The organism is Pantoea sp. JGM49 (genome assembly GCF_018257655.1).
In the GTDB taxonomy this organism is placed as follows: Bacteria; Pseudomonadota; Gammaproteobacteria; order Enterobacterales; family Enterobacteriaceae; genus Pantoea; species Pantoea communis.
In genome coordinates, this window is sequence record NZ_JAERJM010000003.1 from 173,014 (window position 1) to 230,684 (window position 57,671).

At 55.7% G+C, this 57,671-nt stretch carries 58 protein-coding genes (2 of these 58 only partly in view); 13 read left to right on the plus strand and 45 right to left on the minus strand.

Annotation, left to right across the window (positions count from 1 at the left end):
• On the plus strand, positions 1-330 hold the end of the coding sequence (locus JK231_RS06800) for a 4-aminobutyrate--2-oxoglutarate transaminase (protein ID WP_211728250.1). 930 nt of this gene lie to the left of the window's left edge; 330 of the gene's 1,260 nt are visible here — the last part of the coding sequence; its start codon lies off the left edge, out of view; its stop codon occupies positions 328-330.
• A gap of 46 nt (positions 331-376) precedes the next feature.
• Here the strand turns inward: JK231_RS06800 and yfcD are convergent, their stop codons facing one another.
• Together yfcD and yfcF are read right to left on the minus strand one after the other, a co-directional pair.
• Positions 377-922, minus strand: coding sequence for an NUDIX hydrolase YfcD (gene yfcD / locus JK231_RS06805; protein ID WP_034825091.1), 546 nt, complete (start codon positions 920-922; stop codon positions 377-379).
• A gap of 111 nt (positions 923-1,033) precedes the next feature.
• Entirely contained in the window at positions 1,034-1,675 is a 642-nt protein-coding gene (gene yfcF, locus JK231_RS06810; RefSeq protein ID WP_038645717.1) for a glutathione transferase, read from the minus strand.
• A gap of 202 nt (positions 1,676-1,877) precedes the next feature.
• Here yfcF and JK231_RS06815 point away from each other — a divergent pair, with 202 nt between their 5' ends.
• Entirely contained in the window at positions 1,878-2,771 is an 894-nt protein-coding gene (locus JK231_RS06815) for a TIGR01777 family oxidoreductase (protein ID WP_097116574.1), read from the plus strand.
• A gap of 35 nt (positions 2,772-2,806) precedes the next feature.
• Here the strand turns inward: JK231_RS06815 and JK231_RS06820 are convergent, their stop codons facing one another.
• Genes JK231_RS06820 through dalD form a run of 3 tightly spaced genes read right to left on the minus strand, consistent with a single transcriptional unit; the run spans position 2,807 to position 6,975 of the window.
• Positions 2,807-4,087, minus strand: a complete 1,281-nt coding sequence (locus tag JK231_RS06820) for an MFS transporter (RefSeq protein ID WP_038645712.1) — start codon at positions 4,085-4,087, stop codon at positions 2,807-2,809.
• 27 nt (positions 4,088-4,114) lie between these two features.
• On the minus strand, positions 4,115-5,584 hold the full coding sequence (xylB, locus tag JK231_RS06825) for a xylulokinase (protein ID WP_160833455.1): 1,470 nt from the start codon (positions 5,582-5,584) through the stop codon (positions 4,115-4,117).
• Between the two features lie 2 nt (positions 5,585-5,586).
• Complete coding sequence (dalD, locus tag JK231_RS06830; protein ID WP_211728251.1) at positions 5,587-6,975, minus strand: D-arabinitol 4-dehydrogenase; 1,389 nt, start codon at positions 6,973-6,975, stop codon at positions 5,587-5,589.
• A gap of 194 nt (positions 6,976-7,169) precedes the next feature.
• On the opposite strand from dalD, the gene JK231_RS06835 reads away from it, so the two are divergent.
• Positions 7,170-8,117 (plus strand): sugar-binding transcriptional regulator, encoded by a 948-nt coding sequence (locus JK231_RS06835; RefSeq protein WP_160833453.1) that lies wholly within the window; start codon positions 7,170-7,172, stop codon positions 8,115-8,117.
• Positions 8,118-8,258: 141 nt separating this feature from the next.
• Here the strand turns inward: JK231_RS06835 and hisP are convergent, their stop codons facing one another.
• The 15 genes from hisP to JK231_RS06910 all read right to left on the minus strand — a co-directional run bounded on the left by hisP (position 8,259) and on the right by JK231_RS06910 (position 22,491).
• Positions 8,259-9,032, minus strand: coding sequence for a histidine ABC transporter ATP-binding protein HisP (gene hisP / locus JK231_RS06840; RefSeq protein WP_038645703.1), 774 nt, complete (start codon positions 9,030-9,032; stop codon positions 8,259-8,261).
• Positions 9,033-9,040: 8 nt separating this feature from the next.
• Positions 9,041-9,757, minus strand: coding sequence for an ABC transporter permease (locus JK231_RS06845; RefSeq protein WP_034825106.1), 717 nt, complete (start codon positions 9,755-9,757; stop codon positions 9,041-9,043).
• Positions 9,754-10,440: a histidine ABC transporter permease HisQ gene (locus JK231_RS06850; RefSeq protein ID WP_038645701.1), complete on the minus strand. Its 687-nt coding sequence runs from the start codon at positions 10,438-10,440 to the stop codon at positions 9,754-9,756. The genes JK231_RS06845 and JK231_RS06850 overlap by 4 nt, the downstream gene beginning before the upstream one ends.
• 192 nt (positions 10,441-10,632) lie before the next feature.
• Positions 10,633-11,415 carry a lysine/arginine/ornithine ABC transporter substrate-binding protein ArgT gene (argT, locus tag JK231_RS06855; RefSeq protein WP_034825110.1) on the minus strand — a complete coding sequence of 261 codons (783 nt, stop codon included), beginning with the start codon at positions 11,413-11,415 and terminating at the stop codon, positions 10,633-10,635.
• Positions 11,416-11,690: 275 nt separating this feature from the next.
• A complete protein-coding gene (locus JK231_RS06860) occupies positions 11,691-12,260 on the minus strand; it encodes a UbiX family flavin prenyltransferase (protein ID WP_038645698.1) in 570 nt (189 codons plus the stop codon).
• A 115-nt stretch (positions 12,261-12,375) separates the two neighbouring features.
• Entirely contained in the window at positions 12,376-13,893 is a 1,518-nt protein-coding gene (gene purF, locus JK231_RS06865; protein WP_034825114.1) for an amidophosphoribosyltransferase, read from the minus strand.
• A gap of 36 nt (positions 13,894-13,929) precedes the next feature.
• Positions 13,930-14,415: a colicin V production protein gene (cvpA, locus tag JK231_RS06870; RefSeq protein WP_034825265.1), complete on the minus strand. Its 486-nt coding sequence runs from the start codon at positions 14,413-14,415 to the stop codon at positions 13,930-13,932.
• 250 nt (positions 14,416-14,665) lie between these two features.
• Entirely contained in the window at positions 14,666-15,421 is a 756-nt protein-coding gene (gene dedD, locus JK231_RS06875) for a cell division protein DedD (RefSeq protein WP_211728252.1), read from the minus strand.
• Entirely contained in the window at positions 15,411-16,679 is a 1,269-nt protein-coding gene (gene folC / locus JK231_RS06880) for a bifunctional tetrahydrofolate synthase/dihydrofolate synthase (protein WP_211728253.1), read from the minus strand. Before folC ends, dedD begins: the two co-directional genes overlap by 11 nt.
• A gap of 189 nt (positions 16,680-16,868) precedes the next feature.
• The gene (accD, locus tag JK231_RS06885) at positions 16,869-17,777 is read right to left on the minus strand and encodes an acetyl-CoA carboxylase, carboxyltransferase subunit beta (RefSeq protein ID WP_034825118.1); all 909 of its coding nucleotides are present in this window, start codon (positions 17,775-17,777) and stop codon (positions 16,869-16,871) included.
• Between the two features lie 132 nt (positions 17,778-17,909).
• On the minus strand, positions 17,910-18,572 hold the full coding sequence (locus JK231_RS06890; RefSeq protein WP_211728254.1) for a DedA family protein: 663 nt from the start codon (positions 18,570-18,572) through the stop codon (positions 17,910-17,912).
• Between the two features lie 36 nt (positions 18,573-18,608).
• Positions 18,609-19,415 (minus strand): tRNA pseudouridine(38-40) synthase TruA, encoded by an 807-nt coding sequence (gene truA / locus JK231_RS06895; RefSeq protein WP_097116567.1) that lies wholly within the window; start codon positions 19,413-19,415, stop codon positions 18,609-18,611.
• Entirely contained in the window at positions 19,415-20,425 is a 1,011-nt protein-coding gene (locus tag JK231_RS06900; RefSeq protein WP_058962341.1) for an aspartate-semialdehyde dehydrogenase, read from the minus strand. The genes truA and JK231_RS06900 overlap by 1 nt, the downstream gene beginning before the upstream one ends.
• Before the next feature lie 102 nt (positions 20,426-20,527).
• Positions 20,528-21,652: a 4-phosphoerythronate dehydrogenase PdxB gene (pdxB, locus tag JK231_RS06905; RefSeq protein ID WP_211728255.1), complete on the minus strand. Its 1,125-nt coding sequence runs from the start codon at positions 21,650-21,652 to the stop codon at positions 20,528-20,530.
• 59 nt (positions 21,653-21,711) lie between these two features.
• Positions 21,712-22,491: a helix-turn-helix transcriptional regulator gene (locus tag JK231_RS06910; RefSeq protein WP_097116565.1), complete on the minus strand. Its 780-nt coding sequence runs from the start codon at positions 22,489-22,491 to the stop codon at positions 21,712-21,714.
• 95 nt (positions 22,492-22,586) lie between these two features.
• On the opposite strand from JK231_RS06910, the gene JK231_RS06915 reads away from it, so the two are divergent.
• Entirely contained in the window at positions 22,587-23,492 is a 906-nt protein-coding gene (locus JK231_RS06915; RefSeq protein WP_211728256.1) for a DMT family transporter, read from the plus strand.
• Here the strand turns inward: JK231_RS06915 and JK231_RS06920 are convergent.
• Positions 23,479-24,855 carry a sensor histidine kinase gene (locus tag JK231_RS06920; protein ID WP_097116563.1) on the minus strand — a complete coding sequence of 459 codons (1,377 nt, stop codon included), beginning with the start codon at positions 24,853-24,855 and terminating at the stop codon, positions 23,479-23,481. The genes JK231_RS06915 and JK231_RS06920 overlap by 14 nt on opposite strands.
• Positions 24,846-25,517, minus strand: coding sequence for a transcriptional regulator TctD (gene tctD / locus JK231_RS06925; protein ID WP_097116562.1), 672 nt, complete (start codon positions 25,515-25,517; stop codon positions 24,846-24,848). Before tctD ends, JK231_RS06920 begins: the two co-directional genes overlap by 10 nt.
• A 120-nt stretch (positions 25,518-25,637) precedes the next feature.
• Between tctD and JK231_RS06930 the strand changes: the two genes are divergently transcribed.
• From JK231_RS06930 to flk, 4 genes are all read left to right on the plus strand, one after another.
• Positions 25,638-26,615: a tripartite tricarboxylate transporter substrate binding protein gene (locus JK231_RS06930; protein ID WP_097116561.1), complete on the plus strand. Its 978-nt coding sequence runs from the start codon at positions 25,638-25,640 to the stop codon at positions 26,613-26,615.
• 11 nt (positions 26,616-26,626) lie between these two features.
• Complete coding sequence (locus tag JK231_RS06935) at positions 26,627-27,058, plus strand: tripartite tricarboxylate transporter TctB family protein (protein WP_058962348.1); 432 nt, start codon at positions 26,627-26,629, stop codon at positions 27,056-27,058.
• 12 nt (positions 27,059-27,070) lie between these two features.
• Positions 27,071-28,579 (plus strand): tripartite tricarboxylate transporter permease, encoded by a 1,509-nt coding sequence (locus JK231_RS06940; RefSeq protein WP_211728257.1) that lies wholly within the window; start codon positions 27,071-27,073, stop codon positions 28,577-28,579.
• Between the two features lie 120 nt (positions 28,580-28,699).
• Positions 28,700-29,731, plus strand: a complete 1,032-nt coding sequence (flk, locus tag JK231_RS06945) for a flagella biosynthesis regulator Flk (protein ID WP_211728258.1) — start codon at positions 28,700-28,702, stop codon at positions 29,729-29,731.
• Between the two features lies 1 nt (position 29,732).
• Here the strand turns inward: flk and JK231_RS06950 are convergent, their stop codons facing one another.
• A complete protein-coding gene (locus JK231_RS06950; protein WP_211728259.1) occupies positions 29,733-30,176 on the minus strand; it encodes a rhodanese-like domain-containing protein in 444 nt (147 codons plus the stop codon).
• 86 nt (positions 30,177-30,262) lie between these two features.
• Here JK231_RS06950 and JK231_RS06955 point away from each other — a divergent pair, with 86 nt between their 5' ends.
• Positions 30,263-31,699 (plus strand): PLP-dependent aminotransferase family protein, encoded by a 1,437-nt coding sequence (locus tag JK231_RS06955; RefSeq protein WP_211728260.1) that lies wholly within the window; start codon positions 30,263-30,265, stop codon positions 31,697-31,699.
• Here JK231_RS06955 and JK231_RS06960 read toward each other — a convergent pair.
• The gene (locus JK231_RS06960; protein WP_097116556.1) at positions 31,662-32,843 is read right to left on the minus strand and encodes an MFS transporter; all 1,182 of its coding nucleotides are present in this window, start codon (positions 32,841-32,843) and stop codon (positions 31,662-31,664) included. The two genes, JK231_RS06955 and JK231_RS06960, sit on opposite strands and share 38 nt — an antisense overlap.
• Positions 32,844-33,062: 219 nt before the next feature.
• Positions 33,063-34,283, minus strand: coding sequence for a beta-ketoacyl-ACP synthase I (gene fabB, locus JK231_RS06965; protein WP_034825147.1), 1,221 nt, complete (start codon positions 34,281-34,283; stop codon positions 33,063-33,065).
• Between the two features lie 155 nt (positions 34,284-34,438).
• Here fabB and mnmC point away from each other — a divergent pair, with 155 nt between their 5' ends.
• Entirely contained in the window at positions 34,439-36,451 is a 2,013-nt protein-coding gene (mnmC, locus tag JK231_RS06970) for a bifunctional tRNA (5-methylaminomethyl-2-thiouridine)(34)-methyltransferase MnmD/FAD-dependent 5-carboxymethylaminomethyl-2-thiouridine(34) oxidoreductase MnmC (protein ID WP_211728261.1), read from the plus strand.
• A 30-nt stretch (positions 36,452-36,481) separates the two neighbouring features.
• Here the strand turns inward: mnmC and JK231_RS06975 are convergent, their stop codons facing one another.
• From JK231_RS06975 to prmB, 6 genes are all read right to left on the minus strand, one after another.
• On the minus strand, positions 36,482-36,763 hold the full coding sequence (locus tag JK231_RS06975; RefSeq protein ID WP_034825151.1) for a YfcL family protein: 282 nt from the start codon (positions 36,761-36,763) through the stop codon (positions 36,482-36,484).
• A 156-nt stretch (positions 36,764-36,919) separates the two neighbouring features.
• A complete protein-coding gene (locus tag JK231_RS06980; protein WP_034825153.1) occupies positions 36,920-37,465 on the minus strand; it encodes an elongation factor P hydroxylase in 546 nt (181 codons plus the stop codon).
• A gap of 67 nt (positions 37,466-37,532) precedes the next feature.
• Positions 37,533-38,330: a sulfite exporter TauE/SafE family protein gene (locus JK231_RS06985; RefSeq protein WP_034825156.1), complete on the minus strand. Its 798-nt coding sequence runs from the start codon at positions 38,328-38,330 to the stop codon at positions 37,533-37,535.
• A 130-nt stretch (positions 38,331-38,460) separates the two neighbouring features.
• Entirely contained in the window at positions 38,461-39,285 is an 825-nt protein-coding gene (mepA, locus tag JK231_RS06990; RefSeq protein WP_211728262.1) for a penicillin-insensitive murein endopeptidase, read from the minus strand.
• A gap of 7 nt (positions 39,286-39,292) precedes the next feature.
• Positions 39,293-40,378 (minus strand): chorismate synthase, encoded by a 1,086-nt coding sequence (aroC, locus tag JK231_RS06995; protein WP_211728263.1) that lies wholly within the window; start codon positions 40,376-40,378, stop codon positions 39,293-39,295.
• Between the two features lie 45 nt (positions 40,379-40,423).
• Positions 40,424-41,356: a 50S ribosomal protein L3 N(5)-glutamine methyltransferase gene (gene prmB / locus JK231_RS07000; protein ID WP_211728264.1), complete on the minus strand. Its 933-nt coding sequence runs from the start codon at positions 41,354-41,356 to the stop codon at positions 40,424-40,426.
• Between the two features lie 156 nt (positions 41,357-41,512).
• Between prmB and smrB the strand changes: the two genes are divergently transcribed.
• The gene (gene smrB / locus JK231_RS07005) at positions 41,513-42,061 is read left to right on the plus strand and encodes an endonuclease SmrB (RefSeq protein WP_034825165.1); all 549 of its coding nucleotides are present in this window, start codon (positions 41,513-41,515) and stop codon (positions 42,059-42,061) included.
• Positions 42,062-42,119: 58 nt separating this feature from the next.
• Here the strand turns inward: smrB and sixA are convergent, their stop codons facing one another.
• The 4 genes from sixA to JK231_RS07025 form a co-directional block, all read right to left on the minus strand.
• On the minus strand, positions 42,120-42,602 hold the full coding sequence (sixA, locus tag JK231_RS07010) for a phosphohistidine phosphatase SixA (protein WP_034825272.1): 483 nt from the start codon (positions 42,600-42,602) through the stop codon (positions 42,120-42,122).
• A 195-nt stretch (positions 42,603-42,797) separates the two neighbouring features.
• Positions 42,798-44,927, minus strand: coding sequence for a fatty acid oxidation complex subunit alpha FadJ (gene fadJ, locus JK231_RS07015; protein ID WP_211728265.1), 2,130 nt, complete (start codon positions 44,925-44,927; stop codon positions 42,798-42,800).
• Positions 44,927-46,237: an acetyl-CoA C-acyltransferase FadI gene (fadI, locus tag JK231_RS07020; RefSeq protein WP_211728266.1), complete on the minus strand. Its 1,311-nt coding sequence runs from the start codon at positions 46,235-46,237 to the stop codon at positions 44,927-44,929. Before fadI ends, fadJ begins: the two co-directional genes overlap by 1 nt.
• Before the next feature lie 167 nt (positions 46,238-46,404).
• Positions 46,405-46,701 (minus strand): YfcZ/YiiS family protein, encoded by a 297-nt coding sequence (locus tag JK231_RS07025; protein WP_072226461.1) that lies wholly within the window; start codon positions 46,699-46,701, stop codon positions 46,405-46,407.
• 358 nt (positions 46,702-47,059) lie between these two features.
• Here JK231_RS07025 and fadL point away from each other — a divergent pair, with 358 nt between their 5' ends.
• On the plus strand, positions 47,060-48,343 hold the full coding sequence (gene fadL, locus JK231_RS07030) for a long-chain fatty acid transporter FadL (protein WP_097116550.1): 1,284 nt from the start codon (positions 47,060-47,062) through the stop codon (positions 48,341-48,343).
• Between the two features lie 45 nt (positions 48,344-48,388).
• Here the strand turns inward: fadL and JK231_RS07035 are convergent, their stop codons facing one another.
• Positions 48,389-49,285 carry a LysR family transcriptional regulator gene (locus JK231_RS07035; RefSeq protein WP_211728267.1) on the minus strand — a complete coding sequence of 299 codons (897 nt, stop codon included), beginning with the start codon at positions 49,283-49,285 and terminating at the stop codon, positions 48,389-48,391.
• Positions 49,286-49,392: 107 nt separating this feature from the next.
• Between JK231_RS07035 and JK231_RS07040 the strand changes: the two genes are divergently transcribed.
• Complete coding sequence (locus JK231_RS07040; protein WP_211728268.1) at positions 49,393-50,904, plus strand: MFS transporter; 1,512 nt, start codon at positions 49,393-49,395, stop codon at positions 50,902-50,904.
• A gap of 33 nt (positions 50,905-50,937) precedes the next feature.
• Here JK231_RS07040 and mlaA read toward each other — a convergent pair whose 3' ends face one another.
• The 9 genes in view from mlaA to ccmB are tightly spaced (at most 57 nt apart) and all read right to left on the minus strand, a layout consistent with a single transcriptional unit that may run on beyond the window.
• Positions 50,938-51,705 (minus strand): phospholipid-binding lipoprotein MlaA, encoded by a 768-nt coding sequence (gene mlaA / locus JK231_RS07045; protein ID WP_045813678.1) that lies wholly within the window; start codon positions 51,703-51,705, stop codon positions 50,938-50,940.
• A 35-nt stretch (positions 51,706-51,740) separates the two neighbouring features.
• A complete protein-coding gene (ccmI, locus tag JK231_RS07050) occupies positions 51,741-52,952 on the minus strand; it encodes a c-type cytochrome biogenesis protein CcmI (protein WP_097116547.1) in 1,212 nt (403 codons plus the stop codon).
• The gene (locus JK231_RS07055; protein WP_034825179.1) at positions 52,952-53,407 is read right to left on the minus strand and encodes a cytochrome c-type biogenesis protein; all 456 of its coding nucleotides are present in this window, start codon (positions 53,405-53,407) and stop codon (positions 52,952-52,954) included. The genes ccmI and JK231_RS07055 overlap by 1 nt, the downstream gene beginning before the upstream one ends.
• Positions 53,404-53,961 (minus strand): DsbE family thiol:disulfide interchange protein, encoded by a 558-nt coding sequence (locus JK231_RS07060; protein ID WP_211728269.1) that lies wholly within the window; start codon positions 53,959-53,961, stop codon positions 53,404-53,406. The genes JK231_RS07055 and JK231_RS07060 overlap by 4 nt, the downstream gene beginning before the upstream one ends.
• Entirely contained in the window at positions 53,958-55,916 is a 1,959-nt protein-coding gene (locus tag JK231_RS07065) for a heme lyase CcmF/NrfE family subunit (protein WP_045831554.1), read from the minus strand. The genes JK231_RS07060 and JK231_RS07065 overlap by 4 nt, the downstream gene beginning before the upstream one ends.
• Positions 55,913-56,398, minus strand: coding sequence for a cytochrome c maturation protein CcmE (ccmE, locus tag JK231_RS07070; RefSeq protein WP_034825185.1), 486 nt, complete (start codon positions 56,396-56,398; stop codon positions 55,913-55,915). The genes JK231_RS07065 and ccmE overlap by 4 nt, the downstream gene beginning before the upstream one ends.
• Positions 56,395-56,628, minus strand: a complete 234-nt coding sequence (gene ccmD, locus JK231_RS07075; protein WP_034825187.1) for a heme exporter protein CcmD — start codon at positions 56,626-56,628, stop codon at positions 56,395-56,397. Before ccmD ends, ccmE begins: the two co-directional genes overlap by 4 nt.
• On the minus strand, positions 56,625-57,365 hold the full coding sequence (locus JK231_RS07080) for a heme ABC transporter permease (RefSeq protein WP_034825278.1): 741 nt from the start codon (positions 57,363-57,365) through the stop codon (positions 56,625-56,627). The genes ccmD and JK231_RS07080 overlap by 4 nt, the downstream gene beginning before the upstream one ends.
• 57 nt (positions 57,366-57,422) lie before the next feature.
• Positions 57,423-57,671, minus strand: partial view of a heme exporter protein CcmB gene (gene ccmB / locus JK231_RS07085; protein ID WP_038649973.1) — the final stretch only. It continues 411 nt past the right edge of the window; only the last 249 of its 660 coding nucleotides appear in the window; its start codon lies beyond the right edge, outside the window; it ends in the stop codon at positions 57,423-57,425.

Below are 57,671 nucleotides of genomic sequence, written 5' to 3' on the forward strand. Positions count from 1 at the left end.
CTGGATATTATTGATGAAGAACAGCTGTGCGCACGCGCTAATCAATTGGGCGAACAGCTCAGTGCCACTTTGCGGAGTGCAGGATGCACATCCCTTGCTGAGGTGCGCGGTTACGGCTCAATGGTTGCGGCAGAGTTTCAGGATGACGCAGGCCGACCATCAGCAGAAATCACCAAAGCGATTCAGTTACAGGCGCTGGCACAAGGGCTGATTTTACTGACCTGTGGCGTACACAGTAATGTGATCCGTTTTCTTTATCCGCTGACGATTCCGCAGCCACAGTTTGATAAGGCCCTGCAACTGCTCAAAGACATTTTACGTGAGCATTAGAAACAACAAAGGCGCCGTTGGGCGCCTTGTTCGAACGTAGCGGGAATCAGGATTCGCTGCTCTGCTTGCGACGCGCGGCATCGCTGTTGCGGCTCAGCCACAGTGATACGGCTTTGAGCGAGTCGTCGGTGAATTCATCGCAGCGTGCAGTGATCTCTTCTGGCGTCATCCAGAACACTTCATCCACTTCTTCTTCCTGCATGGCGAATGGGCCATGTGACACACAGCTAAACAATCCACCCCAGACGCGGCAGTGCTCATCTTCGAAGTAGAATTTACCATGCTCGGCAAACGGCACTGCGGCGATCCCTAACTCTTCTTCCGCTTCACGGCGTGCAGATTCCAGCATGTCTTCACCACTCTGCACTACGCCACCGGCGGTCGCATCGAGCATACCCGGCATGAAGTCTTTGATTTCAGTACGACGCTGCACCAGAATTTTGCCCATACCATCATGCACCACGATGTAGGTCGCACGATGACGCAAATTCTGCGCACGCATCTGCGCACGGCTGGCCTGCGCAATGACTTCGTTCTCTTCACTAACGATATCAACCCACTCGATACCGCTATCTGCCGTTTGATCCACCATCCGTAACCCTTTTCTGTTTTCGGCGTGCCCAGCACGCGCCTGTTTGCGATGCCTTATTAGAATGAGCGGTAAGGTAAAGCGTTCTTTTCGCCTCCGCAAGGCTCTTCGTGCTTAGCGCGACTTACCCGATTCGGCCAGCCACAATTGCACTGACGCACGTTGCCACTGAAACTCGGCGTAATGCTGCAATTTCACCGGTAACGTGTCGCCATGCAGTGCCAGGCGGTTAATCATCACTGCCAAATCGGTGTCGGCAATCGACCATTCACCAAACAGGTTTTGTTGTCCATCCGGAAGCAGACGCTGAACCGCCGCGATCAATTTGCTTGCCGCCTGCTCGCCTGCCGGGGTTAATGGCGCAAAGCGCTCGCCGGCAAACAGCACTTCCGTCGGACGCTCAGCACGCAGCGCCATTAAATCACTGCGCAACCACGCCTGCACTTCACGCGCGTGCGCACGCTTTTCACGATCGCGTGGATAGAGACGCTCAAATTCAGGGGCCGGAAAACGCTCTTCGAGGTATTCAGCAATCGCTGAAGATTCATTGAGCACCAGATCATCAATCTGCAGCGTAGGTACGCGACACGTCAGCGACAGCGCGCGGTAGTCATCATCAAGCTGAGCGTTTTGCGCTAAGTCCACGCGCTTCAGGGTGAAAGGAATGCCTTTCTCGGTGAGTGCAACGTAGACAGACATGGCGTAAGGGCTGAAAAAGGATGCATCGGACCACAAGGTGATGGATGGATAGTTCATCGGCTGCCTCAATAAGCATCAGGTGTGCTTTCTATTTACCGATTTTTATTTGTTAAGGCAATGGTGTGCTGGTCGGATCTTTGACCTTAAGACCAATACAAACTTTCCCTTTTTCTTCATTAGCGTAAGCGCTGTCACGCTATCCGTGCGCTTCTCTTCTATGATCAGTCTGAGCAGAAAATAAATTACAAGGAGGCTCAGCATGCACCTGCTTATTACCGGTGGCACAGGTTTGATAGGCCGCCATCTGATACCGCGCCTGCTGTTGCTCGGGCATCAGGTGAACGTCGTCACCCGAGATGTCGCGGCGGCACGGGACAAACTGGATCCTCGCGTTTCGCTTTGGTCCGGTATCAATCAGCAAACCGATCTCGACGGTATTGATGGCGTGATTAATCTGGCGGGCGAGCCGATCGCCGATAAACGCTGGACCGAACAACAGAAACAGCGGCTGTGTGAAAGTCGCTGGCAGATCACCGAGCAAATCGTTTCGCTGATCCACGCCAGCAGCAACCCACCGCATTTTTTAATTTCCGGATCCGCGACCGGTTTTTATGGTGATACCGGCGATCTGGTATTAACGGAAGACGATCCCGGTCACGATGAGTTCACTCATGCCCTGTGTGCACGTTGGGAACAGCTGGCACTTAATGCACAGAGCGATCGCACCCGGGTTTGTTTATTACGCACTGGCGTAGTGCTGGCAGAGGAAGGCGGCGCGCTGGCAAAAATGAAGCTACCGTTCAAACTTGGCGTCGGCGGTCCGATTGGCAGTGGGAAGCAGTATCTGCCGTGGATTCACATTGACGATCTGGTTAACGCGATAATCTGGCTGATCGACAATAACGACCTGAGCGGACCGTTCAATATGGTTGCGCCTTATGCGGTGCGCAATGAGCAGTTCGCCGCCACACTCGGCCACGTGATGCATCGACCGGCGTTTATGCGCACCCCAGCCAGCGCGATTAAGTTGATGATGGGAGAATCTGCCGTGCTGGTGCTGGGTGGGCAGCATGTTTTGCCGAAACGGCTGGAGGAGTCGGGTTTTGGCTTCCGCTGGTATGATTTGCAGGAAGCGCTGCAGGATGTGGTCTGATAAACAGACGGCGGCCCTGAGCCGCCGTTTTTCGCTTAGCTGCGTTGTTCCGCTACTCGCGATTTCACCGCCCTCTCTTCACGCGTATGTCCCGGCTGCGGCACGCGAATGATAAAGGTCAGCACCCCCGCAAACACATACAGCGCGGTATAAGCCCATACCACCCCGACGATATCAAAGAACGGCAGCATCACTGAGGCGATAGCCGGAGCCACGAAATTGCTCAGGCCCGCCGACAGGTTGTAGATCGAGACGGCGGCACCTTTATGATGCGGTTCCAGCGTTGGAAATACCGCCGTCATCGGTACAAATGCCGCCACAAAGATCCCCAGCATCACTGCCGGAATCAGCGCCACCCAGAAGTTGTGACCGGCATACAGCGGCAGGTAATAAAACATCAGACTGGAAATCGCCATTCCCAGGCAACCAAACCAGCGCACCTGGCGGATCCAGCCTAGCTTCTCACCGGTGATGCCCCAGAAGATGTTGGTGAAAATGGTAACAAAGAAGAACACCGCCCAGATCTGCAGCCATTCAGAGATAGTGAAGCCGAGACGATCGACAAACAGCAGTGGCATGATGATGGCAAAACCAAACAGCGACAGCGTGTTGATGATGCGAATCAGGCAGGCATAAAACACGTGCTGATTCGTGAACAGGATGGTCACGGCCCGCGACATCTCGGTCATTTTGTCACGCATCGGCAAATTCACACGTGAGCGATCCACCGGCACGTTGCGCAGACTGAAGTACGCCAGAATTCCACCACAGGCCACCCAGATAATCGCCAGCCACAGCGTCCCGGTTTCCCCCAGCATCGGAATGGTCAGGCTTGGCAAATAGCTGCCGACCACGCCGATGCCGACGGAATACATTGCCCAGAACCAGCCGGTAGCTGCTGCCAGTTTCTCACGTGGCAAGACCTGCACCAGCATCATCATGAACGAGTAGATAAACAGCGGATAAGCCAGCCCGCGGATACCGTAGAACAGCACCATCAGCGGATAGTTGCGCAGACCAAGCCCCAGCGACATAAACAGCGCATGCATCACGATCCACAGCACAAAGCCAATCATCATGGCGCGCTGCGGGGTGATCAGCTCAGCCACCACGCCCGACGCCCAGGCCGCCAGCGCCGCCGCTAAACCATAGAAAGTAAACACCACCGCAGATTGCGCAGGTGTAAAGCCCATGTCGGTGATATGGCGCGACAGAAACGCCATTTCAAAGCCATCACCCGCCATGAAAATCGCGATAGCGAGGAAGCCCCAAAACATCTTTTTCGGTAAGCCAAACCAGTATTCGTTCGATTGCATCACCATCACCTTCTATTCGGTAAGCCGTTATGCAGGCAGCAAGCTGCGCACCTGTTGTTGTTGGATGTAGAGTTCGCGGAACAGACGCAGCCGCTTTTGCAGCACCGCACCGCGCGTGGCATCCGGTTGATATCGTGCCTGCACCAGTGGTTTCAGGCAGACCTCTTGCTCATTACCGCCATCGCCCAGCCATGCCAGTCGTGCGGCGCCCAGCGCACCGGATGCGCTGGCCGGATGGGTGACGATGGGCAGTTGCAACACGTCGGCAATCAGCTGTGCCCACAGCGTGCTGCGTGCTCCACCGCCGGTCAGGCTGCATTGCTGAATGTGGTGCTGGGCATCCCCGAGCACCGCCAGCCCATCCGCCAGCCCAAATGCCACACCTTCGATCACCGCATAGCCCAGCAAAGCACGCGGTGTTTCGTGGCGAAGATTGAAGAAAGAACCGGAGGCATCAGGATCGTTATGCGGCGTGCGCTCACCTGACAGGTAAGGCAGGAATATCGGGGCACTCCGCAGTTGTTCATCGCTGAGCTGTGCCATCTCCTCCATCAACTGGCTTTCGCTAACCGACAGCAGATTACACAACCAGCGCAGGCAACTGGCGGCACTCAGCATCACACTCATTTGATGCCAGCGACCCGGTAGCGCATGGCAGAAGGCATGCACGCCGGATTGAGGGTCGGCTTGCAGGCGATCGTTCACAACGAAAATCACACCGGAAGTGCCCAATGAGATAAAAGCATCCCCCGTATTCACTGCACCCACGCCGACCGCCGATGCGGCATTGTCACCGCCACCACCCGCCACCGTAACCGAGGTGGATAGACCCCACTCACTCGCCAGTGCCGATTGCACACGGCCACTCACCGCGCTGCCTTCCACCAGTTCAGGCATCTGCGCGCGCGTCAGTCCGGTGATGGCCAGCAGTTCTTCAGACCAGTCACGCTGTGCCACATCCAGCCATAGCGTACCGGCAGCATCCGAAGGCTCGCTGACAAAGTGCCCGGTAAGACGCCAGCGCAGATAATCTTTCGGCAGCAGGACCTTATCGATGCGGCTGAAGATCTCCGGCTCATGTTCCGCCACCCAGCGCAGTTTCGGCGCGGTGAAGCCGGGCATGATCATGTTGCCGCTGATCGCCATCATCTGCGGATAGCATTTACGCAGCACCTCACACTGTGGCGCACTGCGCGTGTCGTTCCACAAGATGCACGGACGCAAAACCTTGCCATCCGCATCCAGCAGCACGGCCCCGTGCATCTGGCCGGATAAGCCGATGGCACGGATAGCAGCCCACGCATCAGGAGATTGCTGACGCAATGCCGCCAGCACCTCAGTGCAGGCTTGCCACCAGCGTTCGGGATCCTGTTCTGCCCAGTGGGGATGTGGGCGCTGCACAGTGAGCGTGGCATGCTGTGACGCCACAATCTCACCATACGCGTTGATGATCAGCGCTTTAAGCTCTGACGTACCGATATCAATGCCGAGATACATGATTACACCGCCGCCAGTTCTGGCTGTTTCAGCCACTGTTGCAAACTTGCGACACGGTGCGTCACCAGCGCATGAAACGCCTTGTCGTTGGCCAATTCGGCAAACAGCGCGCTATCACTCAGGAAGGCCTTCAGCGGATCGGCACTGGCGAACTGGTTACGCAGCGCATCGGCCTGTAGCGCACCATCCTGATAGGAATACGGCAGATCGTCATTGGCCCAGCGCTGCATAAACAGGAAGAACAGTGCCGGAATCACCGCTGTTGCACTGGGTTGCGCACCGCGCTGGTAGCACTGTTGCAGGGTTGGCGTCACCATGCCGGGAATTTTGGACAGGCCATCAGCGCCCACGCGCTGGTTGGTGTCTTTGATGTATGGGTTGCTAAAGCGGGCCAGCACCACGTCGCGGTAATCGGCTAAATCAAGCGGGCTGGGCGACAGAGAGGGAATGACATCCTGAGTGACGTAGTCGTGCGCCAGTTGATAAATCGCCGGATGACGTGTGCTGTCATCGATATAGTTCAAGCCAATCAGCGTGCCCGCCCAGGCAATCGCGGCATGCGTCGCATTGAGGATGCGGATTTTCGCTTCTTCCCACGGCAGCACCGACTCCACCAGCTCAACGCCGACCTTTTCCAGCGCCGGACGCCCGGCAATAAAGTCATCTTCAATCACCCACTGAATAAAGGACTCTGCCATCACCGCTGCCCCATCCTGTTTGCCGGTTGCGGCTTGCACGCGCTCCGCCACATCCGGCGTAGGGCGCGGTGTGATGCGATCGACCATGGTATTCGGTGAAGTGGTCTGCGTGCGCACCCAATCTGCCAGCGCGGTATCGCCTTTGGCGGCAAGGAAGGCGAGGAATCCCTCACGGAAACGCTCACCGTTGTGGCGCAGGTTGTCACAGTTCAGCAGTGTGACCGGCGCGCCACCTTGTGCAACACGCGCTGTCAGGATGCGGCTGAGTGCGCCATAAATAGTGCGGATGTCGCCACCCAGATCGGCCTTCACGTCTGCCTGATTGAGATCCAATTTAAATTCAGGTGTCAGGTAGTAGCCCGCTTCAGTCACGGTAAAGCCAATTACACGGGTTTGCGGATTGGCCCCCTGCTCAACCAGCGCGCTAATTTCACTGTCCCACGGCAAGATTTTGCGCAGCGAGGTGATGGTTTCGTAATCGCGCTCACCTTCTGGCGTCACGGTTTCCAGCACATATTCGCCATTCTGCGCCGCGAGCTGATTGAGCAACGGCACTGCGTCATTGCGGATATTACCGAGCGCGATGCCCCAGCTTTCATCTCCCTGCTCGCGCAGTTTATGCAGATACCACGCCTGATGTGCCCGATGGAAAGATCCCGCGCCGATGTGCATCCACACTGATTGATTGGTCATAATCGCCTCAATTAAACATTTGCCACAAGACAGGGCATTTGCCCGATGACAGGTAGCATAGTGTGCGTGGCGAGGATCGTTCTGCGAGCCTTATCACAAATAATACATTTGCTCTTTTTTTGGGCTTTTGCTCAGTTAGTGCTTTTCGTAAAACACGCGCTAAGATGTCGCATCAGTTTTGACGGAACAGCGTGATGAGCAGAGAAGAGAAAAAGCAGGAGCTGGCCGCACGTGCCGCGTGGATGTACTACGTTGCAGGCGTCACGCAGCAAGAGATTGCGCAGGCATTGGGATTGTCACGTCAGGTTGCGCAGCGTCTGGTCTCCAGCGCACGCGAGATGGGCATGGTGAGCGTAAAAATCGATCATCCCGTCACCCACTGTTTGCAGCTGGCGCGCGAGGTGCAGGAGAAATTTGGTCTGGATCTGTGCCGCGTGGTGCCATCGGCCAATCTGAATGATGACGCCATTCAACAAATGCTGGCGGTGGAAGGCGCGGCGGTGATGTCACAGTTCATCAATGAGGAAACGCCGCAGGTGTTTGGCATTGGTTCGGGCAAGACTCTACGCTCAATGATCGATGCATTGCCTTGGGTGGATCGTCCGCAGCATCAGTGCGTTTCGATGATTGGGGCGATTGCACGCGATGATTCCGGTACACGCTACGATGTGCCGTTGAAAATGGCCGAAAAGATGCAGGGCAAATATTTCTTCATTCCTGCGCCGCTGTACGCCGACACACCACAGGATAAAGCGATGTGGGTGCAGCATCAGGTGTATCAGCGCGTCACCGATCGCGCATTGCAGGCGGACGTGGCTTTTGTGGGGATTGGGGAAGTGATGCCGGGTTGTCCGTTAAATGCCGAAGGATTTATCACCGATGCACAGGTTGAGGCACTGAATGCACGCGGCGTGGTGGGCGAAATGCTCGGTCACTTTTTCAATCAGCAAGGTGAGCGCGTGTGGGGCGAAACCGATGAGCTACTGACCAGCGTATTGCTGGAGAGCCAGACACAGCGCAAGATTATTGGTTTTTCCGGCAGCGAGCGGAAGTATCCGGCGATTCGGGCTGCATTGCAGGGCGGCTGGGTATCGGGACTGGTAACCGATGAAGATACGGCGCTGAGGTTACTGCGAGAGTGAGTTTTCAGCGCCTGCTCAGGAATCGGGGGCAGATCGTAAAGACGGCATAAACCATCCCTGGGCCTCAGCCCGCGCCATCCCTGGCGCGGGATGCTTTACTCCTCTGCCCCCGCTTCCATCGCCTTAACCATCGTGCAAAATTTACTTCAGCGATCCCGACAGGAACTGCTGCAAACGTGGGCTTTTCGGGTTGCCGAAAAGCTCATCTGGCGAGCCCTGCTCTTCAATCTTGCCCTGATGCAGGAAAATCACGTGATTGGAAACATGACGAGCAAACTCCATCTCATGCGTCACCACCACCATGGTTTTACCCTCTTCAGCCAGTTTCTGCATGATGCGCAGCACTTCGCCGACTAACTCGGGATCGAGCGCAGAAGTCGGTTCATCAAATAACAGCACTTCCGGCTCCATCGCCAGGGCGCGGGCAATGGACACACGCTGCTGCTGACCGCCCGAAAGATGCACCGGATATTTAGCACGCGCACGCTCATCAATGCCGACTTTATCCAGATATTTAATCGCACGCTCACGCGCTTCGGCTTTGCTCAGCCCCAGCACCTGGATTGGCGCTTCGGTGACGTTATCCAGCACCGTCATATGGCTCCACAAATTAAAGTGCTGGAACACCATGGTCAGACGAGTGCGCAGTGAACGCAGCTGCTCTTTGTTGGACACTTTCAGCTGTCCATCGGTATCGCGCACCAGATTGATTTGCTCGTTGTTAACCGAAATGGTGCCTTCGCTCGGCTTTTCGAGGAAGTTAATGCAGCGTAAGAAGGTACTTTTCCCGGAACCGGACGAGCCAATAATGCTGATCACATCGCCGGCGTTCGCCTGCAGTGATACGCCTTTCAAAACTTCATGTTCACCGTAACGCTTGTGCAGTTCGGTAACGCTTAATTTGTTGTCAGCCATAGTGATACTCAATGCGATGAAGAAGGTTTCACGTGCGCCAGGAAGCGGCGTTCCGCCTTGCGGAACAGGCTAATCAGCACGTAAGAGATAATCAGATACAGCACCGCAGCGATGCCAAACGCGGTAAACGGCTGGTAGGTCGCCGAGTTAATATCACGCGCGATTTTCAACAGATCTGGCACCGTGGCAGTAAATGCCAGCGCGGTGGAGTGCAGCATTAGGATCACTTCATTACTGTAGGCTGGCAGCGCGGTACGCAGCGCCGACGGTAGTATGATGCAGCGATACATTTTAAACGGGGAGAAACCGTAAGCGCGTGCCGCTTCAATTTCGCCATGGGGAACCGCGCGAATGGCCCCGGCAAAAATTTCGGTGGTGTAAGCGCAGGTGTTCAGCGTAAAGGCCAGCAGCGTACAGTTCAGGCCGCTGCGGAAGAAGGCATTCAGCAGCTCCGATCCTTTCACCACTTCCAGCGTATACATGCCGGAATAGAACACCAGCAGCTGGACATACAGCGGCGTACCACGGAAGACATAGGTGAACAGCCAGACGGGCGTTGAGATATAACGATTTGGCGATACACGCGCAATCGCCAGCAACACCGCCATACAACCACCGATCACCACGGAAAGAATCAACAACCACAACGTAATGGCGACGCCGGTAAAACGGTAACCATCTGTCCAGAGCAGCTGTTTCCAATACTCCTGAATAATATCGATCATAGCTCTGCCCTTTTCACACCCACCGTGTAGCGGCGTTCAAGCCACCACAGCACGCCGTTCGACAGCGTGGTAAACACCAGATAAATCACCCCCGCGACGATCGCGAAGTAGAACGGCTGCCAGGTACTTTTACCCGCCAGCTGCGTGGCTTTCACCACGTCTTCCAGCCCCAGCAGCGACACCAGCGCTGTGGCTTTGAGAATCACCTGCCAGTTATTGCCAATACCTGGTAACGCAAAACGCATCATCGCCGGGAACAAAATACGACGGAAAGTTTGCGAACCGGTGAAACCGAAAGCGGTAGCCGCTTCAATCTGCCCTTTTGGCACAGCGAGGAAAGCACCCCGGAAGGTTTCAGTGAAATAGGCACCATAGATGAAGCCAAGTGTGATGATACCGGCCACCATCGGATCGATATCAAACTGCGCCATGCCCAGCGCATCAGTGACCGTATTGAGAGCGATTTGCAGACCGTAGAAGATCAGCAACATCAAAACCAGATCAGGTACACCGCGGATTAAGGTTGTGTAGCCTTCAGCAATCATCACCAGCAGGCGACTGCGAGAGAGTTTGGCGCCAGCGCCCATTAAGCCAAGCACTAAGGCAAGCACCACGGAGCTGAGTGCCAGCTCAAGGGTCACCAGGGTGCCTTTTAGGATTACTTCAGAATAGCCATACAGCATGGGTTCGATCCTGTCGTGAGGGAAAATAACAAACGCTGCCCAACTAACGGACAGTCCTGACCAGGATTTGAATCACAGGGTAGATGGCGGCAAGCGTATGAACCCCGGGAGTTTACATAAGTAAGCGCCCGGAGTGAATAGTTATGACCAACCCTGCTGCAAATCAATCATCAAGGTCAGAAAACAGGACAATTAATCGCCGTACACGTTGAAATCAAAGTACTTCTTCGCAATCTTGTCGTAGGTGCCATCTTTACGCATGGCATCGAACGCTTTGTCGATGGCTGCTTTCAGATCGGCATCGTCTTTGCGCAAGCCCATACCAGTACCGACACCAAAGATTTTGTCATCTTTAACCGCTGGACCGGCAAACGCATAGTTTTTGCCCACTGGCTGTTTTAGGAAGCCCTCGCTCGCCTGCACTTCATCCTGGAAAGCCGCATCGATACGACCTGCATCCAGATCCTGATACACCAGATCCTGGTTGGCGTATGGCGTTACAGTGACACCCTTAGGACGCCAGTTTTCGTTGGCGTAGGTTTCCTGAGTGGTGCCCTGCAGCAAACCAATGTTTTTACCTTTCAGCGATTCGATGGTCGGTTGCAGGCTGGAACCTTTCTTCGCCACTAAACGCGCATTGGCGGCGTAAAGTTTTTCAGAGAAGGCGATCTCTTCCTGACGTTTCTCGGTGATGGAGAGAGAAGAGATGATAGCGTCGATCTTCTTCGCTTTCAGCGACGGGATCAGTGCATCAAAATCACTTTCCACATAAGTACATTTGGTCTCGATACGCTTACAGATTTCGTTCGCCAGATCGATGTCAAAGCCGACTAACTGGCCTTGTGCATTCTTGGATTCAAACGGCGGGTATGTCGGGTCAGTCCCGATGCGCAGCGTTTTTGGTACCGCAGCGAACACGCTCGCAGCGCTGGACATGGCCAGCATCAGGGAAAGAGCCAGAACTCGCTTTTTCATAGGTAACCCTCAAGTGAAGTGCTTATTGTTATATGGTCGTGATGTGTGTTTGCGCTGAATGATTTGCAGGTTTCATGCCAGTTATGCAAAACGGCGAAAGCGTGCTCAGGCGCACTAAATACCGCGCCCTTCAGGGGCGCAAGCACTTAGTTTGTGAGGGAAATATAACAGCGACGTGAGGAAGAAAAAGCGACATTGTTAACTTTTGGTGCACAAGATGCACGAAGAGTGATCGGGCACGCGAAATTGCACACAGTTAGTGCAAAATTGCACCATTATGCGCCATGCCAACGGGTAAACAGGTCTTGCGGCAGCTCAATATCGAATTGATCAATGACGCGATTGACAGTTTGATCGACCAGATCTTCAATTTTTTGTGGGCGGTGATAAAAAGCGGGCACCGGCGGCATGATCAGTGCGCCTAATTCCGCGGCCGTGGTCATCATGCGTAAATGCCCAAGATGCAGCGGCGTTTCGCGCACGCACAGGACCAGTTTACGCTGCTCCTTCAGCACCACATCGGCGGCGCGCGTCAGCAAACTATCACTGTAGCTGTGCACGATGCCGGAAAGGGTTTTCATTGAACAGGGTAAAATCACCATGCCAAGTGTCTTGAAGGAACCTGATGAGATGCTGGCAGCGATATCACGTACGTCATGCACCACATCAGCCAGTGCTTGCACATCACGCAGGCTGTAATCCGTTTCCAGCGATAACGTCTGACGCGCAGCCGGACTGATCACCAAATGGGTTTCCACATCGGCCAAAGGTTGCAGCACTTGCAACAATCGCACGCCGTATATCGCGCCACTGGCGCCGGAAATACCAATGATCAGTCGTTTCATTATTCAGCCCTGCCCGTTCAGATTGCGGCAATGATAGCCGCTCACTGAGCAAAAATACAAAAACAAACAGGGCGGAGTCTCCCCCGCCCTGTTAAAGATGAGCACCATGAGGCGGTTAGCCTTCGTTATGCAGCTCCAGACCTTCCACTTCGTTCTGACGCTGAATCGCTTTCGCATCGTCATTACGCAGTGACTGCAAATACTCGAGGTACTGCTGGTCGACATCTTTGGTGACGTAAACGCCGTTGAATACCGAGCACTCAAACTGTGCGATATCCGGGTTCTCTTCACGTACTGCTTCGATCAGATCATCGAGGTCCTGGAAGATCAGCGCATCGGCTTTGATCAGCTGACGAATTTCTTCCACTTCACGACCATGTGCGATCAGTTCGGTAGCGCTCGGCATATCGATACCGTAGACGTTCGGGAAACGAATTTCCGGCGCGGCAGACGCCAGGTAAACACGTTTTGCACCGGCTTCGCGCGCCATTTCAATGATCTGCTCAGACGTGGTGCCACGCACGATGGAGTCGTCAACCAGTAGCACGTTCTTATCACGGAACTCAGCACGGTTGGCGTTCAGTTTGCGGCGAATCGCGCTACGACGCATATGCTGGCCTGGCATGATAAAGGTGCGGCCCACATAGCGGTTTTTCACGAAGCCCTGACGATATGGCTTGTCGAGAATACGGGCGATTTCCAGCGCGGCATCCGTGGAGGTTTCCGGGATAGGAATCACCACATCGATATCCAGATCTTCCCATTCGCGGGCAATTTTCTGACCGAGTTTGGTGCCCATACGCACACGTGCGCTGTAGACCGACACCTTATCAAGGAAGGAGTCTGGACGCGCAAAGTAGACGTATTCGAACAGGCAAGGGTTGGTTTTGGGATTCTCAGCACACTGGCGCGTGGAGAGTTGTCCCTGCTCGGTGATGTACACCGCTTCACCAGGCGCCACATCGCGGATGAACTCGAAGCCTAAAGTATCCAGTGCCACGCTTTCTGACGCCACCATATATTCGGTGCGACCATCAGCAATCACGCGTTTACCCAGCACTAATGGGCGAATCCCGTTTGGATCGCGGAACGCAACTAAGCCATGGCCAATAATCATCGAAACCACTGCGTAAGCGCCGCGCACCTGTTGGTGCACTGCCGCTACCGCAGCAAAAATGTTGTCAGCTTCCAGCGGGTCATGCTGGAAACGGTCGAGCTCCTGCGCAAAGATGTTCAGCAGGATTTCAGAATCAGAGGTGGTGTTAACGTGACGGCGACCCACTTCGAACAGATGCTTACGCAGTTCGTGCGCGTTGGTCAGGTTGCCGTTGTGCGCCAGCGTGATGCCATACGGGGAGTTTACGTAGAAAGGCTGCGCTTCAGAAGCGCTGGAACTGCCCGCGGTTGGATAGCGAACATGGCCAATCCCGATATTACCCTGCAAACGCTGCATGTGGCGTGCTTCGAAGACATCGCTCACCAGGCCATTCGCTTTACGCAGACGGAAGCAGTTAAGCGCATCGATGGTACAAATGCCGGCGGCATCTTGCCCGCGGTGCTGCAGCACCGTTAACGCGTCATAGATCGACTGGTTTACTGGCATAAAACCGGTGATACCAACAATACCGCACATGTTGTCATTTCCTCATTGGCCGCACTCCCGGTGGCGTTACCGGGGTATAAAACTGGACGTGCTTTTCAGGTAATCGAAAAACCACCTGATGATGTAACTGAACTGGGGAATGAGTTGCGACTGTTGCCAGTCCGGGCTTTTGGAAAAGCCGGTGAATGTATCGAGGAAGAAGAGCATAGCGGAAACAATCAGCACGCCACGCAACGCCCCGAAACAGACCCCCAACACCCTGTCGGTTCCCGACAAGCCGGTTTTTTCCACCAGCGAGCCGATCACATAGTTCACGATGGCACCCACAATCAGAGTGGCAACGAATAACACCGCTATCGCGATGCCGTTGCGAACCAGTTCGTCGTCAAAACCTGTAAACCAGACTGCAAGGTAGGTGTAGTAATGACTGGCGACAAAAAACGCGCATCCCCAGGTAACGAGAGATAAGGCTTCCCGGACAAACCCACGAATCAGGCTGACCAGAGCCGAAAAACCAACTACCGCAATAATGACGTAATCAATCCAGATCATGAACGCTTCCAACCCAGTGCTTATGCACCCCTGCATCCAGTTCGGGGCGCATTCTAACAGAAAAAGAAAACGTTTGCGTAGGGTTTTCCGGTTCTGTATCCATAAAAAGGGCGATGAAAAAAACTTTCCTCGCCCTGAGTAAAATCAGCAATTTAACCCACTGATATAAAACAGCTTTACGACAACATTTCGCTTAACCGCTTGTGCTATACCGCGCCTTTTACTGCTATCGGCGCGGCTTATCACAGCATTAACGCGTGCCGTACGGTTTCACCACGCCACCGAGCCCGGAGATGCTTTGTAGCTCACTCAGCGAACTCTGCAGCTTCGCTTTTGAGGCATCCGGCCCCACATAAATGCGCGTGATTTGTCCCTGCACCGGCGTGGATGGCACGGTAAAGGCACGAGATCCTGACAGACGCAGTTGCGCCACAATCTCACTGACCTTGGCCGCATTCTTTAGCGCACCCAGCTGAACCACAAACGCCTGCCCCGCAGGAACCGCTTCCGGTTCACTCTGTTTCGGTGTTTCGACCACTTTTGGCTGCTCAACCGGTTTCGGTTGTTCTACCACTTTGGGCTTCGGTTGTTCGACCGGTTTTGGCTTCGGCTGTTCAACCGGCTTAGGTTTGGGCTGCTCGACCACTTTTGGCTTCGGCTGCTCAACCGGCTTCGTCTGCTGATGCACCGGCGGCGGTGTCACCAGCGTAGGCTCGCTGTTCTGCACCGGTTGCGCATTGCCATTGCTGGCCGAGCTGCTGGCTTTACCGTTATCCGAGGTTTGCGCCGTGCTCGCCCCTTCCGGCGGCTGCGCCGGGAGCGGTTGCGTCACCGGCGGCACCATTTCGCTATCCTGCTGATCGTCCGGCTTTGGCACCAGCGGAATCGCTGCGAACTCTTCTTTGTAATGCTTTTTCTTGCCGTCGAGCAGCCCCGGCAGCACGATGACGCCAATCGCCACCAAAATGACGGTACCGACTAAGCGATTTTGAAACTTACTTGCCACTGCCATTCTCCGCTGACATCGATTCCATAACCTGTGCAACGGTGTGGAAAGAACCACACACCAGAATCACATCCTCAGGCGCGGCTTGCTGACGCGCGGCCTGCCATGCTGCATCGACGTTATCATACGCATTGCCACCTTCAAGGTGGGCGATCAGCTCATCGGCGGTGGCGCCACGCGGACCGTCAAGCGGTGCACAGAACCAGCGATCCACCTGCGGTGCCAGCGCGGCCAGCGTCCCCGCGATGTCCTTGTCATGCAACATGCCGACCACTGCATGCACTTTACCGCTTTTCGGCAACTCCGCCAGACGTGAAGCCAGATAATGCGCCGCATGCGGATTATGCGCCACATCGAGAATCACGCGCGGGCTTTCACTCACCGTCTGGAAGCGCCCAGGCAGAATCGCTAAGGGCAAATGTTCGCGGATCACCGCTTCGCTGACGTTGAGTCCTGATGCGCGCAGCGCGGTCAGTGCCGTTGCCGCATTGGGCAACGGCACCTGCGGCAACGGCAGATCGCGTAGTTCGCCATGCTCGTCCTGCAGTGACCAGCTGTTTTCCTGCTTCTGCCACTGCCAGTCACGGTTGATTTGCAGCAGCTGCGCGCCCTTCTCCGCCGCGACTTCGGCGATGGTGTGCGGCATATCGGCTTCACCGACGACTGCAGGTTTGCCACCACGGAACACGCCGGCTTTTTCGCGACCAATGCTTTCGCGATCCGGCCCCAGCCAATCGGTGTGATCGAGCGCGATGCTGGTGATCACCGCCACATCCGCATCGACGATATTGGTGGCATCAAGACGTCCGCCAAGACCCACTTCGAGGATCACCACATCAAGATTGGCCTCACGGAACAGATTCAGTGCAGAGAGGGTGCCGAATTCAAAGTAGGTGAGTGAAATGTCACCGCGTCCAGCTTCAATACTGGCGAAACTGGCGCTGTGCAGCGCTTCATCCAGCTCGGAGCCCTGCACGCGCACGCGTTCGGTGTAGCGCACCAGATGCGGCGAGCTGTACACGCCCACGCGATAGCCTGCGGCCATCAACAGCGTTTCCAGCGTGCGGCAGGTGGTGCCTTTGCCATTGGTACCGGCAACGGTGAAGATAAACGGAGCGGGTTTTAGCAGATCAAGGCGTGCGGCGACGCGTTGAATACGATCCAGGCCCAATTCGATGGCCTGTGAATGCAGGTGTTCAAGATAATGAAGCCACGTGGCCAAAGGCGACGTGGCTTGAGGAAGCTGCAGAGTGTCCATGTGTCCCGTTTACTCATCTTACACATCGTCATTCAAGCCGCAGCGGCGTGGGCTGCACTCAATCACCCCCGATCCCTTACTGGGTAAGCTGCCGGGGCTTCATTCGTTTGCCGCCTTGCTGCAACTCGAATGACTGGGTGTTTACGGTTCATTGGTGAAAAGCGTTTAACCACCGCTTTTCGTTGCCTGTCAGGCCTCGTTGCTCTCTGGCACAGCCGTAGAAGGCTGATCACCATCCTGCAGCGGCGCTGGCAGGTTCATCATTTTCGCCAGCAGGCTGGCCAGCTTAAAGCGCATTTCCGGACGACGGATGATCATGTCGATCGCGCCTTTTTCGATCAGGAACTCACTGCGCTGGAAGCCCGGTGGCAGTTTCTCACGCACGGTCTGTTCGATAACGCGTGGACCGGCAAAGCCAATCAGCGCTTTCGGTTCAGCAACGTTCAAATCGCCCAGCATCGCGAAGCTGGCAGACACACCGCCCATGGTTGGGTCGGTCAGCACGGAGATGTACGGCAAGCCGCGTTCCTGCATTTTCGCCAGCGCTGCGCTGGTTTTTGCCATCTGCATCAGCGACTGTAACGCTTCCTGCATACGGGCACCGCCACTGGCAGAGAAGCAGATCAGCGGGCAGTTATCTTCCAGTGCCTGCTCAACGCCACGCACAAAGCGCGCGCCAACCACAGAGCCCATTGAGCCGCCCATAAAGGAGAACTCAAAAGCCACCGCCACCACTGGCATACCGTGCAGGGTGCCTTTCATGGCGATCAGAGCATCTTTCTCACCGGTGTCTTTCTGCGCGGCAACCAGACGATCTTTGTACTTCTTAGAATCGCGGAACTTGAGCAGATCCTTCGGTTCCAGCTCGCTGCCTAATTCAACCAGAGAACCTTCATCCAGCATGGTGTGCAAACGCTCACGGGCGTGCATGCGCATGTGGTGGTCGCACTTCGGGCAGACCTCAAGGTTACGCTCCAGTTCGGCGCGGTACAGCACCTGACCACAGCTATCGCATTTGGTCCAGACCCCTTCAGGGATACTGGCTTTGCGTGTTGGCGTGGTGGTGCTTTTATTCAGTATGCGTTCAATCCAGCTCATTGATGACCTTTCTGTTTAATGCTGACCTGGTCCAGTCTTCTTGTGACTGCTGAAATCACCTTCAGCAGGCCGTAAATGTCGCTCATTAAACCACAACCCGTTAACGCTGTGGATAAAAATCTGGTGACAGCCTTACTGTGGCTTCTGCTGACGTGCCTGACGGCGATGGCGCCATACTTCAATCACGCCTGGCAAAATTGAGACCACAATGATGCCAACAATCAGCAGTTTTAGGTTCTCCTGTACCACCGGCAAATCACCAAACAGGTAACCGGCATAGGAGAACAACAGCACCCACAGCAGTGCGCCCGTCACGTTGAAGAGCGCAAAGTGGCGATAAGACATGTGTCCCATCCCCGCCACAAAGGGGGCAAAGGTTCGCACGATTGGTACAAAGCGCGCAAGTATAATGGTTTTGCCACCGTGGCGATCGTAGAAGGCGTGGGTCTTATCCAGATAGCTGCGACGGAAAATTTTCGAGTTCGAATTGCTAAACAGCTTCTCACCGAACAACCGACCAATAGTGTAGTTCACCGCATCGCCGAGGATGGCAGCAACCACCAGCAGCGTGACCATTAAATGCACGTTGAGATCGTTACCCGGCAGTGCCGCCAGCGCGCCAGCAACAAACAGTAACGAATCCCCTGGCAGGAAAGGTGTGACCACCAGGCCGGTTTCGCAGAACAGGATCAGGAACAGAATGGCGTAAATCCAGACGCCGTACTGCGCCACCAGTTCGGCTAAATGCACATCAATATGGAGAATAAAGTCGATCAAAAAGTGGATGAATTCCATAATGTTCCGGCTCCCAAACATCCTTACTCATTTAAATTAATCTGCGAGGAACAACGGTCCCAACGCAGGCTGAGGTAACGCAAAGTGAGATGGGTAATCCACCGCCACCAAATACAACCCCTCGGCTTTAGCGGTCGCTGCCGCCAGAGTACGATCTTTTGCCGCCAGCAACTCAGCCATCCAGCTTTCCGGCTGGTTGCCGCAGCCAATTTCCATTAGGCTGCCGACAATATTGCGCACCATGTGGTGCACGAACGCGTTGGCTTTGATATCGACAATCACATAAGGTCCGTAACGTGTGACGTTAAGGTGCATCACGTTGCGCCACGGCGTGCGCGACTGGCACTGCACCGCACGGAACGAGGTAAAGTCGTTCTCGCCAATTAAACACTGACCGGCACGCTGCATTTTCTCGACATCCAGCGGATGATAAAAATGGGTGATGCCGTTGCCAAGAATCGCCGGTCGCAGCCGCTGATTGAAAATCACATAGCGGTAACGACGCGCGGTGGCGCTAAAGCGGGCATGAAATTCCTCCGGCACCGCTTTCACCCAACGTACCGCGATGTCATCCGGCAGGTTGGCATTGACGCCCAGCGTCCAGGCGCTGTCGGCGCGCTGCGAGGTGGTTTCGAAATGCACCACTTGCCCGGTACCGTGCACACCGGCATCCGTGCGTCCGGCGCAGAACACCACCACCGGGTGATTCGCCACTTTCGACAGCGCTTTTTCCAGCTTTTCCTGCACGCTGCGCACTTCGTTCTGTCGCTGCCAGCCGTAGTAACGGCTGCCGTCGTACTCAATGCCTAACGCCAGCTTAAATGTCGTTTCTTCAGACAACATTAATAGAAGTACTCCTGCACCAATTTCTCAGCGGTTTTTACCGCCATCAGTGCGCCGCCGAAACGAACGTTGTCAGCCACGGACCAGAATTGCAGCAGCTCAGGGAGACCGTAATCATTACGCACATTGCCAATGCTCAGCGCATCATTGCCTGATGCATCGCTGACGGGCGTCGGATATTCACCGTCTTCACTGAGGTTGATGTCATCAGCACGCGCCAGTTCATCTCGCGCTTCTTCGGCTGACAGCGGACGTAAATTTTCGACATGCACAATCTGCGTGTTGCCGTAAAACACTGGCGCCTGCACGCTGCTGACGGCAATTGGCAAGCCTTCGTCCTGCAGCACTTTGCGCACCTGATCCACCAGACGACGTTCACTCTCCACGCTGCCATGGCTATCCGCTAACTGCGGCAACAGGTTGAACGCCAACTGACGACCAAAATAGTGCTCATCTGCCGGTACACCATTCAGCAAACGTGCGCTTTCGCCCGCCAGGCCATCCACTGCCGCTTTACCGTGGCTGGAAACCGACATCAGATTGGTCACCTGCAAACGGCTTAACCCCGCCGTATCCACCAGCGGTTTGATAGCGCTTAACAGCTGGCTTACCAGCGCATCGGCCACCGTCACGATGTTGCGATTGCGATAATCGGCCAGCACCTGCGGGTTCACATCAGGCACCACCAGCGGGACATCCGGCTCCAGCGCGAACAGATCGCTGCTGTCGATCACCAGGCAACCCTGGCTTGCGGCTTCATCCGCGTAACGCGCGGAAGCTTCACGTCCGGCAGCGAAAAACGCCAGCTGCGCCTGCGTCCAGTCAAATTCAGCCGCATCCTGCACGCGCAGGGTGCGACCATCAAAACGCACACTTTCACCGGCGCTGTTTTCGCTCGCCAGCAGATACAATTCACCAACCGGGAACTGGCGTTCTGCCAGCAATTCCAGTACAGCGTTCCCTACTGCGCCTGTTGCGCCCAATAGCGCAATATTCCAGCCGTCAGACATGTTGGTTTACTCCAGACAATGACATAAAAACAGAAGGCGGTGATGACACCGCCTGACATTTAAGACTTTTCCCGCGCGAAAACGCAGGGGATTGATTTAACTTTACAAACTGGCGCGGAAACCGAGCTTTTCCAGCATCGCGGCGCTATCGGCATCATCACATTTCACCTGCAGTGATGACCATTCACGACGCTCTTCATACTGCTTGCGCAGGCGATCAAATTCGCCCGGTTTGGCAGCCACTTTTCGCAGTGGCGCATCGTCGCGGCGCACATCATACACCAGGTGCACCAGTCGTTTCAGCGTTGGCTGATCGAGCTTGCCGTGCAGCGTAATGGTGCCAAATTCCGGTGCAGGCAGCAGACTCTCCAGCGCCACCTGTTGCGGCTGACCGATAAACGCGCACCAGGCTTCAAATACTTGTGTGGTGCCGCGCGCTTTGCCTTCCAGCGTATAGCCGGCGATATGTGCCGTGGCGATATCGACTTTGTCCAGCAGATCGAGGTTCAGATCCGGCTCCGGCTCCCACACATCCAGCACCACGCTGAGGTCGCTGCGCATTTTCATCACTTCAAGCAGCGCGGCGTTATCCACCACCGGGCCACGGCAGGCATTGATCAGAATGGTGTTGGGTTGGAGTGCCATCAGCAGTGCCATATCGGCCAGGTGCCAGCTTTTGTAGGGGCCGTCTTTAAATAGCGGCGTATGGAAGGTCAGAATATCGGCCTGCGCCACCAGCTCATCCAGCGTGTGGAACGTTTCCTGATCGCCACGATCCGCACGCGGCGGATCGCACAGCAGGGTTTTCACCCCCCAGGCTTCAAGACGTTTTTGCAAACGCCCCCCCACATTGCCCACACCGACAATACCTACGGTACGATCGCGCAGTTCAAAACCATCGCGTTCGGCCAGCAGCAGTAAGGAGGAGAACACATACTCCACCACCGCAATTGCGTTACAGCCGGGTGCCGCCGAGAAGGCGATTCCGGCGGCCGCCAAAGAAGCATCGTCCACATGATCAGTGCCAGCCGTGGCGGTGCCAACGAACTTCACCGGCGTACCGGCCAGCAGCGCCGCATTCACTTTAGTCACCGAGCGCACCATCAGTCCGCTGGCATCCTGTAACTCTGCTTCGGGTAACGGACGTCCCGGCACGGCCAATACTTCACCCGTTCGACTGAAGAGTTCACGAGCGTAAGGCATGTTTTCATCGACGAGAATTTTCACTGCGGCGGTCCTGTCTGCTGATGCGTTTTGAGGCGCGTATTCTTACATAAAGCCGGGGATTAACCTAACCGGCTGCGATAGCGATCCGGCGTGGTGCCGGCCTGCTGCTGGAACATCACAATCAAGGCTGATGACGAGCTATAGCCCAGTTCGTGTGCAATGCCTTGCACGCTGCACCCCTGCTCCAGCAGCGCAATGGCACGCAAAAACCGTAAACGCTGGCGCCATTCGCTGAAAGACATCTTCAACTGCTGCTGACAACGTCGCGCCAGCGTACGCTCGGTGGTGAACACCCGCTTCGCCCATTGTGCCAGCGTGGTGTTATCACCGGGATTTTCTTCCAGCGCGCGCAAAATAGGCGCGAGAAATTTGTCGTCCGACAACGGCAAATAGCTGGTGTGCACCGGTGCCTGACGCAGACGATCAATCAAGACTTCACACAGTCGCCAGTCCGCTTCCGTTTGAGGCTGCTCCAACTCACGCTGTGCAAAATCATTCATGATGGCGTGCACAATCGCATCGACGTGCAGTAAACAGGCATTGTCGGGCATCTCCGCACAGAGATCGGCCGCGAGATTGAAGGTGCGGAACTGGGCATGGCAATGGTTATAGCTGCTGTGGCGCTGTTCTGGCGGGATCCAGATCGGCATATCAGCGGGCGTTAATAACCGTTCCCCCTCCACTTCCATCTCCAGCACGTGGCTGGTGACAAAAATCACCTGACCCCAACTGTGCAGATGCGGGAGATATTCAGTTTTCGCGTTAGCCTGCTCGTAGCGCATAAAATAGCGCAGTAGCGGCGCATCAATCGGCGGCTGGTACTCGATCTGTAAATTCATTCTGTCCGGTCACTAACGAATATTGTCCGATTTTAACTATCTGAACAAAACCGGTCAAATGTAAACTATTCGCGATTAAACTCAGGAGTCGTACGATGAATTTACTGTTTCCGTTGATTGCGGTGATGATCTGGTCGATCAACACCATTGTCAGCAAACTCTCTGCCGGGAGCATCGATCCTGCCGCCATCTCCTTTTATCGCTGGCTGCTGGCGCTCATCGTGCTGGCCCCCTTCAGCCTGCCCGGCGTGTGGCGCCATCGCCATGCCGTGAAGGCCAATCTGTGGCGATTATTGATCCTCGGCCTGTTGGGCATGGTGCTTTATCAGAGTCTCGCCTACTATGCCGCCCACAGCGTGTCGGCGGTGATGATGGGTATATTGGGTGCCACGATTCCGCTACTGACCATTCTGCTGAGCCTGTTCGTTTTACGCCTTGCGCCGACGCGCGGCATTTTGATCGGCGGCCTGTTGTCCTTTACCGGTTTAGTATGGTTGGTGAGTGAAGGGAATCCAGCTCAGTTGCTGAATCAGCGTCTGGGCAACGGCGAGTTGATGATGCTGGCGGCTTCCACCTCGTATGCGCTTTACGGTGTGCTGACCAAACGCTGGGCGATCCCTCTGCCGACCTGGCAGAGCCTGTACGTGCAGATTTTCTTTGGTGTGTTGCTGTTACTGCCTGGATTCTTGCGCGCACCGGACGTCACGCTGAACTTGCATAACATTCCGCTGGTGCTGTTTGCCGGGCTTTTCGCGTCCATTATCGCGCCGTTCTTGTGGATCCTTGGTGTGCAACGTCTCGGTGCCAGTACCACCACCATTTTTATGAATTTTGTGCCCGCGTTTACCGCCATCATTGCCGTGCTGTTCCTGCATGAGCAACTGCATGCCTATCACTGGATTGGCGGTGGCATGACGTTAGTGGGTGTGATTCTGGCACAACGCCTGAAAACACCCCTGCGCAAGCCACGTGAACGTACCGTTCAGCTCAGCGAAAGCTGATGATGATGCGCAGCCCGCCCAGCTGCGGGCTGCGATCCAGCAGCAACTGCGCACCGTGCCAGGCACAGATATCTTTGACCAGCGCCAGCCCGATGCCCGCACCGGGCTGGCTGGCAGTATCCAGGCGACCAAACGGCTGCAATGCCTGATGCTGTTGTGCCGCGCTAATGCCCGGTCCGCTGTCCTCAATTTCCAGCTGCTTCTCCCGCAATCTCGCCGTGACGATCCCGCCTTCTGGCGTGTATTTAATCGCATTGTCCAGCAGGTTGGCACAGAGTTCGGCCAGTAATAAGCCATCGCCTTGCACCACACAGGGAATGTCGCCTTCAAATCCCAGATCGATGTGTTTATGGCGCGCGCCGGCATAGCTGCTGAAACATGCCTGTTCCACAATTTCATTCAAACTGACCCGAGAAAAAGGCTTGTCCTCACCGTGCCGGGCTTTGATTTGCGCCAGCTGCAACAGCCGATCGGTTAGTTGCACCGTATCGTTGAGCGTACGGCGCATGCCGAGCAGACTTTCGCGCCACTGCGCAGGATCATCACTGTTGAGCGCAACGCCAACCTGGGTTTTTAAAATAGTGAGCGGTGTACGTAATTGGTGTGAAACGTCGGCACTAAAGCGTTCCTGTCGTGCCAGCAAGCCCCGCAGTCGTTCCAGATGCCGGTTAAAGGCAATAATTAACGGCTGCAATTCCGACCAGGGTAATAGCGACGGCAAAGGCGTCAACTCACCTGGCGCACGTCGTAGCATGATGCGCGATAATCGGCGCAGCGGCCGCAACACTTTGCGTAATAACAGGCTGGCTAACAGCAGAGTAATCAACACCAGAAAGCTTTGACTGATCAACGCGGTGCGCAATAATCCTTCCGCAAACCCATGACGAGAATTCAGGGTTTCGGCCACCAGAACCAGCGCCATCCCCTCTACGCCCTGCTCGTTTACCGGTTGCCATAACGCCGCAATCCGAATCGGCTGCTTACGATAGCTGCCATCGTAAAAGTGCACTAAAGCGGGATAGGCTTCAGAAAGCGGCGCATTGCGCGGTAAAGGGGGCAGATCGGGATAACCTGAAAGAGTTTTGCCTTGCGGTGAAATCACCTGATAGAACAACTGATCGTTCATGTTGCGCTCAAAGCTGTCGAGTACCACCCAGGGCACATCCACCTCCAAATGGTTCTGTCGCACCACCAGCCTTTCTGCCACCGTGCGTGCCGAGGCGAGAAGTGAACGATCGTAGGCCTGATTCGCCGCCTGCAGCGCACTCTGGTAATGGGTATAAACCGACAACCCCCACAGCAACATCAACGGAGCGCCCAACCACAGTAGCAGTTCACCACGCAGTGAATGGCTCAGGCGCACGGCTGGCACTCCAGACTGTATCCCAGCCCACGTAGCGTCACGATGGCAACATCGCTGCCCTGCAGCTTTTTCCGCACCCGATGCACATACAGTTCAATGCTTTCCAGGCTGGCTTCATCGGTTAAGGTAAAGGTCTGTTCATAAAGATGCTGGCGTGACACCGGACGTCCAGGGCGTTGCATCAAAGTCGAGAGCACGCTGGCTTCACGCGGGGTGAGCATCAACGGTTTATGATTCAGCAGAAAATAGCCTTCGCCGTCGCGCTCCAGCTGGCCCACGGTCTGCGATTGCGCAGTCTGCCCCTGGCTGCGACGCAACAGCGCCCGCAGGCGCGCTTCCAGCTCATCCAGTTCAAAGGGTTTAGTGAGATAGTCGTCCGCGCCCGCATTGAGGCCCTGCACGCGCTGTTCCAGCGCACTTTTAGCCGTGAGCAACAATACCGGCGTGGTTTGCCCACGCTTACGCAAACGCGCCAGCACCGCCAGACCATCCAGCCGTGGCAGTGATACATCCAGCACCACCACCGCATAGTCTTCGCTCTGCAACACATGGTCTGCCGCCAGGCCATCCGCAACCCAATCCACGGCAAAACCTTTCTGTGTCAGCGCTTTTTGCAGCCAGCTGGCTAGGTCAACCGTATCTTCCACCAGTAAGAGACGCATATCACATCCTGATACTTTTCCCGAGCACTGAAAGGTAAATGAAAGGTTACACCATTAACAATTCAGCAACGCCGAATGTTCGGCAGTTGTCACACTCTGGAAGCATGAATGGAGCGAATAATGAAAAAAATCTTACCCCTCGCCCTCGCCTCAACCCTCGTGGCTTTGTCGATCTCTTCTGCGCTGGCAGAAGCGCCAGACCGGACAGAATGTATCGCCCCCGCCAAACCCGGCGGTGGCTTTGATCTGACCTGTAAATTGATTCAGGTTTCCATGCAGGAAACCGGCGAAATCAGTAAACCGATGCGCGTGACCTACATGCCCGGCGGTGTGGGAGCGGTGGCTTACAACGCCATCATTGCTCAGCGCCCCGCCGAAGCAGGCACGCTGGTGGCCTTCTCCGGCGGTTCGCTGCTCAATCTCTCTCAGGGCAAGTTTGGCCGCTATTCAGAAAGTGACGTGAAGTGGCTGGCTGCCGTCGGCACCGATTATGGCATCGTCGCGGTACGCAATGACGCCCCATGGAAAAACCTTGGTGAACTGATGGAAGCCATGAAGAGCGATCCCACCAAAGTGGTGGTCGGCGCAGGTGCATCGATCGGGAGTCAGGACTGGATGAAAACCGCCCTGCTGGCTCGCGAAGCGGGCATCGACCCACGCAAGATGCGCTATGTCGCGTTTGAGGGCGGTGGCGAGCCGGTAACGGCTCTGCTTGGCAACCATATTCAGGTGGTCTCCGGGGATATGAGCGAGATGGTGCCACATTTGCAAGCCGGCAAGTTGCGCGTGCTGGCAGTGATGTCTGACAAACGCTTACCGGGTGAACTGGCGAATGTGCCGACCGCCAAAGAGCAAGGCTATAACGTCGAGTGGCCGATTATTCGCGGTTATTACCTTGGTCCAAAAGTGACTGACGCGGAATATCAGTGGTGGGAAGACGCGTTCAAAAAATTGGTGACCACCAAAGAGTTTCAGCAACAGCGAGATATGCGCGGACTGTTTGAGTTCAACATGTTCGGCAGCGAGCTGGATGCCTACGTGAAAAAACAGGTGGCTGATTATCGCGAAAAAGCCAAATCCTTTGGCCTGGCCAAATAAAGGAGTCGATGATGAGCGATCGTATCTTCGCCGGTATCTGGCTGCTGCTGTGCATTGCCGGGCTGTTTATTGCCTGGCAAATCCAGAGTGAATACAGCTATGAACCGGTCGGCCCACGCCCTTTCCCGATGCTGCTGCTGGGATTAATGGCGATTTGCGCCGTGATGATGTTACTGCGCAAACCCGATCTGGTGCAGTGGCCTTCCGCCACCACACTGAAAAAGTTAGTGCTGATGTGCGTCATGCTGATGGTATATGGCTGGCTGTTTGAGCGTCTGGGTTTTGCTGCATGCACCACGCTGCTGACCTTTGGCATTGGGCTGTTGTTTGGCGCGCGCTGGTGGGCGGCTGCGGTGTCCGGTGTGGTGATGGGCATAGCACTGTTTTATGCCTTTGACCGCCTGCTCGATGTCACCTTGCCCGTCGGCAGCTGGTTCAATTAACGGGAGTCTCACATGGATACCTGGTCTTTTCTGATGCAAGGGTTTGCCGTCGCGATGACGCCGGAAAACCTGATGATCGCACTCATCGGCTGCTTTATTGGCACCATTGTTGGCCTACTGCCCGGACTCGGGCCGATTAACGGTGTCGCGATCCTGATGCCGCTGGCGTTTGCTCTGCACTTACCTGCCGAGTCCGCGCTGATCCTGCTTGCTACGGTCTACATCGGTTGCGAGTACGGTGGTCGTATCTCCTCTATTTTGCTTAACGTGCCAGGCGATGCCGGGGCAATCATGACCGCGCTGGATGGCTACCCGATGGCGCAACAGGGCAAAGCTGGCGTGGCCCTGTCGATCTCAGCAGTGAGTTCATTTATTGGATCCACGATCGCCATTCTCGGCATTATTCTCTTTGCCCCTATATTGGCCAACTGGTCACTGGCCTTTGGTCCGGCGGAGTATTTCGCGCTGATGGTGTTTGCGATTGCCTGTCTGGGCAGCATGATGAGCCACAATCCGTTGAAATCGTTTTTAGCCGCGCTGATCGGTTTGGGTATGGCCACCGTTGGCGTCGATGCCAATACCGGCGTCTATCGTTTCACCTTCGACAGCGTGCACCTCTCCGACGGTATCCAGTTTGTGGTCGTGGTGATCGGACTGTTTTCTGTCAGTGAAATACTGCTGATGCTGGAATCCACCAGCAGCGGGCAGAAACTGGTTCGCGCCAGTGGCCGCATGATGTTCAACATGAAAGAAGCGGCGCATGCAACCGGTGCTACCTTGCGTTCCTCCTTTATCGGCTTCTTTGTTGGCGTACTGCCCGGCGCCGGTGCCACCATCGCCAGTGCCATCGCTTATATGAGCGAGAAAAAAATCAGCGGCAGCGACCAGTTTGGTAAAGGGGATATTCGCGGCGTGGCGGCACCTGAAGCGGCCAACAACGCCTCGGCTTGTGGCTCCTTTATTCCGATGCTGACGCTGGGTATTCCGGGCTCCGGCACCACGGCGGTGATGGTCGGTGCGCTGACGCTGTACAACATCACACCCGGCCCGGCGATGTTTACCGAACAGCCGGATATCGTCTGGGGTCTGATTGCAGCATTGCTGATTGGCAACGTCATGCTGCTGATCATGAACATCCCGATGATCAACATCTTCGCCCGCATGCTGACCATCCCGCTGTGGTTCCTGGTACCCGCCATCGCCGCGATCTCTGCAGTGGGCGTTTACGCCGTGCACAGTACCACTTTTGATCTGTTGCTGATGGTCGGACTGGGTATCTTTGGCTATATCTTGCGTAAAATGGATTTCCCGATGTCGCCGCTGATACTGGGCTTCGTGCTGGGAGAGATGCTGGAGCAAAACCTGCGCCGTGCGCTCTCCATCAGTAACGGCAACCTGCCGATTCTATGGGAAAGCCTGATCTGCAAAGTGTTGCTGGTGTTGGCGATCGCTGTCCTGATCGTGCCGCCACTGTGGAAACGCTGGCGTCGTAAGCGTCTCAAACTGGCTGAAGCTGAATAAATCCAGAACTGACGCGATTTCCCCTCACTGCCCCCGTGGATTTCCCGGGGGCTTTTGCTATCATATGGCCTCTTTTTTCCGGCGCACCCGGATCTGACCTCGTTTTTCAAGGATTCCGCCATGCAACCTCTCAGCGGTCCCGGTGTGCCTGCGGGCGATCGTTCAACGCTCACTAATGCGACTGGCCCAACTCGTCCTGGCGGACCGGCGGGCGAACAGCCGCTCTCCCCTGCCCAGCGCACCACGCTGGAACGTCTGATTGTGCGCATCATGTCACTCAGTACCTTGAAAGCCCCGGAATTGTGGGCTGGCGTACGCCATGAAGTAGGCGTGAAGAATGATGCTGAGCTGCAATCGCGTCATTTTCCTGCTGCCGAACAGCATTTGAATGGGCGTCTGACCCAGGTACAGAACAGCCTTGCCACACGTCAGCTGTTGCAGCAGCTGCTGGAAAAGCTGCCGCAGGGCAATAATCGCCAGGCGGTGAGTGATTTTATTCGTCAGCAATTTAACCAAACGGTGCTGAGTGCGCTGTCGCAAGACCAGTTACATCAGGTGCTGACCATGCTGCAAAATGGGCAGATGGCGATCCCGCAGCCGCAGCAAACGCGCGCGTCCGATCGCACGCTGCTGCCAGCTGAACAGCAATCGCTGAATCAACAAGTTACGCGCCTTGCGGCCACGACCGGCGAATCACCGGTCAAGCTGCTGTCTGAAGCGCTGAAACTGGTCAATCTGAAGAGTGGCGATCCAATTCCCTGTCGCCATTTCCCGCTGCTGACACAATATTTGCAGGTACGTCAGACATTGGGTCAACACAGCGCACCGACCTTACAAATGCTGGAAACTTCGCTGAAGCAGCCGCTGACACATGACGAGCAACGGCTGCTGGAGGATTATAGCCAGCAGCGTTTCCAGGCCACGCCGCAGACGGTACTGACGCCCGCGCAAACGCAAGATCTTATCAACTTGCTGTTTAGCCGCCGCGTCGAGAAAACGCTGGAGCAGCCGCACGCCGCCAGTGATTTACGTCCGCAGCCGATCTGGTCGCCGTGGATTGAGATTTTGCCGCGTCCGCTGGCACAGCGCCCGGCATTGACATTGATTCTGGGCCTGGCACTGTTCTTCTTTTTACTCTGGCTGTTCCTGTAATTTAGCAGCCACAGTGCGCGCCGGATGCGGCCTGTGGCCACTCGCCCGGCGACGTTCCCCACGTTAATGGATGCCCATCGCGCTTCCAGAAATCCAGTCCACCGATCAACTCTTTGACCTGAAAACCCAGCGAAGCCAGTTTCAATGCCGCTTTCGTTGAGCCGTTGCAGCCGATGCCATCGCAGTATGTGATATACACCTTACTGCGATCCAACTGTGCAGTGGAGTCGGCATTCATAGTGCGATGCGGAAACGAAATCGCCCCGGTGATGTGCCCCGCCAGATAGACATCAGTGGATCGCGCATCAACCACCACTATCGCATTGACGCCTTGCGCCAGATCCTCTGCCAAATCCCAGGCATCGGTGTAATAACTCAGTTTGTGCTGCAGATACGCCACGCTTTCCTGAGGATCCGCGGGCGGGAAGAGTAAGACTGATGACATCGCATTCTCCTTGTGTAATTTTCCCTTAGTTTACGGCAAAGTGGTCTGCAATCTGATACCACTTTCGCCACAGTGATAAGACCACCATGCGCCACTCTTTTTTAGCCTTGTTTAATCACACGTCATCCGGCGGCTTACGTGAACGTTTATGCCATACGCTACGTGAGGCCATTACTTGCGGCCATTTGCACCATCAACAACGCTTACCCTCCAGCCGTCAGTTAGCCGAGGATTTGTCGCTGTCGCGGGTGACGGTGGAAGCCGCTTATGCGCAGCTGGAGAGTGAAGGCTATCTGGAGAGACGGGCAGGTCGGGGGACTTTTGTATCAATTGCAATGCCTGCACGGGCGGCGACCACACCCGCACAGGGCTCACCCCGATTTTCCCGACGCGGCGAGCAGATCCTGGCGACGGGTGGCTGCCAGGATCCGCCGTTCCCCCATGCGTTTGCCGCCGGTTCGCCTGAATTACGCGCTTTCCCGCATACGCAATGGCGCCGGATCAGCAACAGCGTGCAGCGCTCGCTGGGTAACCAGGTAATGAGCTATGGCGATCCACTAGGCTTTAAGCCGCTTCGTGAGGCGGTGGCGGATTATCTGGCGTTATCACGCGGGGTGCGCTGTGCTGCCTGGCAAGTCGTTATCCTAACCAGTTCACAGCAGGCCCTGCAGTTACTGGCGCTGATGTTACTGGATGCCAATGATGAAGTGTGGCTTGAGGAGCCTGGCTATCCCGGCGCGCGTAACGCTTTCCTCGCTGCGGGTGCACACTGCCGCGCGATGCCATTGGATAGCGAAGGCGCGATGCCGCTTGAAGGAGACGCGAGGCTGGTTTATCTGACGCCGGGACATCACTATCCCACCGGTACCGCGATGAGCCTTGCCCGCCGCCTGCAGTGGCTCGACTGGGCGCACCAGCAGCAAAGCTGGTTAATTGAGGATGATTACGACAGTGAGTTTCACTATGACGATCGCCCGCTTCCCGCCTTACAGGGATTGGAGGATAACAGCCGGGTTATCTGCCTTGGCACTTTTTCCAAAACGCTCTTCCCTTCCCTGCGGCTGGCGTGGATGGTCGTGCCGCCAACACTGGTAGATGCCATGGGTCGCGCCCGTAGCATTCTGGATGGGCACAGCGCGCTGTTGCCACAAGCGATTACCGCTGAGTTCCTCCAACAAGGCCATTTTGCCAGCCACCTGCGGCTGATGCGCCAGCTTTACCACAGCCGCCGCGACCGATTGCTGGAGCAGATCAACACGCGCCTGCAGCCGTGGTTGACGCCGCTACAGGCGTCTGGCGGGCTACAGCTGACGGTAGCATTGCATCAGGGTGAGGAAGCACAGCTCACGCAACAGGCCAGGGAAATCGGTCTGCTGCTGCCACGTCTGTCGCCGTTGTACAGCAACAGTCAGCCGCAATCGGGCTGGCTGCTGGGCTTTGCCGCGCTGACGCCAGGTGAGATTGTCAGCGCCTGCGATAAGCTGGTTACGCTGTTGTCGCGCTACGCGCAAACGACCAGGTGACGAGAATGCCCAGGGCTGCGCAGCAGGCACCGGCAAGGTAGACCGAGCCATAACCCAACGCCGTGGCGAGCAGGCCGGTCAGTGGGCCGCTGGCACCGTAAGCGATATCCTGGAAAGCGGAGAAACCGCCCAGCGCCGTGCCACGAATTTGCGGCGAGACACGTTTGATCACCTCGACGCCGAGCGCCGGGAAAATCAGTGAACAGCCGCAGCCGGTGAGCGCGGCGCCTACCAGCGCCATCCAGCCAGAGCTTGCACACGCCAGCACCAGCAAACCGGCAGTTTCCACCAGCAGCGAGATCATTGCGACGCGGACGCCACCGTGACGATCCGGCAGGCCGCCAAAGAACACGCGCACCAATACAAAAGCACAGCCAAATGCGGTCAGGGCAAAACCGGCATTGCCCCAGTTTTCTGCGGCAAAATAGAGCGAGGTAAAAGTGCCGATCACGGCGAAGCCGGTGCCCTGTAACGCCAGCGCGATGCCGGGTTGAAAGATGGTTTTCACCACGCTGAACAGAGAAGGACGTTCGCCACCCACCACCGGCACTTTACTGACCCAGCTATTGATCGCCAGCGAGAGCAGTGGCAACAGCAGCGCGACAGCACCGAGTGCCGCGAATCCGCCATGTTGATTGATCAACAAACCCAGCGGCGCGCCCGCCGCCAGCGATCCATAAATCGCCATACCGTTCCACGACATCACCAGGCCGGATCGTTTGCTTCCCACCAGCCCCATGCCCCAGGTCAGATTGCCGGTGAGCAGCAAGCTTTCACCAAATCCGAGTAACAAACGCCCCACTGCCAGCAAACCAAATTTTGCCCACGGCGAAACCGGCAACAACGCCGCGGCCAGATACGCCACACCCACCAGCGCGATGGCGATCATACCGTGTTGGGTGGTGAGCTTCGCGCCGTGCTGATCGGCTCGGCGTCCGGCGAAGCTGCGCGTCAGCAACGTGGCGAAGAATTGAATGCCCACCGCGACGCCCACCATCAGGTTGCTCATGCCCAATTCCTGATGCACGTACAGCGGGATAACCGGGAGCGCCAGGCCTGCGGTTAAGTAAGTGAGAAACACCGCAAAGGATATGCAACCCAAAGGCAGCACAGATTGCGTCTGCGTATCAGCAGCCGTGGTCATGATGGTATGAACTCCTTGTTCAGAGCATGCGCGACAGGCGACAACCCAACACACGCTTACGTCCTGGGTCCGGACGAAAACGGGTTATTTGGTTCATAACGTGCGCAAACGATTATTTTATTTCAGGCAAGATGGGATGAGTGTAGGCAAGCGGCGGGTGAATTGTCAAAAACAACAGGGGCCGGATAGACCGGCCCCTGGAAAACGGTGATCACGCTATTAAGCTGGCAGCTTACGCATGGTTAAGGTGGCGTTGGTGCCGCCGAAACCGAAGCTGTTGGACATCACGGTGGTCAGCGCTTTTTCAGTCGGCTGCGTCACGATGTTCAGGCCTTTACCCGCTTCATCAATCTCTTCGATGTTGATGCTTGGTGCGATGAAGCTATGCTCCAGCATCAGCAAGGTGTAGATCGCTTCCTGCACGCCCGCTGCACCCAGTGAGTGACCGGTCATGGCTTTGGTAGCAGAAATGTACGGTGAGTTGTCACCAAACACTTCGCGAATCGCACCCAGCTCTTTCACATCACCGACAGGTGTAGAAGTACCGTGGGTGTTGAGGTAATCGATTGGGGTATCAACGCCCTGCATCGCCATCTTCATGCAACGCACTGCGCCTTCGCCTGATGGTGCCACCATATCAGCACCGTCAGAGGTCGCGCCGTAGCCAACGATTTCTGCGTAAATGTGTGCGCCACGTGCCAGAGCATGTTCCAGCTCCTCAACCACCACCATGCCGCCGCCGCCAGCGATAACGAAACCATCACGGTTCGCATCATAGGTACGGGAAGCTTTTTCTGGCGTCTCGTTGTATTTGGTAGACAGTGCGCCCATCGCATCGAACTCACAGGCCATTTCCCAGCTCAGCTCCTCGCCGCCGCCAGCAAACACGATGTCCTGTTTGCCCAACTGAATCTGCTCGACCGCGTTACCGATGCAGTGTGCGGAAGTGGCACAAGCAGAGCTGATTGAGTAGTTCACACCGTGGATTTTGAATGGGGTAGCCAGACAAGCTGATACACCTGAACCCATGGCTTTGGTCACCACATAAGGGCCAACGGCTTTCAGACCACGCGGGCCACGCATCGCATCGGCACCGAAGACCTGGTAACGCGGAGAACCACCGCCTGAACCGGCAATCAGACCCACGCGTGGGTTGTTCTGATACTGCTCGTCAGTCAGGCCGGAATCCTGAATCGCTTCTGCCATAGACAGGTAAGCGTAGATTGAAGCATCACTCATGAAACGCACGATTTTGCGATCGATGAGCCCGTTGGTATCCAGTTTGACGTTGCCCCATACGTGGCTGCGCATACCGATATCTCTCATCTCTTCAGAGAAAGTGATACCCGAACGGCCTTCACGCAGAGAAGCCAGCACTTCTTGCTGGTTATTACCAATGCTGGAAACGATACCCAGGCCAGTAATCACTGCACGTTTCATTCAATAGTCCTCATTCCACTTCTTTTGGATTGACGTGCACTCTAGCTTACAGTTGTAAGCCGAACAAGTCCGATCAGCCATTTCCTTTTGTAAATTTGCGTCATGTGACGGCAGTCGTTAAAATCGCGCCACTGCCTGAAAAACGAGCCTTTCCCGTGAAATTAGCCCCGGTTGAACACGCGCAATTAAACTGGAATGATCAGGGTACACCTGTTTCCCGAGCATTCGATGACGTCTATTTCTCCAACGACAACGGGTTGGAGGAGACGCGCTATGTTTTCCTCAACGGCAACCAAATTCCTCTCCGTTTCGCTCAACATTCACGCGATATTTTTATTGTCGCGGAAAGCGGTTTTGGGACGGGTCTGAACTTTCTTACCTTGTGGCAAGCGTTCGATCGCTTCTGTAGCGAACATCCCGACGCGACACTTAAGCGTCTGCACTTCATTAGCTGCGAAAAATTCCCACTGACGCAAACCGATCTGGTCGCAGCGCACGCACACTGGCCTGAGCTGGCGCACTGGTCAGAACAGTTACAGCAACAGTGGCCACAGGCGCTGCCGGGTTGCCAGCGTTTACTGTTCAACAACGGTAAAGTCACGCTCGATCTCTGGCTCGGTGATATTAACGCGCTAATTAATACCTTTGATGACAGTCTCAATGCTCAGGTGGATGCATGGTTTTTAGATGGTTTTGCGCCGTCTAAAAATCCGGAGATGTGGACGCCGGAACTGTTCGCCGCCATGGCCCGTCTGGCCCGGCCGGGTGGGACGCTGGCGACCTTCACCTCGGCAGGTTTTGTCCGTCGGGGATTACAGGAAGCAGGTTTTACCGTGGCTAAGCGCAAAGGCTTTGGTCACAAACGCGAAATGCTAACGGGCGTAATGGAGCAGGTTGCTGCCCTGCCCCATAGCCAACCGTGGTATGCCCGCCCTGCGGCTCGCACTCAGGAAGTGGCGCTGGTTGGCGGTGGCGTGGCGAGTGCCGTACTGGCGCTGGCGCTGTTGCGCCGGGGCTGGAAGGTGACGCTTTATTGCGCGGATGCAGCACCTGCGCTCGGTGCTTCCGGCAACCGTCAGGGCGCACTTTATCCGCTGCTCAATCAGCACGATCCCGCTCTCGCCACGTTCTTCCCTGCGGCGTTCACCTTTGCCCGCCGTTTGTATGACCAGCTACCGGTGATGTTCGAGCATGACTGGAGCGGTGTATTGCAACTCGGCTGGGACAGTAAAAGTGCCGATAAGATCGCCCAAATGCTGGAGATGGGATTGCCGCATGATGTGGCGTACGGCGTAAGTCAGGAGGACGCGCAGCAATTAGCGGGCGTCGAAACCGGTAGTGGTGGCATTTTCTATCCTCAGGGCGGCTGGCTCTCTCCGTCGCAACTGACCAGCAACCTATTGGAGCATGCGCAAACGCTGGGTTTACGCCTGCACTGGCTGCATCGCGTCACCACGCTGGAAACCACGACTGAGGGCTGGACCCTGAACTTCAGCGAGCAACCCTCGGTAAATCATCAGCAGGTGGTGCTCGCCAATGGCCATGCGCTGCTGGAAATTGAGCAAAGCAAAGACTTGCCCGTTTACGCGGTGGCGGGTCAGGTCAGTCATGTGCCGACCAATCCTAAGCTGGGCGCGTTAAATACCGTACTCTGCTATGACGGCTATCTCACGCCAGTCAGCCCGAATTTCAGCACCCACTGCATCGGGGCCAGCTACCATCGTGGCGATACCACAACCGATTTCCGTGCTGACGATCAGCAGGAAAACCGCCAGCGCCTGATGAACTGTCTGCCGGATGCAGAGTGGCCACAGCAGGTGGATATCAGTGATAACGAGGCGCGTGTTGGCGTGCGCTGCGCAACGCGCGATCACTTACCAATGAGTGGCAGCGCGCCTGATTACGCCGCAACGCTGGTGCAATATGCTGATTTGCCGGGGCAACGAGCACGGGGTGAAACCCTTGCCGATGCACCGGTTCATGCCGGTTTATTTGTGCTGGGTGCGCTGGGTTCACGCGGCTTGTGCAGCGCGCCGCTGGCGGCGGAAGTACTGGCGGCACAGATGAGTGGTGAGCCGCAACCGCTGGATATCACCACGCTGGCGGCATTGAATCCGAATCGTTACTGGGTAAGAAAATTGCTGAAAGGTAAGAAAGCGGGACGCTAGGATGGCGGGGCGAGCGGCCGCCCCGACTTATCAGGCGGTCTGACGCGCCTGCTGGAACAAATTATCCCACATGCCAATCACCAGCGCCTGATCGCGTGGTGACAGTTCACCTGCGGCAATCGCATTTTGCAGGCTGTTGGTCACATGGATTTGCAGCGCTTCTGGCGTGTGCTCACCGCTGATTTCAATCTCAGCCACCGCCAGGGTCAGATGACCACGCAGATAGCCACCGGCAAACAGCTCGTCGTCACTGGCGTGATCAACCATATCGTCAATCAATGCCAGGATGCGGGATTCGAATTCTACGATCATCGTCTTGTTCCTTATTGCCCTTGATACGCCGCGCCGCTACTGCGCTGGCTTCACGCTCTTGCCCCGTTACACGCTGGTTCGCGTTCCCGGGGGTCGTTCATTCGCCGTTATGCTGCAACGCGGGTGACTTTGGGTCATTAATAATATGTTTGCGAATCACAGATCTTCCGGCCACGGGAAGTGTGCCGCCGTCAGCGCTGGCGTACCGTAATAGCTGGCTAACGCATCGATAAAACGTGCCGGACGTGCCGGGATACCCTGCTCAAAATAAGTCATCACCTGAGCATGGACCTTGCGCTGGAACGCGATGCGATCGGGTTCACAATCGCCTTCGAGGTTGTCACAGCTGACATTGAAGGGAAAGCCCGCCGCGACACAGAACAGCCACTCCAGCGCCTGTGGCTTGACTTCCACTGACTCGAACTGACTTTGCGTTTGCGCATCCCGCCCATCCGGGCAGTACCAATAACCAAAATCCACCAGCTTGCGGCGCGCTTCACCGGCAATACACCAGTGAGAAATTTCGTGCAGCGCGCTGGCGTAGAAACCGTGAGCAAACACCACGCGGTTCCACGGCGATTCCTCATCAGCTGGAAGATAAATAGGTTCGTCATCGCCTTTAATTAGACGGGTCTGAAAGTCTTCAACAAAGCAGCCATCAAAAATATCCACCAGCTGCTGGTAATGATGTTCTGTACTCATAATATTTTAATCTTTAAAAAAATTAGCGCCATTGTCGCATTGGCAGCCGTTCTTGACGAGTACTGCTTTACAGCGTGGCTATCCACGCCAGCAACGCGCTGCCATGGCTATCCCACAATAATTTGGCGCTCATCACAGCGGATACAGTCACCACCATCGGGCGGATCAGCTTCTGACCCCGGCTCAGCACCAGTCTGGCGCCGATACGCGCGCCCACGAATGCGCCAATCAACATGATCACGCCCGTGCCCCACACTACCTTTCCGCCGAACATAAAGAACAGCAGACTGCCGAAATTGGAGGTGAAATTTAGGACTTTGGCGTGGGCGGTGGCCTTGGCAAGATTGAAGCCACACAGCGTCACAAACGCCAATGCATAGAATGAACCGGCACCCGGACCAAAAAAGCCGTCGTAAAAACCGACGCAACCACCGCCGACCAGCGCAAAAGCGATCCCCTGCAGGCGATGCTCACGGTCCGACTCGCCCAGCCGCGGCATTAACAGGAACCATAAACCGATGCTGATCAGCAGGAGCGGCAAAATCTGTCGTAGTACATCCGCCTGGATATGCTGAATCAGCACCGTGCCACACACCGCACCGATAAAGGTCATGGCAATGTTCAGCCGCTGTTCGCGCAGATTCACCGCGCCGCGACGCACAAAGTAGAGGCTGGCAGAGAAAGATCCGCCCACCGACTGTAACTTATTGGTGGCTAAAGCCTGAGCAGGAGAGAGTCCCGCAGCGAGTAATGAAGGAACGGTGAGTAAGCCACCGCCGCCGGCGATGGAGTCGATAAACGCTGCCAGCACCGCAACCAGAAACAACACGCCCAGCAATAGGGGGCTAACAACAAAGAGGTCCATTTTTTTCTCGTAAAGTTAACCCGACCATTCTTATTGCAGGCTGGGCATCCGTGCTCTCTCCTGGTCTCACACATATCTGTGTCTGGGAGAGAGAACGTTGCCAATACTGCTGCAACAGGAAGCGTCACGGCTAGAGTAAATGACGATCTAATAGTGCCTGACAGGATGGCGGCAACGGCGGCGGCGTTTTCTTCACAGGCGGCGTGCTACCCGGTTTTTTCGGCAGGAACCAACTGTCTAACTCTGCACCACAACCATCACCCGGCGGCGGCGCAGCCTGATTTTCACACTCCAGACTGCCTGCCGGACAGCGCAGACGCACGTGCATGTGGGCACGATGGGCAAACCACGGGCGCACTTTATTCAGCCATGCACGATCGCTTCCGGCATCCGCACAAAGCTGCTTTTTAATCGCCGGATTGACGAAGATACGTGTCACTTCATTATCTTTCGCCGCCAGCTTGATCAGGCTGTCGATCTGCGGCTGCCAATGACGCGCAATCACTTGCTTATCATCCGGTGCCACCAAATCCAGTGGCTGTGGCTTCAGCAGCTGCTGCGCCGTCCAGCGGTTTTGCGGCAGCTGCAACCAGATATCGACATCCAACCCGGTTTGATGGCTGGCATGCCCACTGCTGAAGCGCCCGCCGGCCGCCATGCCCATGTCACCAATCAACACCTGCCCCAGCTGCAGTTGATGCACCTGGGTACTGAGACGCTGAATAAAGGCAATCAGATCGGGATGGCCGAAATAACGCCGCTGATCCTGACGCATGACCTGATAATTGGGTGAATTGAGTGGCAGTTGCTGTGCACCGACAATACAGCCGTTGGCGAACCCGCCAATCGACTGTGGGCTGCCAGCAATCGGCTGATGGATTTGCTGCCAGGGCGTGGCAGCAAACGCGGCCGCACTGCACAACAGCGCGGCAATGGTGGTGAGCAGGCGGCGCATCCGTGGCTTACCAGCGCGGAACGCTGCTGTTGACGTCACCGTTCTGCGCACGCTGGCGCAGCAGGTGATCCATCAACACAATCGCCATCATCGCTTCGGCAATCGGTACCGCACGAATGCCCACGCACGGATCGTGGCGACCTTTAGTAATCATCTCCACTTCTTCGCCCTCACGCGTGATGGTTTTACCCGGCACGGTGATGCTTGAAGTCGGCTTCATGGCCAGGTTCGCACTGATGGTCTGGCCGCTGCTGATGCCACCCAAAATGCCACCCGCGTGATTGCTCTGGAAACCGTCGGCACGAATCTCATCGCGATGCTGGCTACCGCGCTGGTTAATCACTGCGAAACCGTCACCGATTTCCACGCCTTTTACCGCGTTGATGCTCATCAACGCATGAGCCAAATCGGCATCGAGACGATCAAATACCGGCTCGCCCAGTCCCGGTGGCACGTTCTCTGCCATCACCGTGACTTTAGCGCCGATCGAGTCGCCCTCTTTCTTCAGGCCGCGCATCAGTTCATCCAGCGCTTCCAGCTTCGAGGCATCCGGGCAGAAAAACGGGTTCTCTTCAACGATGCTCCAGTCTTTCAGCTCGCAGGTTACATCACCAATCTGTGCCAGATAACCACGTACCTGAATGCCGTGCTTCATTTGCAGATACTTTTTGGCAATCGCACCCGCCGCCACGCGCATCGCGGTTTCACGCGCAGAGGAACGGCCACCGCCGCGATAGTCGCGCAGGCCATATTTTTGCTCGTAGGTGTAATCCGCATGGCCGGGGCGGAACATATCTTTGATTGCGCCGTAATCCTGTGAACGCTGATCAGTATTTTCAATCAGCAGGCCGATAGAGGTGCCGGTGGTGACGCCCTCAAACACGCCGGACAAAATTTTCACCTGATCCGGTTCGCGGCGCTGGGTGGTGTAGCGCGATGTGCCCGGACGGCGGCGATCGAGATCGTGCTGAATATCCGCTTCCGTAAGAGGAATGCCTGGCGGCACGCCATCAACGATGCAGCCCAGCGCAATACCATGCGACTCGCCAAAGGTGGTTACGCGAAAAACTTGTCCAATGCTGTTACCGGCCATTGTGGTTCCTTGTTGCGATGTTGCGGGCGATGTCTCGCCCCATTTTTAGTCTTTGTAGAAGGAGAAGTGATGCTGTGCCGCTACGATCTGCTCGCGCGTCAGCATAAACACACCGTCACCGCCGTTATTGAACTCCAGCCAGGTAAACGGCACATCCGGGTACTGATCCATCATATGCACCATGCTGTTGCCCACTTCGCAAATCAGCACGCCCTGCTCACTCAGATAATCCGGGGCACAGGCAAGAATACGGCGCACCAGTTTCAGACCATCACTGCCTGCTGCCAGACCCAGTTCTGGTTCGTGGCGATATTCATTCGGCAGATCGTCCATATCTTCCGCATCCACGTACGGTGGATTGGTGACGATCAGATCATATTTGACCTGCGGCAGGCCACGGAACAGATCGGAGCGAATGGGCGTGACGTGGTGGATCAAACCGTGTTCTTCAATGTTTTGCTCGGCCACGGCCAGCGCATCAGTGGAGATATCCACCGCATCGACTTCCGCTTCCGGGAAGGCATAAGCACAGGCGATCGCGATGCAGCCACTGCCGGTACACATATCGAGAATGTGGTGCGGTTGTTCAGCAACCAGACCGGCAAAACGGTTTTCAATCAGCTCACCAATCGGCGAACGCGGCACTAACACGCGCTCATCGACATAGAATTCATGGCCGCAGAACCAGGCTTTGTTGGTGAGATAAGCCACCGGAATGCGCTCGTTAACGCGGCGAATCACACGTTCAACAATGCGGTGACGCTCGCTGGACGTCAGGCGCGCATTGCGCATATCTTCAGGGATATCCAGCGGCAGCCAGAGCGTGGGCAGAACCAGTTGGATTGCTTCGTCCCAGGGATTATCCGTGCCGTGGCCGTACCAAATGCCTGCCGCCGAAAAACGGCTGACAGCCCAGCGCAGCATATCCTGAATGGTGTGCAGTTCACTCACTGCCTCATCGACGAAAATCTTGTCCACGTAGCCCTCCGCAGGCCTTAAAATCAATTGGCCGATAGTGTGCCACGAAGCCGGGCAGAATTCAGCGCAGCGAGGCGAAAAAGCTGACATTTGTTAACGCTAAGCGTTAAGGTATGCCACCGGCTATTAACCAGCCCTTTAACCCTAATTTGAGCCATGAGTAAGAAGACGCCCCTAAACCAGGACGATCAGGCGCTGTTTCGTGAGTTAATGAGCGGAACGCGTAAGCTGAAACAAGACACTATCGTGCACAAACCGGTAGTGAAAACCCGCGAAGTCCCGCTGAAAAGACTGCTTTCCGAGCAAGCCGATAACAGTCACTACTTCTCAGATGAGTTTCAGCCTTTGCTCTCCAGCGAGGGGCCGATGCGTTATGTGCGCGCGGATGTCAGTCATTACGAGCTGAAGAAATTGCGACGCGGCGATTACACGCCGGAAATTTTTCTCGATCTTCATGGTTTAAGACAGCAGCAGGCCAAACAAGAGCTGGGGGCGCTCATTGCCGCCTGCCGCCGTGAACACCTGTTCTGTGCCAGCGTGATGACCGGGCACGGCAAGCATATCCTCAAGCAGCAAACACCGCTGTGGTTGGCGCAACATCCGCATGTGATGGCATTTCACCAGGCACCGAAGTTATTTGGCGGCGATGCCGCGCTGCTGGTGCTGATTGAAGTCGAAGAGTGGCAACCACCGGAGCTGCCTTAATCCTTAAAAAGGAAAGGGCCGCAGAAGGCGGCCCATAGAGATATGACTTTTGGTGACATTACATCGCTTTGGCCAGTTTTGACGGGCTGACCTGCCACTCCAGTTTGCCTTCACAGGCGTCTGCATCAAAGTTCACATAAGCAATTGCCGACGTAGCAAACATCGGTGGCGCTTCCTGCGGGCAAAGCTCTGAAACCAGATAGCCCACCAGCGGCAGATGCGAAATGACTAAGGCTGATTTCACACCCTGCTGCGCCAGCGCCTGCAGATAACAGGCCACCATGCCCGGATCGCCACCTGGCGTCAGTTCTGGTAGCACGTCCTGCCCTTCTGGCAGCTTCAGTGCCTCACGAACCGTGGCGAGCGTCTGCTCTGCACGGAGATAAGGGCTCACTAACACCCTTTCGATATCCAGCGCCTGGCCGTTTAGCCAGCTCGCCATCTGGCGCGATTCGTCACAGCCACAGATTGTGAGTGGGCGTACTGAATCACTCGCTGCTTCCAGAGCTGCATCGCCATGACGCATGATAAAAACTTGCATAAAGCACCGCTGTTGTTTGTCGATATCGTCGGGTACCACAGCACCAGACGCTTCATTCTGCGAATGAACGCTGTGTTTTACCCCAATGGCTTCAGTATAGTCAACCGGTTGTTTATTAAATAAGCACATCTCAGAATGGTGCCGCACCACCTTCTTCATGGCACCATAACTAACCCGCTGAATCTGTGCGCCTATTCATATTTGTGCAGAAGTGTAAAAATTCGTTTGCGCTTCTGACATTGCCATTAAAGCGTCACAGGGCGCGAAACGATCGCCATGTTGCTGCATTAATGCACGTAATGTATTGACGATTTGGCTGACGCCGCGTTGATCCATATAGCGGAACGGCCCGCCGAGAAAGGGCGGGAATCCGATGCCAAATACCGCCGCGATATCACCATCCCGAGCATTGCGCACCACGGACTCGTCCAGACAGCGTGCGGCCTCATTCAGCATCATCATCACGCAGCGTTGCGTAATCTGTTCTTCGTTCTGCTTTGCCTGCGGCCTGACGTTAATCAGGCCATAGATAGAGGCATCCACTTTGCGTTTTCCCGGCCAGCGAGCCGCGTTGTAAAGGTAAAATCCTTTCTGGTTTTTACGCCCTTTGCGGCCATCGGCCAGGATGGCATTGACCGCCTCGGGTGCGCTGAAACGCTCGCCATAAGCCTGCAGCAAAATCGGACTGATTTTGCTGCCGACATCAATGCCCACTTCATCCAGCAACTGTAACGGCCCGACAGGAAAACCGAACTTCACTAACGCGCGATCGATATGGTCCACCGGCTCCCCTTCCAGCAAACAGCGCATGGCTTCATTTATATAGGGCGCGAGAATGCGGTTGACGTAAAAACCGGGTTTATCGGCCACCACCACCGCTGTTTTGCCTTGCTGACGCGCCAGCTGAACCGTGGTCGCCAGCGTTTCAGCCGAGGTGCCCGCATGCGGAATCACCTCCACCAGCGGCATTTTGTCCACCGGACTGAAGTAATGCAGACCAATCACATTCTCTGGGCGCTGCGCGTTGGCGGCAATATCACCAATCGGCAACGAAGAGGTGTTGGAAGCGAAGATAGTGCGCGGCTGACAATGACTTTCGATATCCGCTACCATCTGCTGCTTCAACGTCAAATCCTCAAATACCGCTTCAATCACCAGATCGCGCTGGCTGAACCCCTGATAATCGATACCGCCGCTGATGCGCGCCATCTGTTGTTGACGCTCAGCGGGTTTCAGCTGGCGCCGCTTCACTTTTTGACTCAGCAGGTCCCAGCTGTATTGCAATGCATGGTTCACACCATTGAGATTGACGTCTTTAATTCGCACCGGAAAACCGGCTTTCAGCGCCGTTACGCTGGCAATACCCCCGCCCATCAATCCGCCACCGAGCACGCCGATGTGTTTTAATGCGCGCGGTTCAGCCTCGGCCACCGCTTCTTTCTTGATCGCGGTCGAGGCAAAAAACAGACTGCGCAGTGCCGCAGATTCAGGGGTCATCGCCAGCTGGCCGAAGGCGCGCGCCTCCGCCGCGTGTCCGGCGTGGCTGCCCTGCTCCAACCCCGTGCGCACCACTTGCAGAATGCGATCCGCCGCCGGGTAATTCCCCTGCGTTTTGCGGTCGGTTTGACGTTTTGCCATCGCGAATAACAGCGAGCGCGCCAGTGGCGCCTGCATCAGACGATCGCGACGCGACAACTCACGGCGAACAACCTTTCCTTTATGCACACGCGCAATCGCCGTTTCCAGCAAGATGGATTGAGGCACTGCATCGTCAACGATACCCAGTTTCAGTGCCTGTTTAGCACGCAGCTGCTTACCACTCAGAATCAGCGGTAGCGCTTGCGGCACCCCAATCAGTTTTGGCAGGCGCTGCGTCCCGCCCGAGCCAGGTAACAGGCCCAGCTGCACTTCCGGCAGGCCCAGGCGGGTTTTATCATCCAGCGTGCAGATACGTGCGCTGCAGGCCAGCGCCAACTCCAGGCCGCCGCCGAGACAGGCACCGTGGATCGCCGCGACCACCGGGAAAGGCAGCGCCGCAATCTCCGCCATTACCTCTTGCCCCTGGCGGGCTAAAGCTTCCGCTTCTTCTGCCGTCTGGCAATCGGCGATCATGCTGATGTCCGCACCGGCGACAAAGTTATCGCTTTTACCCGAAATCAGCACTAATCCCGCCAGCTTCGGATTGCTGCGCGCTTCAGCCAGCACCGCTTTTATTTGTGGGACAAACTCCGCTTTCAGCGTGTTCATCTTTTCGCCCGGCACGTCGATGGTAATGATGCCGACAAGATCGAGGCGCATGTGTAAATGGAATGCAGATGCGCTCATTATTCGGCCTCCAGAACCATTGCGCTGCCTAATCCGCCCGCTGCACAGGCGGTCACCAGTCCTAATCCTCCGCCGCGCCGCCGCAGTTCATGCAACGTTTGGGTGATCATGCGCGCGCCAGTGGCAGCAAACGGATGGCCGTAAGCAATGGAGCCGCCCAACACATTGAAACGTTCTTCATTCACTTCACCCAAGGCATGCGGGCGATTCAGTACCTCTCGCGCAAAACGCTCATCACGGAACATTTTCAGATTGGCCAGCGTCTGTGCCGCAAAGGCTTCGTGCATATCGATCAACGTCAGGTCGTTGAGGGTAATGCCAGCGCGATCCAGCGCCAGCGGTGAGGCATAAGCGGGACCCAGCAACATATCCTGCCAGACATCAATCGCAGTAAACGCGTAGCTGCGCAGATAGCCAAGCGGCGCAATTCCCAGTTCTCGTGCACGGCCTTCACGCATCAAAATCACCGCGGCCGCGCCATCGGTCAGCGGTGTGCTGTTGGCTGCCGTGACGGAACCGTGGCGACGATCAAAGGCCGGTCGCAATTTTGCGTAGTCGCTAGCGCTGGCGTTAAAGCGAATGTTGTTGTCCTGCTCAATTGGTGCTTTCCATGGCGGTACAAAGGCCGCCATCACTTCCTGCGCCAGCACGCCTGACTGCCAGGCACGTGCTGCGTGCTGATGTGAGCGCAGCACCAGAGCATCTTGTTGTTCACGTGTGATGCCGTGGGTTTTCGCCATTTGTTCGGCGGTATCACCCATGCGTAAGCCGGTGGAATACTCTGCAACCGCAGGCGGCACCGGCAACAGATCGCGTGGGCGCAGACGGCGTAAGATTTGCAACTTTTTGCTGAAGGTTCGTGCTTTGTTGAGATCGACCAGCGCGCGCGCCAGCGTCTTGCTGACGCCAATGGGCAGTACTGATGAGGAGTCTGCACCGCCGGCAATACCCGCATCAATGGTACCCGCCATAAGGCTTTCCGCCACATTCGCCACCGCCTGAAAACTGGTAGCACAGGCACGACTGACGCTGTATGCATCAGTGTGCACGCTCAATCCGCTGCTCAGCACGATTTCGCGCGCAATATTGGGCGCTTCCGGCATTTGCACCACCTGGCCAAATACCAGTTGATCGATAACGTCGACCGGCAATTCGCTGCGCGCCATCAACTCTGACACCACCATGCGCCCCAACTCCAGCGCGGGAATGCCATGAAAATCACTCGCCTGACGGGCGAAAGGCGTGCGTAATCCATGGGTTATGGCGATTCGTTCGCCCTGACGCGTCAGCAGCGGCTGCGCTTTGCTCATTGCACTCACCTGTAATTTACGACCGTAGCATCATTGCCAAACAGGTCTGACCTGATCATCAGTGTTAACCAGGTGTTGCTAAGTCGCCAATAACAGAAGAAAAAAAGTGCGAGGGAAGACACGAAAAAGAGAAAACGCTGCCGGAAGGGCTTCCGGCAGCGACAGGATTAGCGTAAGCCGAGTTGAAAAATCAAGGTTTCGGCCTGGCAGGCAAAAGTGAAATCAACATTCAGGCGAAGCCCTGGCGCTTCTTCAACGAATTCTGCGTGAATCTCGCAAGGCTCGGATTCAACCTGACGCGCTTTGTCCGTCAGGTGCTTCAGCATCGCTTCAGCCGCATGACGATCGGCAAAAGCGCCAGACCAGCTCGCCGTGCAATCGGTATTGTCCATTACGGTGCCTACATCTACGCAGCAGCACGCCGCCGTTTCCGTGGCACTGCATTTTTTAATGGCATCAGTCATTGTTTTCTCCTGACGATAAATCGACACAATCGGATCATTTTCTGACACAAAGTGTACGCCCCGCGCGGCCTGGCTTCTATCTCTCAGCGGCTAAGTGACGAATATCACACTAAAAATTGATCCAGAACAAATTTGACCGCTATGCTAGATGGGCATCGACAAGATTTTGTTAAGCAGATCTGATTTTATCGATCAAATCGGAAATATTTAAAAAACATTATTGCAACAAATACACAGGTCAGACCTATACTCGTCGCACTGGTCTGATATGTGCCTTTGTCATCAGTCCCTACAATCCGCCGTCCTTTGTTACGCGACGTAACAACGTTTAATAATAAATCTAGATGAGGTTGTGGTCATGAACCATAAGAACCTGTTTGCAAAGTCAGCTGTGGCAGCTGCATTGGCGCTTATCTCTTCCCAGGTTTACGCCGCAGGCTTTCAACTTAATGAATTCTCAGCAATTGGTTTAGGTCGTGCTTATTCGGGTGAAGGTGCGATGGGCGATACCGCCGCATCTGCCAGTCGTAACCCGGCGACCATGGCATTGATGGATCGCCCTTCTTTCTCCATCGGTACCGTTTATATTGATCCAGAAGTGGATATCAGCGGCCAGAGCCCAACCGGCAACAGCCTGAATGCGAAAAACATCGCACCGAATCAGTGGATCCCTAACCTCCATTACGTTCATCCGATTAACGATCAGTGGTGGGTAGGCGCATCCGTCACCTCTAACTATGGTCTGGCGACAGAGTTCAATGACGGTTACACCGCTGGCGGTTACGGTGGTAAAACCGACCTGATGACCGGTAACTTTAACCTTAGCACCGCTTATCGTTTGAACGAGCACTTCAGCTTTGGTGTTGGCTTTGATGCAGTTTACGCTAAAGCAAAAATCGAACGTTATGCGGGTGAAGCCGGCGCTCGCGTCGGCATGCCAGCGGATACTCAGGTTGCCCACCTGAAAGGTGATGAATGGGGTTACGGCTGGAACGCTGGCATCCTTTATGAAGTGGATAAGAACAACCGCTTCGGCTTCACCTATCGTTCAGAAGTCAAAATTGACTTTGACGGCGATTACAAGAGCAGCATTCCCACCGCTTACAACGGTACACCGCAGGCAATTGCTTTAGGTCTGCCTTACGGCACCAGCGGCCAAACCATTCCGGGTTCACTCACGCTGAACCTGCCAGAGATGTGGGAAGTGTCGGGCTGGCATAAAGTGGCACCACAGTGGGCCGTACACTATAGCCTGACCTACACCAGCTGGAGCCAGTTCCAGGAGCTGAAGGCCACGGGCAGCAACGGTCAGACGCTGTTCTATAAAGATGAAGGCTTCAAGGATGCGTATCGTATCGCGCTGGGTACCACTTACTTCTACGACGATAACTGGACGTTCCGTACTGGTATCGCGTTTGATGACAGCCCGGTTCCTGCCGATAAACGCTCAATCTCAATTCCGGATCAGGACCGTCTGTGGTTGAGTGCCGGTGCTTCTTACGCCTTCAACGAAAATGCATCAGTCGACCTTGGTATCTCTTACATGCACGGCCAGAAAGTCACGGTGAAAGAAGGCCCTTACACCTTTAACTCCGAAGGTAAAGCCTGGCTGTACGGCGCGAACTTTAACTACAAGTTCTGATGCTGAACACAGTGTGAAAAACGGCGACAGTGATGTCGCCGTTTTTTATTGCCGGCGCGACACCGGCCAGTGTTCTGCCAGAAAATCGATAAAACAACGTACGCGCGGTGATAAATAACGCCCTGGCCAAATGGCCGAAAAACCACTTTCGCGGATACAGCTTCCCGGCAGCACTTCAATCAACTCGCCCTGGTCCAGTAATTCCCGGACGACGAAATCCGGCACATAGCTGATCCCCATTCCGGCCAGCGTACTCTGCACCATGGCTTCAATGTTATTCACCGTCAGCTTTTTTACGGGTTGGAAATCCCCCGTCACCCGCAGATCGTCCAGCTCCCAATGTTGAATCAATCCCGTGGCGGGAAAGCGGAAAAGGATACAGTGGTGATCGATAAGATCTGCACTTAATGCTGGCCTGCCGTGCGCGGCAATATAGGCTGGGCTGGCACACAGCACAAAACGAAAAGGCCCCAACGCTCTCGCCTGTAAACGTGAATCCTGCATCTCGCCGCTGCGAATCGCGACGTCAAAACCTTCATCGATGACATTGACCAGCCGATCACTAAAATCACAATCCAATTCAACATCAGGATAGAGCTGACTAAATTGAGGCAACAGTGGCGTGATGAGTCGATATCCCACCACTGGCAGCGACACATGCAGTTTACCGCTCGGATGCGCCACCGTTTGAGTCATCTCGGCCTCAACATCACGCAGCTGTTCCAAAATGGGACGCGTGCGTGCCAATAGCAACGCACCTTCAACCGTCAGGCTCACGCTGCGCGTACTGCGGTTGAACAACCGCACGCCCAACTGTTGCTCAAGCCGGGCAACATTTTTCCCCACTGCCGAAGCAGAAATTCCCAGTTGCTGCGCCGCCTGCACAAAACTGAGCGTTTCAGCCGTGCGCACAAAGGAGGTTAATGCCGAAATACTGTCCATGATAAGAAACCTTTTGTCCGCAAAGTCTGGAGCCAAACCCCATTTATCCCCTTTTATATCCTCAATAATATGCGGCGTCATCTATCCCAACATTTGCGAGATAAACGATGGCAGAAATCAGTTCTCCCTCTTTGACAGGGGGCAGGATTAGCGCAACCCTGGCTATTTTGCTGGCGGCACTGTTACTCCCATTAAGTTTTACTGGCGGCGTGGTCACCACTCCCGCCATCAGCCACGCCTTACACGGTGGGCCGCTATCGCTGGCATGGTTAACTAACGGTTTTATGTTGACCTTCGGCAGCGGCTTGCTGGCGGCGGGTGTGGCGGCAGACAAACTGCGTTACAAGCGGGTGTTCATCGCAGGGCTGGCTCTTTTCTCCCTCAGCTCATTGCTGATTGCCCTAACAGACAGCACCTTTACCCTCGGTATTTATCGTGCATTACAGGGCATCGCCGCAGCACTTACGTTGGCCGGCGGAGCAACGGCACTGGCCCATCTTTATAGTGGACCGGCTCGCACGCGGGCATTTAGTTTGCTCGGCACACTATTTGGCGTCGGGCTGGCGTTTGGTCCACTGTTAATGGGCGTGATCACCGATGCATTCAGCTGGCTTTGGGTGTATGCGCTGCTGTCCACTCTGGCGGCCATCGTGGGTTTGGTGGGTCAGTTCAGTGTGGTGTCCGCGCCAGCAACACATTCCCCACCGGCAGATATTCGCGGCACGGCATTGTTTAGTCTCGCTCTCCTTGCGCTCACCACCACGCTGATCCTGTTACCCCAATATGGCGTATCGTCCTCAGCCGCGATCGTCGGCATTGTCGTGACGTTGCTGGCGGGTTGGCGCTTCATTCGCCATACGCAGCGTATCGCCCATCCCGTGTTTAGCCTGGCATTGCTACGTCAGCCGCACTTTGCTGGGGTGTTGCTGTTGCCTGTGGCCACCTGCTATTGCTATGTGGTTTTGCTGATCGTTATCCCACTTTTTTTAATGGGCGCACGTCATGTCAGCGAAACCCAAAGCGCAATTATTTTGCTGTCGCTGACGGCACCGATGCTGCTGTTCCCCAGCGTTGCGGCTGGATTAACGCGTTGGTTTGATGCGGGTAAAATTTCGGTAGCAGGCCTGTTGCTGGCCACGCTTGGATTGTTCGGCATGGGGTATGCCATCACCCTGAATGAGCTGACTCTACTTGCCTTTTCCATGGTCATCACTGGTGCGGGAGCCGCCTTGCCATGGGGATTAATGGATGGCCTCGCCGTCTCGGCGGTATCCATAGATCGCGCAGGCATGGCTGCGGGATTGTTTAATACCGTGCGCGTGGCTGGAGAAGGCATTGCTTTGGCGATCGTCATGGCGATGCTGGCACTGCTCAATCGCTTTGGTCTACAGCAGCGCTTACCAGACGTGGATGTCGTCACGCGTGACAACGCTGCCGTGTGGTTATCCGGAAGTCATATTCATCAAGCACAGGAATTACTGCCGCAGATTTCCGCATCACTGCTGAGACTCAACGTGCAGCATGCGTATCAGATACTGCTTTATGGCCTGGCAGCCATCACATTCGGATGCGCAAATGCGGTGGGGATTTTGCTAAAGCAACCCGTCAAACTGGAATAAAACAATGGCGGCTGAGAAAGCCGCCATTCAATTTTACTGCGAATCGATGTCCTTCAAATCATCCTGAATCGCACTGGCGTTCGGATTCTCTTCCGGTTTTAACTTCCCGCCGTTGGCGAGGAAATCATTACGCTGGAAGTAGGCGTTGCGGATAAACGCATAGGGATCCTGCTGCTGTTTCAGGATGGCGTCGGAATCCAACAGCTGTGCACGTGTTTCCACACCTTCCAGTGTCCATTTACCAATCGACATCGGCCAGGTCAGCCAACTCAGTACCGGATAAAGCGTATCGACATAGTCGCCGCCATCCTGACGCACCGTGAAGCTGCCATAACCCGGAAGAACCACATAAGGACCGTAGCCCACACCGTAACGACCCAGCGTGCTACCGAAGTGGTGCGGGACTTCTCGCGCCAATTCAGGATTCGCTTTGCCCGCCACATCGATAAATCCGCCCAAGCCCAATACGGTATTGAGGAAGAAACGCGTGAAGTGGATTCCTGCCTGGCGCGGTTCACCCACCAGAATCGAGTTCAGCATGCTGGCCGGTTCGTCCAGGTTGCCGAGGAAGTTGCTCATACCACTGCGCGCAGGCACCGGCACGTAATCGCGCCAGGCAACCGCAACCGGGCGCACCACATAAGGATCCAGCACGTTCATGTTGAAGTTAAACATGGTGCGGTTAAAGCCTTCGAGCGGATCGCTACGCTGGGCAGGCTGCGTTGGATCGGCCGGTTTGGAACTGGCACATCCCACCAGCAGCAAGCTGGCCAGCGCCAGACCGGTCAGGCGGTTATTCATTCTTATCTCCCTGTGCGGTTGAATAATGTATCGCTTCAGGGCTGCTGTTGATTAATCTCCACAGCCAGTTGCTGATGACCATCCCAGGGGGTGATCGCGCTTAAGCCAAACCAGTCTCCCGACTGAGGATTGGCGCTACCATCGCGCGATATACGCACCCTGACCTGCACCTGATGCTGCGCCGAAAGCAGGCGATCGGGCATCATGGCGTTGCTGTCATCCAGCGTGAGCGATAACGGGAAATGGCTCAGCGGTAAACGCTTCACAGCCACAGGCACCGGTGAAACACCGTCAGACACAGAAATATACAACACTCCGCCTTGCGGTAACATTTTTTCTGCCTGCGGAGTTAAACTCACCGTCAATGCCAGGTGACTATTTTGCTGTCCCGCATCAGTTTTCGCTTGTTCAATGCTGCGCTCTATCATGGTAATGCGCTTGTCACCCGCGGGCAGAAGCTTCAGCATCACCTGCCAGGCACCAATCGCTTGATCATATTGCTGCTGCTCAAAAGCATTAAATGCCAACAAGCTCAGGGTGCGCACGTTGCTATGATCGCGTTTTAGCAGATCTTTCAGCATCACATTGGCCTGGCGGTTGTCCTGCGGATCGCTGGAGCGCGTCAGGACTTCGGCATAATCCTGCTGCAGTTCCAGATTATCAGGTGCCAGTTGCAATGCGCGCTGGAAGGCCTGGCTGGCATTCGTCGCGTTATTCAGCACCATGCCAAGGCGGCCAAGCATCGTCCAGTCATTGAGGTTTTGCGGATCGTCTTGCAGAGCGGTGCGCAACCCTAATTGTAGGCGAGCCAACTCTTCCATGGTTAAGGGCGCCGCTTTGGGATCCATCACACGGGCGCGCAACTGGGGGTATTCCTGCTGCACGCTAACCCAACCGGCCAGTTGCGCCAGTCCACCTGTCTTCAGGTAAAAGCCAACCGACACCAGCAACAATACAATCAGTCCCGGCAATAGCACCCAACGGCTACTGCTATGGATGCGCGCGGCGTGCTCGTTCGGCACATCGGTGAGCAGCGTTTGTTGCAGTTCACGCACCATCTCCGGGCGCTCGGCAACCACGCCTTCCTCTTCATCACGCGCTAATTCGCGCAGGCGCTGCTGGTAGAAATCGGTATTCAGACGATCGCGATCGCCGCTAGTGGCTTGACGTTGACGCCAGCCTGCACTGAGAAACAGCGCCGAGGCCGCCACCAGCAAAATAATCAGGGTAATCCAGAATCCAGTCATTACGGCTTCCCGTCACGCTTAAGAATCGCCGCAAGGCGCTGTTGTTCATCGTCGTCGAGATCGCTACGGGTTTTCCCCCGGCGATTGCGCAGAATAATAATCAAGCCGCCCAGCACCACAAACAGCGCCGGCCCCACCCACAAAATCAGCGTTGAAGGGGTAACCGGTGGTTCATAGGTGACGAAGTTGCCGTAGCGCGCCACCATGTAATCGATGATCTGCTGGCGACTTTGGCCCTGCTTCATCAGCTCATACACTTTCAGACGCATGTCCGCGGCAATCATCGCATTGGAGTCGGCAATGCTGTTGTTCTGACACTTAGGGCAACGCAGTGAACCGGTGAGATCGCGGTACTGCTCTTCCTGCTGTACCGAATCGAACTGGTAAGTATCAATGGCAGCCCACAGGCTGGTGCTGAGCAGAATGCCCGCGATTAACAAAAGAAGCCGTTTCACGCACCGGCCCCCTTGCTGTATTTATCCCAGAGTGGTTTCACTTCTTCGTTCCACACGCGGTCATTCATATCGCCCGCGTGGCGATAACGAATAATGCCATGGCCGTCGATCAGGAAGGTTTCGGGTGCACCGTAGACGCCGAGGTCCAGCCCTAACATGCCGTCACCGTCATACAGGCTCAGCGCGTAAGGGTTGCCCAACGTGTTCAACCAGGTGACCGCTTTGGTGCGATCATCTTTGTAGTTCAGCCCGACGACGCGAATGCCCTTCTCGGCCAGCGTGTTGAGATACTGATGCTCAGCACGGCATGTCGGGCACCAGGTGGCCCAGACATTGAGCAGGATCGGTTTGCCGTCGGTCAGAACTTGCTGATCATAGATTTTGCCCGGCTTATGGAGCGCTTCCAGTTTGAAAACCGGTACCGGCTTACCAATCAGCGCCGATTCCAGACGCGTGGGATCATCCCCATTAGCGTTGCGAGACAACTGCCACAACAGCGCGGCCGCCAGCAGCAGAAACAGCACTAACGGGATGAACAGGATTTTCTTGCTCATGCCAGCTCCTCCTGCTGCGCTTTTTTGCGCGAACGATAACGTGGGTCCAGCAGGCACAATAGGCCGCCGACCGCCATAAACACGCCGCCGAACCAAATCCAGCGCACGAACGGTTTGTAATAGATGCGCACCGCCCAGGAACCGTCATCCAGCTCTTCGCCCAATGCCGCGTAGAGATCGCGAGTGAAACCACCGCTGATTGCCGCTTCGGTCATCATGGTACGGGCTGCGGTATAGAACCGTTTTTCAGCATGCAGTACCGCTTCAAATTTTCCGTCACGCGTCACATCGATAATGGCGACACCGCCGCTGTAGTTCGGTCCCTGCAAATTGTGTACGTCGCGGAAAATGAAGTGATAGTTGTGGATATCCACGGTATCGCCTGACTTCATGCGCACATCGCGCTCAACGCTGTACTGAGTGCTAAAAGCAATACCCACCACTGTTACGGCAACGCCTAAATGACCCAGCACCATGCCCCAATGGCTGCGGGTTAAATGACGCAGACCTTTGAAGAAGCTGTGGCGATGGGTAGCGCGCTCGTGCAGTTCCATCAGCGTCAGCAGAATCACCCAGATCGCCATCAGCAAGCCAATCACTGTCATCGCTTCAATGCGGTCCTGCAGCAGCCACGGCAGCGCGATCGACAAGATCAGTGTGACCAGCAAACCGACACCCAGGCGTTTCCACAACTTCTGCGGCTCATCGCGACGCCAGCGCACCAGCGGCCCAATGCCGAGCATCAGAGCGAATGGTGCCATCAACCAGGTAAACATGGTGTTGAAGAAGGGTTCGCCGACAGAAATACTGCCCAGTCCAAGCTGCTTATGGACTAACGGCAACAACGTGCCCAGCAGCACCACCAGCATGGCCGCAATTAACAGCACATTATTACCCAACAGGAAGGATTCGCGTGACCAGGCTTCGCTCTGCACGCGGCTGCGCACCTTGCCACCTTTGATGGCATAAAGTAGCAGCGAGCTACCAATCACGATCACCAGGAAGGCGAGAATGAACATGCCGCGCGCCGGATCGGAAGCAAATGAGTGCACTGACACCAGCACGCCTGAACGCACCAGGAAAGTGCCCAGCAGGCTTAATGAGAATGCCGTGATCGCCAGCAGCACCGTCCAGGATTTGAAGCTACCACGTTTTTCTGTCACCGCTAGCGAGTGCATCAACGCCGTACCGGCCAGCCATGGCATGAACGAAGCATTCTCGACCGGATCCCAGAACCACCAGCCGCCCCAGCCCAGTTCGTAATAGGCCCACGCAGAACCGAGCACGATACCAATGGTCAGGAAAACCCAGGCTGCGGTGGTCCACGGGCGTGACCAGCGCGCCCATGCGGTATCGAGGCGCCCTGCCATCAATGACGCAATTGCAAACGCAAATGCCACCGAGAAACCGACATACCCCATGTAAAGCAGAGGCGGATGGAAAATCAGCCCGATATCCTGCAGCATCGGATTGAGGTCGCTGCCATCAACCGGGAAGTTCGGCAGGGTTCGGGTAAACGGATTCGAGGTGAGCGTAATAAACAGCAGGAAGCCGAGATTGATCATCCCCATGACTGACAACACGCGCGCCAGTGCATCCTGCGGCATGCCGCGACTGAAAATCGCGACGGCTACCGTCCAGGTGCTGAGCAACAGCACCCACAGCAGCAGTGAACCTTCATGCGCGCCCCAGGTGGCCGCGATGCGGTAGTAAACCGGCAGTAGGGTGTTGGAGTTGGTGGCGACATAGGCCACGCTGAAATCGTTAACGATAAACGCATGTACCAGCACCACGAAGGCGGCAACGATACAGGCGAACATGCCCCACGCCAGCGGACGTGCCATCGCCATCAAACGTGCATCCTGACGGGTTGCGCCCCACAACGGATAAATACTTAATAGCAGCGCGAGTCCCAGCGCCAGGCAAAGCAGAAAGCTGCCAATTTCCGGCATCATGATTGAGCACCTGCCTGCTGATAAGTCGCTGCAGGTCCTGTGTGGTTTTTCTTCATCGCATCTTCAATTTCTGGCGGGGTGTATTTTTCGTCATGTTTTGCCAGCACTTCTTTGGCATTGACCAGGTTGCCGCTTTCCAGCACGCCCTGCGCCACCACGCCCTGCCCTTCACGGAACAGATCCGGCAAGATGCCTTCGTAACTTACGCTGATCACGCCGTTGGCGTCATACAGCTTGAAAGAGACAGCCAGCGTTTTCGGATCGCGCTTCACGCTGCCAGGCATCACCATGCCGCCGACGCGCAGACGTTGCCCGGTTTCCGGCATCTGATGCGCTTCACCTTTGCCGTACAGAATTTCACTCGGGGTGTAAAACAGGTCAATGTTGGAACGCAGCGCATACATCACCAGCGATGTGGCCAGGCCTAAGCCGACCAAAATCGCGACCACCACATACAGGCGGTTACGACGACGGATATTCACACGGTTTCTCCTGCTGCTTCACTGGCAGCTTTTTTCGACTTGGCCGCGCGAATGCGGCGCTCCCTGGATTGACGCTGGCGAATTTCTGCCAGCAAACGGCGGCGGAACAACAGGGTATGCAGCACCAGACCGAATAAAGGGATTAACGTGAGGATGACGGCGAGCCAGACATAGAAGGCATAGCCGCCCATAGCGAAGAAGTCGCTCCATGATGAGAAAGCCGGTGTCATGCTTTGCGCCCTCCCTGAGCCACATCGATCGCCCATGGACGATGGCGCTCGCTGAACAGGATCAGGTTACGCAGGCGCATTAGCGTCAGCGCGCCAAACACCAGCAGATAACCGAGAATGGCCCAACGCAGCGGCGTCCGCATACTCGGCGCAATTGCCTGCTGCAAAATGCCTGACGATCCCTGATGCAGGGTGTTCCACCACTGTACCGAGAAGTGGATGATGGGCAAGTTAACCACGCCCACCAGAATCAGAATGCCTGCGGCACGACCGGCGGTGCGACGATCCTCAAACGAGTGATAGAGCGCAATCACGCCCATATAGATGAACAGCAGCACCAGTTCCGAGGTTAGGCGCGCATCCCAAATCCACCAGGTGCCCCACATCGGTTTGCCCCAGGCGGAACCCGTCACTAACGCGATAAAAGTAAACACCGCACCAATAGGCGCCATCGCTGCCGAAACCAGATCCGCCATCTTCATCTGCCACACCAGGCCGATAAACGCGGCAATCGCCATGGATGCGTAAACGCCCATTGACCACATCGCGGCTGGCACGTGAATGTACATAATACGGAAGCTGTTGCCTTGCTGATAATCGGCCGGTGCAAAGCCGAAGCCCCACACCCAACCAAGCAGCAGCGTTGCCACGCCAAGCACGGCGAACCAAGGAATTAAGCGACCGCATAGCTGGTAAAGCCGCTCAGGCTTTGCCCACTGGTGTAACCATTTCCACATTTGCATAGCTCACAATAAAAAAGAATTCGGATACCGGCGGCTCTGGGGCAGCACGGATTAATGCAGACTAATGCGCAAAGCCGCGGCAGTTGCGAACGGCGAAAGTGTTGCGCTCACTGCCAGCATCGCGCCAAGAATTGCCAGATAGCCTCCGATCGGCAATCCCTGACCGGCGGCATCGATGGCCGCGCTGGCAAAGATCAGAACAGGTATCGACAACGGCAATACCAGTAAACTCAGAAGTACGCCGCCACGCCGCAGCCCAACGGTCAGACCGGTGCCAATCGCACCAAGAAAACTCAAGGT

Coding starts and splice junctions, on each gene's coding strand:
- JK231_RS07060 (WP_211728269.1), bottom strand. CDS start 53,961: ATGAGCAAGAAAATCCTGTTCATCCCGTTAGTGCTGTTTCTGCTGCTG.
- JK231_RS06975 (WP_034825151.1), bottom strand. CDS start 36,763: ATGATCGTAGAATTCGAATCCCGCATCCTGGCATTGATTGACGATATG.
- sixA (WP_034825272.1), bottom strand. CDS start 42,602: ATGCAAGTTTTTATCATGCGTCATGGCGATGCAGCTCTGGAAGCAGCG.
- JK231_RS06820 (WP_038645712.1), bottom strand. CDS start 4,087: ATGCAATCGAACGAATACTGGTTTGGCTTACCGAAAAAGATGTTTTGG.
- JK231_RS07040 (WP_211728268.1), top strand. CDS start 49,393: ATGGCAGAAATCAGTTCTCCCTCTTTGACAGGGGGCAGGATTAGCGCA.
- JK231_RS06930 (WP_097116561.1), top strand. CDS start 25,638: ATGAAAAAAATCTTACCCCTCGCCCTCGCCTCAACCCTCGTGGCTTTG.
- aroC (WP_211728263.1), bottom strand. CDS start 40,378: ATGGCCGGTAACAGCATTGGACAAGTTTTTCGCGTAACCACCTTTGGC.
- folC (WP_211728253.1), bottom strand. CDS start 16,679: ATGGACACTCTGCAGCTTCCTCAAGCCACGTCGCCTTTGGCCACGTGG.
- ccmD (WP_034825187.1), bottom strand. CDS start 56,628: ATGACACCGGCTTTCTCATCATGGAGCGACTTCTTCGCTATGGGCGGC.
- JK231_RS06960 (WP_097116556.1), bottom strand. CDS start 32,843: ATGACCACGGCTGCTGATACGCAGACGCAATCTGTGCTGCCTTTGGGT.
- fadI (WP_211728266.1), bottom strand. CDS start 46,237: ATGAGCAAAGCGCAGCCGCTGCTGACGCGTCAGGGCGAACGAATCGCC.
- fadJ (WP_211728265.1), bottom strand. CDS start 44,927: ATGAGCGCATCTGCATTCCATTTACACATGCGCCTCGATCTTGTCGGC.
- purF (WP_034825114.1), bottom strand. CDS start 13,893: ATGTGCGGTATTGTTGGTATCACCGGTTTTATGCCAGTAAACCAGTCG.
- mlaA (WP_045813678.1), bottom strand. CDS start 51,705: ATGAATAACCGCCTGACCGGTCTGGCGCTGGCCAGCTTGCTGCTGGTG.
- xylB (WP_160833455.1), bottom strand. CDS start 5,584: ATGTATCTCGGCATTGATATCGGTACGTCAGAGCTTAAAGCGCTGATC.
- JK231_RS06860 (WP_038645698.1), bottom strand. CDS start 12,260: ATGAAACGACTGATCATTGGTATTTCCGGCGCCAGTGGCGCGATATAC.
- argT (WP_034825110.1), bottom strand. CDS start 11,415: ATGAAAAAGCGAGTTCTGGCTCTTTCCCTGATGCTGGCCATGTCCAGC.
- accD (WP_034825118.1), bottom strand. CDS start 17,777: ATGAGCTGGATTGAACGCATACTGAATAAAAGCACCACCACGCCAACA.
- dalD (WP_211728251.1), bottom strand. CDS start 6,975: ATGACCAATCAATCAGTGTGGATGCACATCGGCGCGGGATCTTTCCAT.
- smrB (WP_034825165.1), top strand. CDS start 41,513: ATGAGTAAGAAGACGCCCCTAAACCAGGACGATCAGGCGCTGTTTCGT.
- JK231_RS06815 (WP_097116574.1), top strand. CDS start 1,878: ATGCACCTGCTTATTACCGGTGGCACAGGTTTGATAGGCCGCCATCTG.
- flk (WP_211728258.1), top strand. CDS start 28,700: ATGCAACCTCTCAGCGGTCCCGGTGTGCCTGCGGGCGATCGTTCAACG.
- tctD (WP_097116562.1), bottom strand. CDS start 25,517: ATGCGTCTCTTACTGGTGGAAGATACGGTTGACCTAGCCAGCTGGCTG.
- JK231_RS06910 (WP_097116565.1), bottom strand. CDS start 22,491: ATGAATTTACAGATCGAGTACCAGCCGCCGATTGATGCGCCGCTACTG.
- cvpA (WP_034825265.1), bottom strand. CDS start 14,415: ATGATCTGGATTGATTACGTCATTATTGCGGTAGTTGGTTTTTCGGCT.
- JK231_RS06900 (WP_058962341.1), bottom strand. CDS start 20,425: ATGTCTGACGGCTGGAATATTGCGCTATTGGGCGCAACAGGCGCAGTA.
- yfcF (WP_038645717.1), bottom strand. CDS start 1,675: ATGAACTATCCATCCATCACCTTGTGGTCCGATGCATCCTTTTTCAGC.
- JK231_RS06985 (WP_034825156.1), bottom strand. CDS start 38,330: ATGGACCTCTTTGTTGTTAGCCCCCTATTGCTGGGCGTGTTGTTTCTG.
- hisP (WP_038645703.1), bottom strand. CDS start 9,032: ATGGCTGACAACAAATTAAGCGTTACCGAACTGCACAAGCGTTACGGT.
- JK231_RS07035 (WP_211728267.1), bottom strand. CDS start 49,285: ATGGACAGTATTTCGGCATTAACCTCCTTTGTGCGCACGGCTGAAACG.
- JK231_RS06940 (WP_211728257.1), top strand. CDS start 27,071: ATGGATACCTGGTCTTTTCTGATGCAAGGGTTTGCCGTCGCGATGACG.
- mepA (WP_211728262.1), bottom strand. CDS start 39,285: ATGCGCCGCCTGCTCACCACCATTGCCGCGCTGTTGTGCAGTGCGGCC.
- JK231_RS07080 (WP_034825278.1), bottom strand. CDS start 57,365: ATGTGGAAATGGTTACACCAGTGGGCAAAGCCTGAGCGGCTTTACCAG.
- JK231_RS06835 (WP_160833453.1), top strand. CDS start 7,170: ATGAGCAGAGAAGAGAAAAAGCAGGAGCTGGCCGCACGTGCCGCGTGG.
- JK231_RS06950 (WP_211728259.1), bottom strand. CDS start 30,176: ATGTCATCAGTCTTACTCTTCCCGCCCGCGGATCCTCAGGAAAGCGTG.
- JK231_RS07025 (WP_072226461.1), bottom strand. CDS start 46,701: ATGACTGATGCCATTAAAAAATGCAGTGCCACGGAAACGGCGGCGTGC.
- JK231_RS06935 (WP_058962348.1), top strand. CDS start 26,627: ATGAGCGATCGTATCTTCGCCGGTATCTGGCTGCTGCTGTGCATTGCC.
- JK231_RS06890 (WP_211728254.1), bottom strand. CDS start 18,572: ATGGAATTCATCCACTTTTTGATCGACTTTATTCTCCATATTGATGTG.
- JK231_RS06850 (WP_038645701.1), bottom strand. CDS start 10,440: ATGCTGTATGGCTATTCTGAAGTAATCCTAAAAGGCACCCTGGTGACC.
- truA (WP_097116567.1), bottom strand. CDS start 19,415: ATGTTGTCTGAAGAAACGACATTTAAGCTGGCGTTAGGCATTGAGTAC.
- fadL (WP_097116550.1), top strand. CDS start 47,060: ATGAACCATAAGAACCTGTTTGCAAAGTCAGCTGTGGCAGCTGCATTG.
- JK231_RS06845 (WP_034825106.1), bottom strand. CDS start 9,757: ATGATCGATATTATTCAGGAGTATTGGAAACAGCTGCTCTGGACAGAT.
- JK231_RS07065 (WP_045831554.1), bottom strand. CDS start 55,916: ATGATGCCGGAAATTGGCAGCTTTCTGCTTTGCCTGGCGCTGGGACTC.
- JK231_RS06955 (WP_211728260.1), top strand. CDS start 30,263: ATGCGCCACTCTTTTTTAGCCTTGTTTAATCACACGTCATCCGGCGGC.
- fabB (WP_034825147.1), bottom strand. CDS start 34,283: ATGAAACGTGCAGTGATTACTGGCCTGGGTATCGTTTCCAGCATTGGT.
- JK231_RS06980 (WP_034825153.1), bottom strand. CDS start 37,465: ATGAGTACAGAACATCATTACCAGCAGCTGGTGGATATTTTTGATGGC.
- ccmI (WP_097116547.1), bottom strand. CDS start 52,952: ATGACTGGATTCTGGATTACCCTGATTATTTTGCTGGTGGCGGCCTCG.
- yfcD (WP_034825091.1), bottom strand. CDS start 922: ATGGTGGATCAAACGGCAGATAGCGGTATCGAGTGGGTTGATATCGTT.
- JK231_RS06915 (WP_211728256.1), top strand. CDS start 22,587: ATGAATTTACTGTTTCCGTTGATTGCGGTGATGATCTGGTCGATCAAC.